The following is a 55,775-nucleotide window of genomic DNA, read 5'->3' as shown; positions in this document are numbered from 1 at the left end:
GGTGATCGGCACGTTCGACACCGGCGGCGTCAAGCACCGCCTGCAGCTCTCGGCCAACGTCCTCAAGCACAAGGAAGGCACGGTCAACACGGCCTGCAACTACTGCTACACCACCAACCTGTACGACCCGGTGGTGCCGGTCTTCCCGGCAGCGCCGACCTGGAAGGGTTACACCACCCAGAACGAGTACCGCTCGCTCGCGGTGGCCGACACCCTGGGTTTTGCCGACGACACCGTGCTGCTCACGGTGGGCGGCCGCCACCAGACGGTGGAGATGCCGCTGTCCGGTTACAGCGAAGCGCGCTTCTCGCCCATGGTGGCCGCCGTCGTGCGGCCCTGGGGCGAACAGGTCTCGCTGTTCGGCAACTACACCGAAGGGCTGGAGCCGGGTCAGGTCGTGGGCGTGGGTTATGCCAACGCCGGCGAGGCCCTGCCGCCCAAGCAGACCCAACAGGTCGAGTTCGGCACCAAGCTGCAAAGCGGCGCGCTGACGCACACCCTCAGCGCCTTCCAGATCCAGCGCCCGTCTTTCATCAGCAACAGCGCCAATCAGCTCGTCGACGACGGTGAGCAGCGCCTGCGCGGCGTGGAGTGGAGCCTGTATGGCCAGCTGACGAAAGACCTGTCGCTGCTGGGCGGGATCACCCACATCCGTTCCGAGCAGCGCAACACCGGCAAGGACACCTTCGGCACGCCCGAATGGCGTGTGCGCCTGGGGCTGGACTGGCAGACACCCGTGCAGGGCCTGAAGGTGGGCGGCCGCGTGATCCACACCGGCACGCAGTGGGCCGACTCGGGCAACAAGCTGCGCATGCCCTCGTGGAACCGGCTCGACCTGAACGCCAGCTACGCGACCCAGATCGGCGCCACGCCCGTGCGCTTCAACGCCAGCGTGGAAAACGTGGCCGACAAGAAGTACTGGATCGGCACCTTCGGCGACGGCTTCGTCATGGCCGGTGCACCGCGTACCTTCAAGCTGTCGGCCACGGTGTCGTTCTGATCGGCGGCGGTGCGGCCCCCGAGGCATCGGGCACGCGCATTGCGGGCCCATGGCTGGCTGCCCTTTGCGCGTTTCTGGCCGCGAAAGCCCCGTCAGGGCCCGCCCAGCGGCCGAGCCAGCCGCTCACGTTCAAGCCTCCTGGGTGATCACCACCTGCGGCTGCAGGCGCTGCGCGTCTTCGGCCTTGCTCAGGCCGGTGCCGGCGGTGAGCAGCGCGGCCGAGCCGGCGGCGATGCCCCAGGTGAAGGCTTCCTGCAGCGGCAGGCCGCGCTGCAGGCCCCAGACCAGGCCGCCGACGAAGCTGTCGCCCGCCCCCACAGCGCTGGCCACGGGAATGTCCAGCGCCGGCGTGCTCCACACACCTTCGCGCGTGGCCAGCACCGCGCCCAGATGGCCCAGCGTCAGCGCCACCACCTCGGCCCGGCCCTGGCGCACCAGGTCCTGCGCGGCGGCCTGCCACTGCGCGGCGTTGTCCAGCGGGCGGTCGACCAGCGCGCTCAGTTCACGCAGGTTGGGCTTGAACAGCCAGACACCTTCGGCCAGTGCGGCCGCCAGCGCCGGGCCCGAGGTGTCGAGCACGAAGCGGCCGCCGCGCTGGCGCGTCAGCGCCGCCAGCCGGGCGTAGAAATCGGTGGGCGCGCCGGGCGGCAGGCTGCCGCTGGCCACGAGGATGTCGGGGAAAGGCTGCAGCGCTTCCAGGTATTGCAGGCAGTGCTGCCATTCGGCCTCGCTCAGGTGCGGGCCCGGCATCACGAAGCGGAATTCGGCGCCCGTGCTGTGTTCGTGCACGGTGAAGCTCACGCGGGTCTCCTGCGCGATGGGCAGGAAGGCGGTGTCCAGGCCTTCGGCATCCATGCGGTGCCGGAGCCAGTCGCCCGATGGCCCGCCCGCCGGGCAGACCGAGAGGCAGTGGCCGCCCAACTGCGTGAGCACGCGCGCCACGTTGACACCGCCGCCACCCGCATCGTGCAGCGTGTCGCCGCAGCGCAGCTTGTGGGTGGGGACGACCTGGTCGGTTTCCGTGGCGAGATCCACCGACGGATTCATGGTCAGGCAGAGGACGGACAAGGGAAGGGCAATGGCGGTGCTCATGGCGGGATTGTCGGCCAACAGCGGGTCTGGCCCCCGGCCTGCGGCGCCCGTGGAACCGGCTTGGCCGGGTCGTTGGTGCGTGGCCTCTGGAAGCGCCTCCGCGGCGCAGGGGGTCACCGCATCAGGGCTTCGATCTCGTCGCCGTCCACCGGCACGTCGCGCGTGATGAGTTCGCAGCCGGTGGCGGTGACCACCGCGTCGTCCTCGATGCGGATGCCGATGTTCCAGAACGCCTCGGGCACATCGGGCGCAGCCTGCACGTAGAGGCCGGGCTCGATGGTGGTGACCATGCCCGGGCGCAGGATGCGGCTGGGCCGGTCCTTGATGGTTTCGCCGCTGAGCGGGTCCTGGCGCTCGCTGCCTTGGCCGAGTTCCGTCGGTTCCACGTAGCTGCCGCAGTCGTGCACGTCCAGCCCCAGCCAGTGGCCGGTGCGGTGCATGTAGAAGCGGAAGTAGGCGCGCTGCGCGATCACGTCCTCGGCACTGCCGAGCCGGCGGCGGTCGAGCAGGCCCAGGTCGAGCAGGCCCTGCGCCAGCACCTTGACGGTGGCCTCGTGCGGGTCGTTGAAGCGGTTGCCGGGTTTCGTGGCGGCCACGGCCGCCTCCTGGCTGGCCAGCACCAGGTCGTACAGCGCGCGCTGCGGGCCGGTGAAGCGGCCACCCGCCGGGAAGGTGCGGGTGATGTCGCTGGCGTAGCCGTCGAGTTCGCAGCCGGCGTCGATCAGCACCAGCTCGCCGTCGCGCACCGGGGCGGCGTCGGCACGGTAGTGCAGCACGCAGGCGTTGGCGCCGGCCGCGACGATGGAGCCGTAGGCCGGAAACTGCGAGCCGTGCTGGCGGAATTCGTGCAGCAGTTCGGCGTCGAGGTGGTACTCGCGCACGTCTTCACCGGCGCGGATCATGCGCGCGCTGCGCTGCATGGCGCGGATGTGGGCGCGGGCGCTGATCTGGGCGGCGCGTTTCATCACGCCGATTTCGTGCGCGTCCTTGACCAGGCGCATCTCGTCGAGCACGCCGCACAGGTCGCGCTGGTTTTCGGGGCACAGCGCACCGAAGCGCACGCGGGCCCGCACGCCCGAGAGCCAGCCGCCGACGCGGCTTTCCAGCCCGCTGTGGATGGCGAACGGGAACCACACGGTGCTGCGGTTTTCCAGCAGGCGCGGCATGCGCGCATCCAGTTCGTCGATGGCGAAGGCGGCGTCCACACCCAGCGCGTCGGGCGCGGCCTGCGGGCCGAGGCGGATGCCGTCCCAGATCTCGCGCGCCGGGTCCTTGGGCTGGCAGAACAGCGTGGTGTGGCCTTCGGCGGTGATCACCAGCCAGGCGTTGGGCTCGGTGAAGCCGGTGAGGTAGTAGAAGTAGCTGTCGAAGCGGAACGGAAAGTCGCTGTCGCGGTTGCGCGGGCGTTCCGGTGCGGTGGGCACGAGGGCGATGCCGCCGGGGCCCAACTGGGCGGCCACGCGGGCGCGGCGTTCGGCGTAGAGAGCGTGGGAGGTCTGGGCGTCCATGGAGGCATTGTGCGGCTTTTGCGCGGCTTGCGCAGTGCCCTGGCCTTGTGAGGCCACGGCGCCCGGTCAGCCGGCGTTCAGCGCTGCCAGCCGCTCGGGCGTGCCCACATCGGTCCAGTCGCCGGTGAAAAGCTCGGCGCTCACGCGGCCGGCGTCCATCGCGCGGCGCAGCAGCGGTGCCAGCGGCGCGGCAACACCTTCCGGGTTGCCGGGGGGGATGTCGCACCAGGGCGCTTCGAACAGCGCGCGCCGGTACAGGCCGATGGTGCTGTAGGTGTAGCGGGGGGCGGCGTCGGCGGCGTCTTTCGGCAGGTTCAGGGCCCGGCCGTCGGGTGCGAGGCCGAAGTCGCCCAGCGGGTTGTGCGCCGGGTTGGGCACCAGCCACAGGTGGGCCAGGGCGTCGCTGGCGGCGAAGCGGGCGAGGGCGTCGGCGCTGAACACGAAGTCGGGCGCGTACACGTCGCCGGCGAGCACCCAGAACATGGTGTCCAGCAGGGGCAGCGCGCGCGCGATGCCGCCGGCGGTTTCCAAGGCACGGCCGAAGTCGTCGCCCTCGTGCGAGAAGCGCAGCGAACCGCCAGGGTGCCCGGCCGGCCAGTCGGCGAAGTGCGTGGCGATCTGCGGGCCCAGCCAGGCGGTGTTGACCACCAGGTGCTGGAAGCCGCCGCGCCACAGCGCTTCCATGGGCCACTGCATCAGCGGTTGCCCGCGCACCGTCAGCAGGGGCTTGGGGGTGTGGTCGGTCAGCGGTCGCATGCGTTCGCCCCGGCCGGCAGCCAGCACGATGGCGGCGCCTGGCGGGGGGGCTGGGTGGGGCTCGGCGGGCAGCGAAACGCTCATGGCAGACGGGCCGGGTGGCCTGCGGTCAGGATGGGAAAGGGCGATTATTCAGCAGCGGGCGCGCGGCCCGGCGGCCGTGCCGACCGGGGTGTCGAAGCCCGCGCCGGTGGATGGCGGCGGGCGGGCCGATAAAATCGCGGGTTTGGCGCCATCGCCGGCCCGGCGGGTGCTTTCTTTTGTCCTCCCCTCCGCTGCCATGTCCGACGCCACCGTTTCCCCCACCACGGCCCCCGCCGTCACACCCCTGGTTCAAGCCAACGCCATCCGCGCGCTGGCCATGGACGCGGTGCAGGCCGCCAATTCCGGCCACCCCGGCGCGCCCATGGGCATGGCCGACATGGCCGTCGCGCTGTGGGGCCGCCACCTGCGCCACAACCCCACCAACCCGGCCTGGGCCAACCGCGACCGCTTCGTGCTGTCCAACGGCCACGGCTCCATGCTGATCTACGCGCTGCTGCACCTGACGGGCTACAAGCTGCCGATCGGCGAACTCAAGAACTTCCGCCAGCTTGGCAGCAAGACCGCGGGCCACCCCGAAGTCGGCCACACCCCCGGCGTCGAGACGACTACCGGCCCGCTGGGCCAGGGCATCACCAACGCGGTGGGCATGGCGCTGGCCGAGAAGCTGCTGGCGTCCGAGTTCAACCGCGAAGGCCATGCCATCGTCGACCACCACACCTATGTCTTCATGGGCGACGGCTGTCTGATGGAAGGCATCAGCCACGAGGCCGTGGCCCTGGCCGGGGCCTGGAAGCTCAACAAGCTGATCGCGCTGTACGACGACAACGGCATCTCCATCGACGGCCAGGTCGCGCCCTGGTTCATCGACGACACGCCCAAGCGCTTTGAAGCCTGCGGCTGGAACGTGATCCGTGCCGTCGACGGCCACGACGCCGACGCCGTGGACGCCGCCATCGCCGCCGCCAAGAACAGCGCCGACAAGCCCACGCTGATTTGCTGCAAGACCCACATCGGCCAGGGCAGCCCGAACCGCGCCAACACCGCCAAGGCCCACGGCGAGCCGCTGGGCGCCGAAGAAATCAAGCTCACCCGCGAAGCGCTGGGCTGGCACCACGCCCCGTTCGTGATCCCTAAGGACGTGTACGCCGCCTGGGACGCCAAGGACGCCGGCAAGGCTGCTGAAGCCGCGTGGAGCGCCCAGTTCGCCGCCTACAAGGCCGCCTTCCCCGAGCTGGCCAAGGAATTCACCCGCCGCATGAAGGGCGAGCTGCCCAAGTCGTTCAACCAGGTCGCCGTCAACGCCGCCGTCGAAGCCCACACCAAGGCCGAGACCGTGGCCAGCCGCAAGGCCAGCCAGATCGCGCTGGAGCACTTCACCGCAGCCCTGCCCGAACTGCTGGGCGGCTCGGCCGATCTGACCGGCTCCAACCTGACCAACACCAAGTCCACGCCCAACCTGCGCTTTGACCTGGCCGGCAATGTCGTGAAGAACGACGCTGGGGTGGGTGGCCGCCACATCAACTACGGCGTGCGCGAATTCGGCATGGCCGCGATCATGAACGGCGTCGCCCTGCACGGCGGTTTCATCCCCTACGGCGGCACCTTCCTGACCTTCAGCGACTACAGCCGCAACGCCATCCGCATGGCCGCGCTGATGAAGCAGCGCGTGATCCACGTGTTCACGCACGACTCCATCGGCCTGGGCGAAGACGGCCCCACGCACCAGTCGATCGAGCACGTGGCCAGCCTGCGCCTGATCCCGGGCCTGGACGTCTGGCGCCCGGCCGACACGGCCGAAACCGCCGTGGCCTGGGCCGTGGCCCTGCAGACCGCCAACCGCCCCAGCGCCCTGTGCCTGTCGCGCCAGAACCTGCCGTACGCGCCCAAGGCCGACCTGGCCGACATCAGCAAGGGCGCCTACGTGCTGTCCGAGCCGGCCGACGTCGGCCTGAAGAAGAAGGCCCAGGCGGTCATCATCGCCACCGGCTCCGAAGTGCAACTGGCCCTCAAGGCCCAGGAAGCCCTGGCCAAGGAACACAAGATCGCCGTGCGTGTGGTCTCGGTGCCCAGCACCAGCGTATTCGATCGCCAGAGCGCCGAGTACAAGGCTGCCGTGCTGCCCAAGGGTCTGCCGCGGGTCGCCGTCGAAATGGGTTCGACCGATGGCTGGTGGAAGTACGGTGTGTCGGCCGTGGTCGGCATCGACACCTACGGCGAATCGGCCCCCGCGCCGGTGCTGTTCAAGCATTTCGGCTTCACCCCCGAGAACGTGGCCGACACGGTGCGGACCGTGCTGGCGAAGTAATCAGGTTTCGGTTTTTTTCATCCATCCACAGGAGCAGAAGACATGGCTATCCAAGTCGGTATCAACGGATTCGGCCGTATCGGCCGCAACGTGCTGCGCAGCGCGATCCAGAACTTCCCGGACATTCAGATCGTTGCCATCAACGACCTGCTCGAGCCCGACTACCTGGCCTACATGCTGCAGTACGACAGCGTGCACGGCCGCTTCAAGGGCAGCGTCAGTGTGGAAGGCAACACCCTGGTGGTCAACGGCAAGAAGATCCGCCTGACCGCTGAGAAAGACCCGTCCGCCCTCAAGTGGAACGAAGTCGGCGCCGACGTGGTCATCGAATCCACCGGCATCTTCCTGGACAAGGCCGGTGGCGAAAAGCACCTGGCTGCGGGCGCCAAGAAAGTCATCTTCTCCGCCCCCTCCAAGGACGACACCCCGATGTTCGTCTTCGGCGTGAACGACAAGACCTACGCTGGCCAGACCATCATCTCCAACGCCTCCTGCACCACCAACTGCCTGGCCCCCGTGGCCAAGGTGCTGCACGACAAGTGGGGCATCAAGCGCGGCCTGATGACCACCGTGCACGCCGCCACCGCCACACAAAAGACCGTGGACGGCCCCAGCAACAAAGACTGGCGCGGTGGCCGCGGCATCCTGGAAAACATCATCCCGTCCTCCACCGGTGCCGCCAAGGCCGTGGGCGTGGTGATCCCCGAGCTGAACAAGAAGCTCACCGGCATGAGCTTCCGCGTGCCGACCTCCGACGTGTCGGTGGTCGACCTGACGGTGGAACTCAACAGCGAAGCCAGCTACGAAGAGATCAAGGCCGAGATGAAGGCGCAGAGCCAGGGCGCGCTCAAGGGCGTGCTGGGCTACACGGAAGACAAGGTGGTGGCCACCGACTTCCGCGGCGAGACCTGCACCAGCGTGTTCGACGCCGACGCCGGCATCGCGCTGGACAAGACCTTCGTGAAGGTCGTGAGCTGGTACGACAACGAATGGGGCTACTCCAACAAGTGCCTGGAGATGGTGCGGGTCGTCGCGAAGTAAGGCACACCCCCCTGCGCCGCTGACGCGGCTTCCCCCCTCTGTGGCGCGGCTGCGCCGCTTCGAGGGGGGACGGCACCTGTGGCCCGGCTAAGCCGGTTCCACGGTGCCTGCGGCGCTTGAAGGCATTTCGCGTCGACCATTTCCGGGCTGAGCGGCCCGCCGCAAACCCAGATGCTCCGGCGCGCTGTGTCCCCTGCGCCGGGCGTCGAGGGTCCGGCTTCGCCGGCCCCAGACGCCGTCCCCCCTCGAAGCGGCGCAGCCGCGCCACAGAGGGGGGAAGCCGCGTCAGCGGCGCAGGGGGGTGTTCCCCCTACTCACAGGATTGCAGCAGTTTGCCGGCCATCGCGGACCCCAGGGCGGCGATGGCCGCGCGCTGTTCGGCCGTGCTCTGGGGCAGTCGCAGCACGAACTGGGCGCTTTCGGGGCGTTCCTGCGCGACGCGGGCGGTGCGCACGCCCTTGCGCTGGACATCCGCCAGGCCTTGTTCGGCCGAGGCTTCGGCGCTGTAGGTGCCCAGTGCCAGCCCCGGCGCGAGGCCGGCGGTGGACACTTCGCGGAAGTCCACCTTGAGCTCGCGCAGCTCGGCCTTCTTGCGTTGCATCTGGTCGTCGTTGAGCCGGCCCATGTAGACGATCCAGCGACCGCCGGCGCGAACCTCGGCCAGATCCCAGGCGCCGGTGAGCGTGGCGTTGTGCTCCAGCGCTTCGCGCAGCGTGCCGGCTTGTTCGGGGGTGAACCCCTGGGCGCGCATGCACACCGTGGGCTCGGGCGGCAGCGCACCGGGGTCCGGCGATGCCATGGCGGCGTCGGTGGTGGCCGCCGTCGCCGGTGGGTTGGGCGGTGGACCATTGAGCAGCTCCACCGCTTCGGGCCGGACCTGCTGCTGCAGCCGCTCGGGCTCGCTCTGCACCACCGGCGCGAGCCCCAGGGGGCCGAGCCAGCCCTGGGTCCAGGCGAAATAGAGCGCATTGGCCAGCAGCAGCACGAGGGCGGTCATTCTCAGCATGGGCGCACACTCACTTCTGCGCTGGTGATGGCCCGCATGCCAGCGGCGGTCTGAATCAGCAGGGCGCCTTGCTCGTCCACGCCGCGGGCCGTGCCCTCGGTGCCGTCGGACAGGCGCACCGGCCGCCCGGCCAGCGCGTCGCGGCGGGCAAAGCCCGGTGCGAAGGCGCCGAACCCCTCTTCGGCGAAGCGCAGCACGTCGCGCACCAGGGCCGGGGCCACGCGCGCCAGGGCCTCGCCGGCGGTGACCCCCATCCAGACTTCGGCCAGACCGGCTGGCGGCATCGCGGCCGGGGCGCCGGGCGTGGCCGCGGCCATGGCCGACACCACCTGGGTGTCGGGGCGGGCCAGGTTGATGCCGGCCCCGATCACGACACCGCGTGGCATGCTGGCCCCGCCGCCATGGCCGAGGCTGGCGGTCTCGACCAGGATGCCGCCGAGCTTGCGGCCGTCGAGCCAGAGATCGTTGGGCCATTTCAGCCGCACATCGGTATGCAGGCTCTCGGCCAGGCTCACGCCCACGGCCAGTGACAGCCCCGACCATTCCCGGGGCGTCAGCGGCAGGGCCAGTGAAAAGGTCAGCGACTGGCCGGGCCGGCTGTGCCAGCTGCGGCCCACGCGACCGCGGCCGGCCGTCTGTGTTTCGGCCACCAGCAGCACCGGGTCGAGCGCACCCGCGCGGGCCCGGCGCATGAGTTCGGTGTTGGTGGAGTCGATGCTGGGCAGCACTTCCACCGTGAAGCCCGGAAGCAGGGGCGCGACGGCCTGCCATATCGCTTCGCTGTGGGCCAGCAGATCGGTGTTCATGCGCGGCGGGGAATGACGCAGGCGCGCGCGCCGGTCCGCGCGCCGGGGCCTGGATGCCCGCTTTCGCGGGCATGACGGGCATGGGGCTGTTGGCGACCCGTGCAGCGGTGGAGCGTAGGGGCCAACGGGCCAGCCGCCGGGCCGCCCCAAAGCAGGCCCAGCCCCCTCGGGGGGCAGCGACCCGCGCAGCGGTGGAGCGTGGGGGGCACCGGGCCAGCCGCCGGGCCGTCCCAAGGCAGGCCCAGCCCCCTCGGGGGGCAGCGACCCGCGCAGCGGTGGAGCGTGGGGGCCTTTTTCATCCCAGTTTGGTCGCCCGTCCGCCCCGCTTGGGGGCCAGCAGCGTGCCGCGGCACTGGGCGGCGCCGCACCAGCAGGGGTATTGCGCCTTGAGCTTGGGGGTGTAGGGCTCGTCGATCACCAGGCCGTAGTCGTAGAACAGCTCTTCGCCGGCGCGGATGTTGCGGCGCGCCCGGATGAACACCCGGCCGCCGTCCACTTCGGCTTCGCAGTTCGGGTCGCAGCTGTGGTTGATCCAGCGCGACGAGTTGCCACCGAACTTGGCATCGATGACGTGGTCTTCGTCGATGTGGAAATAGAAGGTGTGGTTTGGGTCGCTCGGGTCGTGCGGGTGGCGGCGCAAGGCCTCGGTCCAGGAAATGATCTCGCCCGTGTATTCGATCAGGGTCTCGCCCTCGGCCAGGTCGACCACGGCGTAGACCCCCTTGCCATGGACGCCCGAACGCCGGGTCTGGATGCGCCGGCTCGGTGGGGTGGCGGGCGCTGCGGGGCGTGTGGCGGGGCTCGAAGCGGGGCTTTTTTTCACAACCGGAAATTTTGGTAAGGTTGTTTGTGCAGGTGCGCGCGTGTGCGTGCGCCTGCCCACACGTGCGCGTGTACACGCGCGTGAACCTCAAATTGTAGAGACGAAACAGACGGTTCTATGAAAACCGAAGGCAGCAAGACTCTGGTGATCGCCGAGAAGCCCTCCGTGGCGCAGGACATCGTGCGTGCGCTCACGCCGGTGGCGGGCAAGTTCGACAAGCACGACGACCACTTCGAGAGCGACCAGTACGTGGTGACCTCGGCCGTGGGCCACCTGGTGGAGATCGCCGCGCCCGAGCAGTTCGACGTCAAGCGCGGCAAGTGGAGCTTTGCCCACCTGCCGGTGCTGCCGCCCTTCTTCGACCTCAAGCCCATCGACAAGACCAAGTCGCGCCTGAACGCGGTGGTCAAGCTGGCGCGGCGCAAGGACGTGGCCCGCCTCATCAACGCCTGTGACGCGGGGCGCGAGGGGGAGCTGATCTTCCGCCTGATCGAGCAGTACGCCGGCGGCGCCAAGGGCGGCCTGGGCAAGCCGGTGCAGCGGCTGTGGCTGCAGTCGATGACGCCACAGGCGATCCGCGAAGGCTTCGACAAGCTGCGCAGCGACGAGCAGATGCGCGGCCTGGCCGACGCGGCGCGCAGCCGCTCCGAGGCCGACTGGCTGGTGGGCATCAACGGCACGCGCGCCATGACGGCCTTCAACTCGCGCGACGGTGGTTTCTTCCTGACCACCGTGGGCCGGGTGCAGACGCCCACGCTGTCCATCGTGGTCGAGCGCGAAGAACAGATCCGCGCGCACAAGGCGCGCGACTACTGGGAGATCCACGCCAGTTTCCTGGCCGAGGCCGGCGAGTACCCGGGCAAGTGGTTCGACCCGGCGTTCAAGAAGCCCACCGGCGACGATGCTGACGCCGATCAGCGCGCCGACCGCCTGTGGGACCAGCGAGAGGCCCTGGCCATCGTCGAAGCCGTGCGCGGCAAGGCCGCCAGCGTCACCGAGGAGAGCAAGCCCACCACGCAGGCCTGCGGCCTGCTGTACGACCTGACCAGCCTGCAGCGTGAGGCCAACGGCCGTTTCGGCTTCTCCGCCAAGACCACGCTGCAACTGGCGCAGAGCCTGTACGAACGGCACAAGGCGCTGACCTACCCCCGGACCGACTCGCGCGCCCTGCCCGAGGACTACCTGGGCACGGTGAAGCAGACCTTCGAGATGCTGGCCGACAGCGGCATGAAGCACCTGGCGCCGCACGCGCTGACGGCGCTCAACGGCAACTACATCAAGCCGACCAAACGCATCTTCGACAACAGCAAGGTGTCGGACCACTTTGCCATCATCCCCACGCTGCAGGCACCCAGCGGCCTCTCGGAAGCCGAACAGAAGCTCTACGACCTGGTGGTGCGCCGCTTCATCGCGGTGTTTTTCCCCAGCGCCGAGTTCCTGGTGACCACGCGGATTTCCAAAGTCTTGAACCATCACTTCAAGACCGAAGGCAAGGTGCTGGTCAAGCCGGGCTGGATGGCGGTGTACGGCAAGGAAGCCGCGGAAGATGTCGAGGGTGCCAAGGACGGCGACAAGGGCCAGAACCTGGTGCCGGTGCGCGAGGGCGAGACGGTGCGCACCGAGTCCGTCGAGGCCAAGGGCCTGAAGACCCGCCCGCCCGCCCGCTATTCGGAAGCCACGCTGCTGGGTGCCATGGAAGGCGCGGGCAAGTTCGTCGAAGACGACGAACTGCGCGAAGCCATGCAGGAAAAAGGCCTGGGCACGCCAGCCACGCGCGCGGCCATCATCGAAGGCCTGCTGACCGAAAAATACATGCTGCGCGAAGGGCGCGAGCTGATTCCCACGGCCAAGGCCTTCCAGCTCATGACCCTGCTGCGCGGCCTGGAGGTCGAAGAGCTGTCCAAGCCCGAGCTGACCGGCGAGTGGGAATACAAGCTGGCGCAGATGGAGCAGGGCAAGCTCTCGCGCGAAGCCTTCATGACGCAGATCGCGGCCATGACAGAGCGCCTGGTCAAGAAGGCCAAGGAATACGACCGCGACACGGTGCCGGGCAACTACGCCACGCTGACCGCGCCCTGCCCCAACTGCGGCGGCATCGTCAAGGAGAACTACCGCCGCTACACCTGTACCGGCGCCGACGGCCACAGCGAGGGCTGCGGCTTTTCGTTCACCAAGTCGCCGGCCGGCCGCACGTTTGAAGTGGCCGAGGCCGAGGCGTTCGTGCGCGACAAGCACATCGGCCCGCTCGAAGGCTTCCGTTCCAAGGCCGGTTGGCCCTTCGTGGCCGAGATGACGCTCGCCTACAGCGACGAAGACAAGAACTGGAAGCTGGAATTCGACTTCGGCGACGACCGGAACGACGACGAAACCGGCGAGCTGGTGGACTTCGCCGGCCAGTCGGGCCTGGGGGCCTGCCCGGTCTGCGGCGCGCCGGTTTACGAGCATGGCGCCAACTACGTCTGCAGCAAGGCCGTGCCCACCGTTCAGCAAGCCACGCCGAGCTGCACCTTCAAGAGCGGCAAGGTCATCCTGCAGCAGCCGGTGAGCCCAGAGCAGATGGGCAAGTTGCTGGCCACCGGCAAGACCGACCTGCTCGACAAATTCGTGTCCATGCGCACGCGCCGCAGCTTCAAGGCCTTCCTGGCCTGGGACAAGGAAGCGGGCAAGGTCAATTTCGAGTTCGAGCCGCGCGAGAGCAAGTACCCGCCCCGCAAGACGGCCGGTGGCGCTGCGCGCCCGGCCGCCAAGGCCGCGCCGGCGAAGAAGGCGGTCGCCGCCAAGAAGGCCGCCGCACCGAAGGCACCCCGCAAGACCACCGCCGCCACCGGCAAGCGGCCCAGTGCCGCCCTGGCCGCCGTGATCGGCAGCGAACCCGTGTCGCGCCCCGAGGTGGTCAAGAAGCTGTGGGACTACATCAAGGCCCAGGGCCTGCAGGACGCGAAGGACAAGCGCAGGATCAACGCCGACGACAAGCTGCGTCCCGTGTTCGGCAAGGACCAGGTGACCATGTTCGAGATCGCCGGCCTGGTGGGCCAGCACCTGTCCGACTGATTTTCCTCACCGTTCACACTCATCCAGGAGACAACCACCATGAGCCTGAAGCTCTTCTTCGCCCCCGGGGCGTGTTCCTTCGTGCCCCACGCCATGCTCGAACTGGCGGGTGCCGAGTTCGAACCCACCATGGTCAAGCTGCACAAGGGTGAGCAGCGCAGTGCCGAATACCTGGCGCTGAACCCGCGCGGCCAGGTGCCGGTGCTGGTGGACGACGGCGAAGTGATCACCCAGATCGTGGCCATCCTGCTGCACCTGGACGCGAAGTTTCCGCAGGCGGGCATCCTGCCGGCTTCGGGCCTGGCGCGCACGCGCGCGCTGTCCACGCTGGCCTGGATGAACAACACCGTGCACCCGACCTTCACGCACGTGTTCATGCCGCAGAAGTTCACCGACGACGACGAGGCGCAGAAGGCCATTCGCGCCCACGCAGCGGCCACTTACCGTGGCCTGCTGGGTGAGATCGAGGCCCTGGCCGCCCAGGCCTCGCCCTGGATCACGGGCGACAAGCCGTCGGCGCTGGACGCCTATGTGCTGACCCTGCTGCGCTGGGGCGGCTACGCCGGCATCAACCCGGAAGACTTCCCGGCCAGCTGGGCGCTGGTCCAGCGCCTGGCCGCCTTGCCACCGGTGGCGCGCGCCATCGAGCGCGAGCGGCTGCAGCTGAACGTGTACAGCCAGTGAACACCCCCCTGCGCGCCTGACGGCGCTTCCCCCCTCTGTGGCGCGTCGCAGTGCGACGCTTCGAGGGGGGACGGCGTCTGGGGTCGGCGGAGCCGGACCCTCGACGCCCTGCGGCGGAGACACAGCACGCCGGAACGGCTATGGGTGAAAAAGGGATGCTTGGCCCCGGACATGGCCGGAGCGAAATGCCTTCCAGCCCCAAGGCGCCGTGGAACCGGCTTTGCCGGGCCACAGGTGCCGTCCCCCCTCGAAGCGGCGCAGCCGCGCCACAGAGGGGGGAAGCCGCCTCTGGCGGCGCAGGGGGGTGTTTTCAGAGATCTTCGTGGAAGCTGCTGGTGCCCTGTTTCCAGTAGGCGGAGATGCGGGTGTGGGTGCGGGGCACGGCGTGGTGGTTCAGCACGACCTCACGGGCGCGCGCCATCAGGTCGGCTTCGCCGGCACACCACACAAAACCTTCCCCTTCGGGTCGCTTCAGGTGGTGCAGGGCCCGGACAAAGGCTTCGGGGTCGCTCACCCATTGCACCTGCTGGCCGGGTTGCAGTGCCAGTGGTCGCTGGTCCTGTTCCGGGACCAGGATCAGGGCCTGCACCGGTGAGCCGGCGGGCAGCTCCTCCAGGCGGCGCGCGATGGCGGGCAGCGCGGTCGCGTCGCCGGCGAGCCAGTGCCAGTCCAGGTTGGTGGACACGATCTGGGAGCCGCGTGGGCCGGCAATGGTGGCCGCATCACCTTCGCGGGCCTGGCGGGCCCATTCGGCGGCCAGGCCACCGTCGTGCAACGCGAACTCCAGCGTCAGGCGGCCGTGCACGGGGTCGTGCCGGCGCGGCGTGTAGTCCCGGCGCTGTTCCTGGCCTTGGGCGTCGGTGAAGAAGAACTTGAGGTGGTCGTCGAACGACATCGACACCAGGCCCCCCAACGTGGAGCCGGTGAAGGTGATGGCGCGGAAACCGGGGCTGGGGGTGTCGATGCGTTCGATCCGCAGGTCCCGGCGCACGATGTCGTGGCGCACGCGCTGGACCGGAGAAGAGGGGGTAACAGGATGGGGATTCATGGCAATTGGTTGATAATGTCAATCAGATCATCGATCAAATAATTGATAAAGTCAACCACCATGAAACCTGCCCACGAAGAACCGGTGCTGGACGCCGTGCACGAGCTGATGCACCTGGCGCGTTCCCGCATGCGCCAGCTTATGGTCGGCGCGGGCCACACCCTGGGGCCGATGGAGGGGCGGGCGCTGGCGTTTTTTGTCCGGCAACCGGGCAGCACGCTCAGCGACCTGGTGGCGCACGCGGGACGGGACAAGGGGCAGCTCGCCCGGCTGGTGGGCAGCCTGCGCGATCTTGGGTTGCTGGAGAGCCGCCCGGACGAGGCGGACCGGCGGGTCTCCCGGCTGTACCCCACGGCTGCGGCGCTGGACATCCACCAGCGCGTCGGCGCAATCCGGCGTCAGGTGGCGCAGCAGGCGGTCGCGCCGCTGAGTGCCGCAGAGCGCGTGCAATTGGCCGATCTGCTGGAGCGGATGAACCGGCAGCTGCGGCCCTGACGGCGCCCGGCAGCGGGTTCACTCGCCGGCGGGCCGGCGCGGGACGAAACGGATCGACACCCGCAGGCCGCGGCGCGCCGCGTCGGGGTGCGCATCTTCCATGGCGATCACGGCGTTGTGCTGCTGGGCGATCTCGTGCACGATCGCCAGCCCGAGGCCGGAGCCGTCGACGTTGGTGCCCAGCGCGCGGTAGAAAGGCTGCAGCACGAAGGCACGTTCGTTTTCGGGAATGCCCGGGCCATCGTCCTCGACCTGGAGCACCTGCACGCCGCTGAAGCGGTCGAGCAGCACGCGCACCGTCACCACGCCACCGGCGCCGCTGTAGTGGATGGCGTTGTCGACCACGTTGCGCGTCATTTCCTGCAGCAGGGTCGGGTTGCCGTCGATCAGCGCGCTCTCGGGAATGGCGTCCGGCCCTTCGTAGCCCAGGTCGATACCGTGTTCCAGCGCGCGGGGCACCGAGTCCTGCACCACCTCTGTCACCAGCCGGGCCAGGTCGATGCGGGCCGAGGGCAGCGCGCGGCCCGTGGTTTCGGCGCGGGCCAGCGCCAGCAACTGGTTGACCGTGTGGGTGGCGCGGGTGCTGGAGCGGGCGATCTGCTGCAGGGAACCGCGGATCTCCTTCGGGTCGGTCTCGCGCTGCGCCAGCTCGGCCTGCATGCGCAGCCCAGCCAGCGGCGTCTTGAGCTGGTGGGCCGCGTCGGCCAGAAATCGCCGCTGGGTCGTCAGCGACGCCTTCAGCCGCGCCAGCAGGTCGTTGATGGACGAGACCAGCGGGGCCACTTCCTGCGGAATGAAGGCCTCTTCGATCGGGCTGAGGTCGTCGGGCTTGCGGGCACGGATCTTCTGTTCGAGATCGTTGAGCGGGCGGATGCCGCGCACCAGCGCCATCCACACCAGCAGCACCGCCAGCGGCAGGATGACGAACTGCGGCACCATCACGCCCTTGATGATTTCGGTGGCGAGCGTGGAGCGTTTGCCCTTGGTTTCGGCCACCTGCATCAGCACCAGCCGGCCGGGCTCGGTGCCCCGTGCGAGCCAGGCGTAGGCCACGCGCACATCGTCGCCGCGCACCACGTCGTCGCGCAGCATCACGCGTCCGGGCACGGGCGACTCGTTGTCCGCCGGCAGCGGAAAGTCGCCTTCACCGCTGATGACGTCGCCGCGCGGGTCGAGCACCTGGTAATAGACGATGTCGCTGTCGTCGGCGCGCAGCAGGTCGCGCGCCTGCGGCGTGAGGTCGAAGTGCACGCGCCCGCTTTTGACCACCACGAACTGGGTCAGGGCCTGCAGGTTGAATTCGAGGGCACGGTCAAACGGTTTGCTGGCAATGCCTTGCGCGACGAACCAGGTCAGCGCCAGCGACAGGGGCCACAGCAGCAGCAGAGGCGTGAGCATCCAGTCGAGGATCTCGCCGAAGAGGCTGCGCTGTTCGCGCTGGAATAGACCGAAAGACATCGGGCCGAGGCGCTCGCCCGATGCGCTGGAGGGCGGGGCGCTGCCTCCGCCCGGTTCAGCCGGGGATCTTTTCAAGGCAATAGCCGAGGCCGCGCACGGTGGCGATGCGGATCGGGCCTTTTTCGATCTTCTTGCGCAGGCGGTGGATGTAGACCTCGATGGCGTTGTTGCTCACCTCTTCGCCCCATTCGCACAGGCGTTCGACGAGCTGGTCCTTGCTGACGAGGCGGCCGGCGCGCTGCAGCAGCACTTCGAGCAGGCCGAGCTCGCGCGCCGAGAGTTCGACCATCTTGCCGTCGATGGTGGCCACCCGGCCGGCCTGGTCGTAGACCAGCGGGCCGTGCTTGATGGTGGAGCTGGCCCCGCCCATGCCGCGGCGCGTGAGGGCGCGCACGCGCGCTTCGAGTTCCTGCAGCGAAAACGGCTTGGCCATGTAGTCGTCGGCGCCCAGGTCCAGGCCCTTGACGCGCTCCTCGATGGCGTCGGCCGCCGTGAGGATGAGCACCGGCATGGTGGAGCCGCGCGAGCGCAGGCGCTTGAGCACCTCCAGACCGTGCAGGCGCGGCAGGCCCAGGTCGAGGATCAGCAGATCGAACTCGTTGTTGGTCATGAGGGCCGCATCGGCCTCGCTGCCACTGGCCACGTGATCGACGGCGGCACCGGCGGCGCGCAGACTGCGCAACAGCCCGTCCGCGAGCACCTGGTCGTCTTCGGCTATCAGGATGCGCATGCGCAGTCTCCTCCTTGCTGTGGCAATGGCTGGCCGCGCCGGTCCTGGCGGGCCGCGGGCGTGCCTGTGCAGCCATTTTAGGCGGCGCCCAGGGGGGCCGCAGCGGCGGACAAACCCGTGGGTGGCGGCAGGCTTTCTCAGTAAATCACTCGGATTTGGCTTGACCCTCTGACGGCTCGGGGATTACGATGCAGGCGTTTTAATAAAGAAACATTGTTTTGTATATAAAACAACCGGAGGTCAACATGGTTGCCGTCGTCACCGAGTCCCCTTCCTACCAACCCCCCGCCGGCATGGACCTGGCGCAGTGGATGCAAAGCCGCGTGGCCACACGGGCCACGCGCCGCTACGACTGGGAGGCGCTGAAATTCCAGGCCGACCTCGATCCCAAGTACCGGCGCGCCCAGATGCGCTACGTGGGCACCGGTGCCACCGGGGTGGCCAACGATGCCAACACGGTGCAGGCCGAGCATTTCACCTTCTCGACCATGATCCTGCCGGCCGGTGCCGAGGGGCCGCTGCACATCCACACCGATGTGGAAGAGGTCTTCTTCGTTCTGCGCGGCCGCGTGAAGCTGATCGCCGAACTGAACGGCGAAACCTGGGAGATGGAAGCGGGCGAACGCGACCTGATCTCCTGGCCGGTGGGCGTGTACCGGGGGGTGATCAACATCGGCGACGAAGAGGCGCTGATGTGTGTCATCGTGGGCAATCCCAAGCCGGTCACGCCGACCTACCCGCCTGACCATCCGCTGGCGAAGGTCAAGCGTTGAGCATTCCAATGCCGGTTTCACAGGACCTTCCGACATGAGCATCCAGGGTATCGACGAAATCACCTACGGCGCGCAGGATCTGGACACCTGCAGCCGCTTCTTTGCCGACTGGGGGCTGACCCTGGTGGACGAAGCGCCGCAGCGCCGGGTGTTTGAATGTCTCAACGGCTGCCGCGTGGTGGTGGCCCACAGCGACGCGGCCGACGTGCCGCCCGGCGTGGAGCCGGACCCGACACTGCGAGAGGTGGTCTGGTCGGTGGGCACGACCGCCGAGCTGGACGCCTTGCGCACCCGGCTGCAGGACCAGCCTGGTTATGTCGACGACGGCGAGCGCATCGGCTGCACCGACCCCAACGGCCTGGCCGTGCGCGTGCAGGTCACACGCAAGCGCCCGGTGGTGCTGACCTCGGCCGTGACCAACACCTGGAGCGAGCGGCGCCGCATCAACCAGCGCGCGCCGGCCTACGACCGGGCCACGCCGGTGGAAGTGGGCCACGTGGTCTTCTTCGTGACCGACCTGGCGGCCACCGCCGGCTTCTACGAAGAGCGCCTGGGCTTTGTGGTGTCCGACCGCTATCCCGGCCGCGGCGCTTTCATGCGCTGCGCGCCCGAAGGCGGCCACCACGACCTGTTCCTGCTGCAGCCGCCGGAACCGCGCAAGGGCCTGAACCACGTGGCCTTCACCGTGCGCGACCTGCACGAGGTCGTCGGCGGCGGGCTGCACATGTCGCGCCAGGGCTGGAAAACCGAACTCGGCCCGGGTCGCCACCCGATCTCGTCGGCCATGTTCTGGTACATCGAAAACCCGGCGGGCGCGCTGGTCGAGTACTACACCGACGAAGACGAGCTGACCGCCGAATGGGTGCCGCGCGAATTCACGCCCGGCCCCACCGTGTTCGCCGAATGGGCCATCAAGGGCGGTATCGACGGCCACACGCGCCGCCAGGTGAACGCCGAGGCGCCCAGTGGCCGCTTCATGACCGACAAGCCCAAGAGCTGATTCTTCCCGCCACCCGTTTCTGTTCCCCACGGAGAGACCCCATGCGCACCCCGGAGCTTTACAACGAAACGCACCAGACCCGCACCGCGCCGCCCACCTCCTACGAGAGTCTGCTGGGCGACTCGATCGAGCGCGCCTTCGCCCAGGGCATTCACGACCTGGCCGGCCTGGTGGCCTACCTGAACCAGGCCGGCCCCGCCGGTCCCAACGGCCAGCCCTGGACCGAAACCACCTACCAGCAGGAAATGGCCCGCCTGGGCGCCTGAGTCCGCCCGAACCCCACAGGAGTAAGCCGATGAACACCGCCGTCGTCAACGTCCAGCTCGATCCCGTCGATGCCGCCCTGGAGGTCGGGCTCAAAGACCTCTGGTACCCGGTCTGCCCGTCCAGCTTCGTGAAGGAAAGCCCGATCTCGCTGCGCCGCCTGGGCTACAAGATTGCGCTCTGGCGCGACCAGGCCGGCCAGGTCCACGCGCTGGAAGACCACTGCCCGCACCGGGGTGCCCCGCTGTCGCTGGGCGTGATCCTGGGCGACCGCATCGCCTGCCCGTACCACGGCGTCGAAGTGCGCCGCGACGGCACCGTGATGCGCGTGCCGGGCAGCCCGGGCTGCAAGCTCGAAGGTTCGCGCCCGACGCGCAGCTTCCACACGGCCGAGTCCAACGGCGCGATCTTTCTCTACAACGCCAGCAACCCGGCGCTGGACGAAGCGCCGCCGCTGCGCCTGCCCGAGCAACTGACCTCGCCCGAGTGGAGTTCGTTCCTGTGCTACACCGAGTGGGCCGGCGACTACCGCTACGTGATCGACAACGTCATGGACCCGATGCACGGCGCCTACCTGCACAAGCAGTCGCACACCATGAGCGAAGGCGACATGACGGCCGACTTCCAGATCCGCGACCTGCCCGAAGGCTTCATCTTCGAGAAGAAGGGCCAGCGCGATGTGAACTTCGACTGGACCGAGTGGATGGACACCGGCATCCACGTCATGCGGCTGGAAATTCCGTATCCGAAGACCGGCGGCCCTGGCGGCAACTTCACCATCATCGGCAGCTACACGCCCATCACCAACCGCGCGGCCGGCGTCTTCCACTGGCGCTGCCGCAAGGTGGACGGCTGGCAGCGCGACACCTGGCGCTTCCTCTACAAGAACCGCCTGGAAGAGCGCCACTGGAACGTGCTCGAACAGGACCGCCTGGCCGTGGAGAATATGGAGCCCGACGCCAACAAGCGCGAGCACCTGTACCAGCACGACATGGGCATCGTCCGGCTGCGCCGCCATCTGCGCAACCTGGCCACCAAGCAGCTGGACAAACAGGGTTGATCCTCACCTTTCAACGATTCCCTGATTCCTCCGATGAGCACCGCCACCACCTTGCAAGCCTGGGTCCACACACTGCGGCACGAAGCCGACGACATCATCAGCGTCGAGCTGCGACCGGTGGGGGGCGGCAGCTTCCCGGCTTTCGAGGCGGGGTCGCACATCGACCTGCACCTGCCCAACGGCCTGATCCGCAGCTACTCGCTGTTCAACGACAGCGGTGAAACCCACCGCTATGTGGTCGGCGTGCTCAAGGACAAGGCCAGCCGCGGCGGTTCGCGCTGCGTGCACGAGCAGTTGCGCGTGGGCATGCGCCTGACGATCAGCGCGCCGCGCAACAACTTTCCGCTGCATGAAGATGCGAGCCATTCGGTGCTCGTGGCCGGCGGCATCGGCATCACGCCCGTGCTGTGCATGGGCAAGCGCCTGAAGACCCTGGGCCGCAGCTTTGAATTCCTGTACTGCGCGCGCTCGCGGGCCAGCGCGGCCTTCGTGGCCGAGGTCGAGGCCCTGGGCGTGCCGGTGACCTGGCACTTCGACGACGAGCAGGGCGGCCCGCCCGACCTCCAGGCCCTGCTGGGCCGCCGCGCGCCCGCGGCCACCGAGCACTACTACGCCTGCGGCCCCACGGTCATGCTCGACAATTTCGAGAAGACCGCCGCCCGGCTGGGCCACACCCAGGCCCACATCGAGCGTTTCGCCGCCGTTGAGGTGGCCGCGTCGGCCGACGCGCGCCAGAGTTTCACGGTGGAACTGCGTCGCAGCGGCCAGACCTTCGAGGTCACGCCCGACAAGACCCTGCACCAGTGCCTGATCGAGCTCAAGGCCGACGTGCCCTTCAGCTGCGAAGAAGGCATCTGCGGTTCCTGCGAGACGCGCGTGCTCGAAGGCGTGCCCGATCACCGCGACTCCGTGCTCACGGCCGCCGAACAGGCGCGCAACGAGGTGATGATGGTCTGCGTTTCGGGCTGCAAGAGCAGCCGGCTGGTGCTCGACGTCTGAGACCCGGCGCGGTGTCCACATCCCGAAGGCATGCCCACCGGCATGCCTTTTTTTTGGGGCGCCGGCGGGGCGTCCGTTCACGCCAGCGGCACGTGCCAGGCGTCGTAGCCGTAGACCCAGTCGGCGTTGCCCTGGGTCTTCATCCACTGGTTGCCGCGCGAGCCGATCTGGATCTGCGCGGTGCGTTCCTTGCGCGCGTTTTCATAGGTCTGCAGCGCCCGCTCGGCCTCGGCGCGGGAGCCGGCGCCCGCGAGGGCCCGGCCCAGCACCACCGCGTCTTCGATGGCCATGCCCGCGCCCTGTGCCATGAAGGGCAGCATGGGGTGGCACGCGTCACCCAGCAGCGTCACAGTGCCCACCGACCAGCGCGGCAGCGGCTCGCGCTCGTACAGCGCGCTCTTGAGCGTGCTGTCGCAGGCGTCGAGCAGCGCGCGGGCGTCGGGGTGGAAGTCTTGGTAGAAGCTGCGCAGCTCGTTCACGTCGCCCTCGCTGGTCCACGACTCCTCGGTCCAGCTCTCCTGCCCGGTGGTGGCGAAGATGAAGGTTTCCCGGCCCTGGTTGAGCGGGAAGGTGACGATCTGGCTCTGCGGGTTGGGCCCCCACCACTTGGTGAAGGCCTCGATCTCGGGCACGTGCTGGACGCGCTCGGTCGGCACCACCGACCGGAACGAGACCACGCCAGTGAAGCGCGGGGACTCTTCGCCGAACAGGGCGGTGCGCACGCGCGAGTGGATGCCGTCGGCACCGATCACCACGTCGAAGCTGGGGCTGGTGCCATCCGCCAGCTGCAGGTGCACACCCTGGGCGTCCTGGGTCAGCGCCCGGATGCGCTGACCGAAGCGGATGTGTTCGATGGGGAACCGTTCGGCCAGCGCCTCGATGATGTCGGCGCGGTGGATGGTGACCTGTGGCGCGCCGTACCGGGCTTCGGCCACGTTGCTCATGCCCAGGCGCGACGTCTCCTGGCCGGTGTTCCAGTCGCGGCTGATGCGGAAGGTGGGCTGGGCACCGCGTTCGCGGATGGCGGCGCCGGCCCCCAGGCCGTCGATGGCGCGAACCACGTTGGGCGTGAGGTTGATGTCGGCCCCCACGCGCGAGAAGCCCTGGGCCTGCTCGAAGACGGTGACGTGGTGCCCCTGCTGCCGCAGCGCGATGGCCGCTGCGAGGCCGCCCACACCGCCGCCGGCGATGCCAATATTCAGTGTGCTCATGGGATGTTTCCGCAACAATGAGAAGGAAGCTGCATTGTTGGTGCGCGACGCCCTGGCCTCAACCGCTCTGACGCCCGAATGGGGCACACATCGTCCAGACTTCAACCGCCTTTGACCCCCGATATGGATGTCCTCAGCGAAGTGTTGTCCATCTGCCGCGCCGAACGCGCGGTGACGGCGCGTTTTCAGCTCTCCGCTCCCTGGGGCCTGCGCTCCGAGGGCGTGGCCGGCAGCGCCGTGATCCGCATGGCGCGCGGTGCGCCCTGGTGGGTGGCGGTGGCCGGCCAGGCGCCGCAGCGGGTCGCGCCGGGCGATCTGGTGATGCTGCCGCTGGGGGCGCCGCATGTCATGGGTTCGGGCCCGGACGTGCCGGCCCTGCCGTTTGCCGCGCTGCTGGAGCGGCGCACGCCCGGTGCCCGCGACGAGGCGCCGCTGCAACTGCAGCACGGCGGCGGGGGCGAAAGCAGCGACATGTTCAGCGCGCTGCTGTGGTTTTCGGCCTACTGCCGCCACTCGGTGCTGCGCATCCTGCCGCCGCTGCTGCACGTGCCGGCCGATGCCCTGTCGGCGGGCATGGGGCTGGCCGACACCATGCAGGCGCTGGTGACGGAGACGCTGGACCAGCGGCCCGGCTGGCGCGTGTCGGCCAGCCGCATGGGCGAGCTGCTGCTGATCAACCTGCTGCGCGCTTTCCTGACCGCGCAGCGTGCGCCGACTGGGGCCGGCTGGTGGCGTGGCCTGGCCGACCCGGCGCTGGCACGGGCCATCGCGGCCATGCACCGCGAACCGGCGCGCGCCTGGACGGTGGCCGCCCTGGCCGCTGAGGCGGCGATGTCCCGCTCGCGCTTCAGCGACCGCTTTCGCGGGCTGGTGGGCACGACGCCGATGGCCTACCTGGCGGCGCACCGCATGGCGCTGGCGGCCGAACAGCTGGAGGCCGGGCTGCTGCCGCTGGCCAAGGTGGCGCAGGATGCCGGCTACGAATCCGACAAGGTGTTCGCGCGCGCCTTCCGGCGCTGGGCGGGTGTGTCACCGACCCTTTACGCGCGGCGCGAGGGCGCGCGGCGCACGGCCATGGGGCGTGTCGATGCGGCCGCGCCGGCGCCTCAGAACACGCCCGGGAACGATCCGCCGTCGAGCAGCAGGTTCTGACCGTTGATGTAGCCCGCGTGCGCGCTGCACAGGTAGGCGCAGGTGTGGCCCAGTTCGCCGGGGGCGCCGAAACGGTGGGCCGGGTGTTTGGCCAGGCGCGCGGCCTTGACCTCGTTCACGCTGCGGCCTTCGCGCTGTGCCTGCGCCGCGAAGTTGCCGGCCAGGCGCGCGGTGTCGAAGGTGCCGGGCAGCAGGTTGTTGATGGTCACGCCGCGGCCGACGGTGCTGCGCGCCAGGCCGGCGACGAAGCCGGTCAGGCCGCTGCGTGCGCCGATGGACAGGCCCAGGCCGTCCACGGGCGACTTCACCGCGCTGGAGGTGATGTTGACGATGCGGCCCCAGCCGCGCGCCATCATGCCGTCCACCGTGGCCTTGATGAGCTCGATCGGCGCGAGCATGTTGGCGTCGATGGCCTGGTGCCAGGTGGCCTGGTCCCAGCGCCGGAAATCGCCCGGCGGTGGCCCGCCCGCGTTGGTGACCACGATGTCGAAGTCGGGGTGCGCGGCAAAGATGCGTGCGCGGCCTTCGGGGGTCGTCACGTCGGCGGCCACGGTGTCGACCAGGCCGCTGCCGGCGATGCCCCGCAGCCGGTCAGCGGCCTGGAGCAGCGGACCTTCGGTGCGCGCCACGATGACGAGGTGCACGCCTTCGGCTGCCAGCGCCTCGGCGCAGGCGTAGCCCAGTCCGGCGCTCGCGCCGCAGACCAGCGCCTTTTTGCCTTTGATGCCCAGATCCATCTTGGTTTTCCTTGTTACCGCCGCACGAGCCGCTGCGCGCGGGTCATGCCATGCGCAGGTCCACGTCCAGCCGGGCCCAGGCGTCGATCTCGACCCGGAGTTCGGGGAACACGAGGGCGCTCACCGACACCAGCGTCGAGCAGGGGTAGTGGCCCTCGAAGAAGTCCTTGCGGGCGCGGCCGACCTCGTCCTTGTCGGCGATGTCGGTCACGTAGACCACGGTCTTGACGATGTTGTGCTTGTGGCCGCCGGCGGCCTGCACCAGCGCTTCGAGCTTTTTCAGCACCATCAGCGTCTGTTCGTAGGCACCCAGCGGCTGGCCCTGTTCGGCGGCCTGCCGGGTGACCGGGTGGCCGGTCATGCCCGACATCACCACCTCGTGGCCGATGCGCCAGCCGTTGGTCCAGCTCGCGTGCGGCAGATCGGGCACCTGCGGGCTCTCGATCTTCTCGGCCCGGGTGCTCATCACTGGCCTCCGGCGCGCACGCGCTCGATGATGCGTTCGCGCACCGGCACGAAGTCGTAGGTCGGGTAGACCTCGGTGCTGAACACGCCCCAGGCCGAACGCTCCAGCTCCAGGTTGACCCGGCCCAGCAGGTGGGGCGGGACTTCCAGCGTCACGATCTGGCCCAGGCCCATGGCCACCGTCCACGAGACCACGCGCGTGCCCTCGACCGGAAAGCGGTCCCACCATTCGCTGGCCTTGAGTTTGGACTGCACGTCGTCGAGCGTCAGGCCCGGGTGGTGCTTGAGCACGATGGTCAGCAGCACATGGGGGTTGGGCGCATCGCTCATGCCGCTCATTCCATCTTGATGCCGCGCGCGGCGATGACCTTGGCCCAGCGGGCGGTTTCGTCCTGGATGTGGCGCGTGAAGGCGGTGGTGCGCAGGTCCCAGCGCACCAGGCCCTGGGTCTTCAGGCGCTCGGCCACGTCTGGCTGCGCCAGGATGTCCTGCGCATCGCGGGCGAGCTGTTCGGCCAGTTCGGCGGGCATGCCCGCCGGCGCCAGCAGGCTGTACCAGGACGGGATCTCGACGCCGGGCACGCCCTGCTCGGTGAAGGTGGGAATGTCGGGCACCGAGGGCGAGCGCTTGGCATCGGTGACGCCCAGGGCCACCAGCTTGCCGCTTTGCAGGTGCGGCAGCACGGCGGGCAGGTTGCTGAACATCAGCGGAATGGTGCCGCCCAGCACGTCGTTGAGCGCGGGCGCGGTGCCCTTGTAGGCGACGTGCAGGATGTCCACGTTGGCCTGCGACTTGAACAGCTCGCCGGCCAGATGCAGGCCGCTGCCGATGCCGGGCGAGCCGTAGCTCAGGCTGTCGGGCTTGGCCTTGGCGGTCTTGATCAGGTCAGGCAGGGTCTTGAGCCCGGTGGCCGGGTTGGCGACCAGCACGTTGGGCGTGGTGGCCAGCATGGTGACGGCGGTGAAGTCCTTCTCGATGCTGAAGGGGAACTTGGGCATCAGCGTCGGGTTGATGGTCAGGTTGCCCGCGGGGATGACCAGCATGGTGTGGCCGTCGGGCTTGGCGCGGCGGACCTTGTCCATGCCGATGTTGCCGGCGGCACCCGGCGCGTTGTCGACCACGCCCACCTGGCCGTACTTCTTGGCCAGGCCCTCGGCCAGCACACGCGCCAGCGTGTCGATCGGGCCACCGGGCGGGAACGGGGCAACCAGGGTGAACTTCTCGGACGACAAGGCCTTGTCGATCGCGGTCTGGGCGTGCAGCGGGGTGGTGGCGGCGAGCAGAGCGGCACAGGCCAGGGCGGAACGGGTCAGTTGACGGCGGGAAAGCATGGTGGTGATGTCCTCAGGAGAAGGCCCAGGGGTTGGGCTGTTCGTTCAGGCCGAAATAGAAACTTTTCTGGCTGGTGTATTCCAGGATGCCGAGACGGCCTTTTTCCTGGCCATAGCCGCTCATCTTCACGCCGCTGAACGGCGTGCTGATGGAGAAAACCTTGTAGGTGTTGACCCAGACGGTGCCGGTCTGCAGGGCCTTGCCGATGCGCCACGCGTTCTTGAAGTCGCGCGTCCAGATGCCCGAGGCCAGGCCGAACATATTGTTGTTGCACTGGGCGATCAGGTCGGCCTCGTTCTTCCAGGGCAGCAGGGCCAGCACCGGGCCGAAGATTTCTTCCTGGCACATGCGTGCGCTGTTGGGCAGGCCCTCGAAGATGGTGGGCAGGTAGTAGCTGCCGCCGTCGTAGTAGCCGCCGGTGGGGCGCTCGCCGCCACACAGCACGGTGCCGCCTTCGTCGCGGCCCATCTGCACGTATTTCTCGACGCTGGCGCGGTGGCCCAGGTTGACCAGCGGGCCCATCTGCGTGTCCTCGCGCGAGGGGTCGCCCACGCGCAGTTGGCGGGCGCCTTCGATCAGGCGGGCCTTGAACGCGTTGTAGACGCTCTCGTGCACGAAGGCGCGCGAGCCGGCGATGCACGATTCGCCCGACGAACTGAAGATGCCGTAGAGCACGCCGGCCACGGCGTGGTCGAGGTCGGCGTCGGGCATCACGATGGTGGGCGACTTGCCGCCCAGCTCCAGCGAGGTCGGCATCAGTTTCTCGGCCGCCAGGCGCTGGATGCCCATGCCCACGGTGGTGCCGCCGGTGAAGGCGATGCGCTTGATCAGCGGGTGCTTGACCAGCGCGTCACCGACGATGGAGCCCTTGCCGGGCAGCACGCTCACGATGCCGTCGGGCACGCCGGCCTGCTGGCAAATCTTGGCCAGTTCCAGCGCCATGCGCGGCGTGATCTCGGCCGGCTTGAACACCATGGCGCAGCCGGCGGCCAGGGCCGGTGCGAGCTTCTGCGCCTCGCTGGCGATGGGGCTGTTCCATGGCGTGATGGCGCCCACGACGCCCAGCGGCTCGTTGACGCTCATGCTCACGTAGTCGCCGCGCGAGGGCGTGATGGTGTCTTCCCAGGTTTCGGCGGCGGCGCCGAAGAACTGGAAGGTGCCGGCGGCGCTGGCCACCAGGGCGCGGCATTCCTTGATGGGTTTGCCGTTGTCCAGGCGCTGCAGCTGGGCCAGCTCTTCCGCGCGCTCGCGGATGCCGGTGGCGATGCGGTAGAGCATGCCGGCGCGCTCGTGGTGCTTCAGCTGGGCCCAGGCGGGTTGCTGGCGGGCTTTTTCGGCCGCTTGCACCGCCTCGTCGACGTCGGCCGCGTTGGCTGCGTTCAGGCGCGCCACGGTGCTGCCGTCGTGCGGGTATTCGGTGGTGTATTCGGGGCCGGAAGCGTCGCGCCACTGGCCGGCGATGAAGCTGTGCAGTTTTTCGGTCATGGCCGGGGTCTCAGATGGTGACGGTGGCGGTGCGGTTGTGCAGGAAGCGCAGCGCCGACAACACGGTCAGGGCCGAGGTCTTCGGGTTGTCGGGCAGGGGCTTGCCGCGCATGGTGATGCGCATCTCGCCGAAGGCGCCCCGCACCTCGATCTCGTGGATGTTTTCGCTCACGGTCGGGTCGGCGATCAGGCGCACGCGCGTGGCGTCCAGTCCCAGGCCGGCCAGCGAGATGGTGGCCGCCACGTTGGCGTTTTTCGGGTACAGGCGGGCCGCTTCGCGGGCGGTGTCTTCCAGGATCACGGTCGGCTCGGTGAGTGAGCCCAGGTCGGCCAGCGCTTCGGCGGGCGTGCCGCGCCAGCCGCTGGGGGGCTTGCGGCCGGTGTAGGTCACGGCGTCCAGGCCCGCGATGCGGGCGGCGGCGATCGCGTCCACGCCGCCGATGGCGCCCGAAAGCAGGTGCACCTGCGTGCCGCCCTGGGCGGCGGCATCGGCCAACTGCTCAGGCAGGCCGGGTTCGGACAGCGCACCGATGGAGAGCACGGCGCACTCGGTGCCGCGCAGCAGCGCCGGCACCACGTGTTCGGTCAGGGCTTCGTGGCCCGCGCACTCGACCACCAGATCGGTGTCGTGCGGCACGGCCGAAACGATGGCGATATCGGCTTGCAGCGCTGCGGCGTTCGCCTGCGCAGCGGCCGCGTGGGCCTCGGGCACCACCACATGGGTGATGCGCAGGCCGGGCTGGCCGGCCGAGCGCTGCAGCAGCGTGCGGCCGATGGCGCCGAAGCCGATCAGGGTGACGTTCTGGGTCATGGGCGGTCTCCTGCCGGGAAGCCGGGGCGGGCGCGCTCGGCGGGCCGCCGGAACGCAGCGTGAGGGGCGGGGGGGCGCATCGGGTCAGTCCTTCTTCTTCGGCGGGCCGGCGAACTTGGCCGCGAACGGTCCCCAGGCGGCCATGTCCACCTCGACCACGACCGGGCCGCTGGCGGCCAGCGCTTCGGTCAGCACGGCCTTGCTGTGGGCCGGATCGGCCAGTGCCAGGTGCTTGACCTTCAGGCTCGCGCACAGTTGCGCGAAGTCGGGCGTGTGCAGTTCCACATAGGCGTGGCGGCTGCCGTAGATGTCGTCCTGGATGTTCTTGATGACGCCATAACGCTGGTCGTTCATCACGATGAAGACCACGTCGGCCTGCTCCTGCGCGGCGCAGGCGAGTTCACCCACGTTGAGCATGAAGCCACCGTCGCCGCAGAGCGAAAGCGTCTTGCGGCCCAGGCCGTGTTCGGTGTTGGCGATGGCTGCGCCCACGCCCATGGCCAGGCCCTGGCCGATGCCGCCGCCCAGGGCGTGCACGCCGGCGCGCGGGTGGTCCAGCACCGGGGCACGGTTGCCCCACATGCTGTTGGACAGCGTGATGTCGCGCACCCACCAGATGTGCTTGCCGGCGACTTCGGCCAGCGTGTTTTTGAGCTTGACGTAGGGGCCCAGCGTGCCGTCCACCAGCGTGGCCGATTCGGCGCGGGCGCTTTGCACGTCGCGCGTGAGCTGCGGGTCGATCTTCATGCGGCCTTCCAGGCGGTCGGCCAGCGCGTCCAGCGTGAGTTGGGCGTCACCGCTGAGGAAGAATTCGTTCGTGTAGCCGCGGCCGTCGGCCAGGGCGTTGGCGTCGATGCGGTAGCGCGTCGCGGGCAGCTTGAGGCGGTAGTTCAGCGTTTCGTTGCTGCGCAGGCGCGTGCCCACGGCCAGCATGGCGTCGACGGTTTCGTAGAACTGTTCGCTGGGCTTCTGCAGGTTGTACGAGCCCAGGGTCTGCGGGTGGTCTTCGGCCACGATGCCACGGCCCTGCACCGAGGTGACGATGGCAAAGCCCATCTTCACGAAGCGGTCCACGGCGGCCACCGCGCCGCGTGCGCCGCCGCCCAGCCACAGCAGGGGACGCTGGGCTTTCAGCAGGCGTTCGGCCAGCACGTCGACGGCGGCCAGGTCGGGCTGCACAGGCGGCACCGCCAGCGGCGCCAGGTCGGCCGGCAGGTCCATCTCCATCTTCTGCACGTCGATCGGGATCTCGATCGACACCGGGCCGCAGGGCGGTGTGAAGGCCAAGCGCACGGCCTCGCGCAGCGTGGCCAGGGCGGTCTCGGGGTTGCGGATGCGGAAGGCGTCCTTGCCGACCGACTTGAGCATGGCCAACTGGGCCGGGTGCTCGTGGATGTAGCCCAGGTCGCGGTCGAGGAAGGGCGACTCGATCTGGCCCGTCAGGTGCAGCAGCGGCGTGCCGGCCGTGATGGCTTCGACCATGGCGCCGGCGGCATTGCCGCAACCCGTGCCGGTGCTGGTCACGCACACGCCCAGCGTGCCGCTGACGCGGGCGTAGGCATCGGCCATGTTGCAGGCACCGGCCTCGCCGCGGGCGGAGACGAAACGCAGTTGCTGGCGCCGGTGGAAGGCGTCCAGGATCGGCATGTTGTGGATCGAGATCACCCCGAAGGCGGCTTGGACGCCGCAGGCTTCCAGGAAGCGGGCGACCAGTTCGCCGACAGTGATGCGGATGGGGGTTGGGCTCATGGTGTGGTGATGAATGAAAGGCGTGCCGCTGACCCGGGGGTCAGGCCGCTTTGCGGGCCGGCGGATTGGGTTGCCAGGCACCGCGGTTGGGCAGGTGGCTGATGCGGTCGGTCAGTTGCGCGGCGGCGCCTTTGACCTGCTCGATGAGCTGCGGCAGCTCGGTTTCGTTCACGTGCTGGGCGGGCACGGCGATGCTCACGGCCGCCGCCACTTCGCCGCGGTCGTTGAAGACCGGTGCGCCGATGGTGGAGATGCCGGTTTCGAAGCCGCCCTGGCTCACACCGTAGCCGTCCAGGCGGTGCAGGTCGATCAGGATCTTGAGCTGTTCCAGCGTGGTGGGTGTGCGCGGGGTGTAGGCCGGCAGCGGGCTTTCGGGGTAGAGGTGGCGCAGCGCGGCCAGGTCCAGATTGCCCAGCAGCAGGCGGCCGAGCACGGTGGCGTGGGCCGGCAGGCGCGCACCGACCTGGATGGAATGGAACATGGCGTTGTGGCCGGCGGCCTTGGCGATGAACACCACGTCGCGGCCGTCGCGCACCACCAGGTGGGCCGAATAGCCGCAGCGGTCGCGCAGCTCTTCGATCACGGGGCGCCCGTGTTCGGTCAGCTCCATCGAGGCCAGGTATTCGAAGCCCAGGCGCAGCACCGCCAGCCCGAGCTTGTAGCTGTTGCCGTCGCCCACCCGTTCGACAAAACCGCCCTGTTCCAGCGTGAACAGCATGCGGAACACCGACGCGCGCGGCAGGTCGAGCCGGCGCGAGAGTTCGGCGCCGGTCAGTTCGCGGTCTTCGCGGTTGAACTGCATCAGCAGTTGCAGGCCACGCTGCAGCGCGGGCACGGTGTAGCGGTCGTCGGCGGAGGCGGTGTTCTTGTCGTTCATGGGGTTCCCTTGACTGGTGTTGGGCGGCGGGGCCGTCTCATCGCAAGCCGATGAGGGCGTTGACCTGCGCGGCCGCTTCCAGCGGACAGGCATGGCCGACGGGCCCCAGATCCTGCCAATCTTGCCCGACGCTGCGGGCCACCGCCTGGCACGCCGCCGGCGGCGTGATCGTGTCGGCATGGCCGCTGGCCACCCGCACCGGGCCGGGCAGTTGCACCAGGTCGGCCCCCAGGTCGGCCTGGTCGAGCAAGCGCGTGGCCTGGGTGTAGCCGCCCACGTGCACACGCGCCATGGTGTCGCGCACGGCTTCCACCAGTTCGGGGGCGGCGCTGGCCGACAGCATGGCCGCACCGCGCTCGCGGGCCATGCCGGCCGGGCCCAGGCGGGCCAGCATCGCGAGCCGGTTTTGCAGCTTCTGCTGGCGCTCGGCCTGCGGCGCCTGGCCGTAGCCGCGCGCCGGCGAGAGCAACACCAGGCGCTGCACGCGCGCAGCATGCTGCACCGCGGCGCGCGCGGCCATGATGCAACCCAGCGAATGCCCGACCAGCGTCACCGGGCCCTGCACGCCCAGGCTGTCCAGCCACTGCCACAGCCGGGCCGCGTACGCACCGGCATCGGGCGCCTCGCCCTCCAGCGGCGTGCTCTCGCCATAACCGGGCGCGTCCCAGGCCAGCGCCCGCAGACCGGTGGCCTGCGCCGCAGCCTGCAACTGGAACGCCCAGCTGCCGGCGCCCGAACCGATCCCGTGCAGCAGCACGTGGGTCACCGCACCGGCCGGGCCGGATTCGCGGTAACCCACGCGCACCCCGCCGCCCAGGTCGGCCAGGCGGGGCGGGTGCTGTAGCAAGAGAGCGGAAGGGTTCATGAAGCAATTGATCCGGAGAGAAGGGGCTTGGGTCCAGCAGGCGCCGCGGAACCGGCTCAGCCGGGCCGCTGGCGCCGTCCCCCCTCGAAGCGCCGAAGGCGCGCCACGGAGGGGGGAAGCCGCGTCAGCGGCGCAGGGGGGAGTTCACCGCTTGATCTTGGCCAGCGGCGAATCGGGCGGGTAGGTCGGGGTGATGGGCTTGGGCGAACCCAGCATCACGCACATCAGCGCGTCTTCGTCGCCGATGTTGTGCTCTTCGCGGTACACGCCCGGCGGCACCGAAATCAGGTCGCGCTCGCCGATCACGGCTTCCCATTTCTGCCCGTCCTTCTCGCAGACGACCTTCATCTGGCCGCGCATGACGAAGAAGATTTCTTCCACGTCGTAGTGGATGTGCGAGGGGCCGATGTTGCCGGCCGGGATCACCATGGTCGAGAAGGTGAAGTGCGCCGAGGGCACGGTGTTCATGTCCTTGGCCACGCCGGTGCCACCGGTGCCCACGTAGCGCATCTGCGCGCGGCGGTACTTGGGGTCGTAGTCGGCCTGGAACTTCAGCGCGTCCCAGTCGTAGCGGCGGGTGGACTTGCGCGCCACGCGCGATTCCATCCACTCGGCAAAGCTCTGGCCGGGCTGCTGCATCATGCCGGCCTGGATCTCGGCCTCGGGCGGGATGCGGGCGTCCATCAGGCCGCGCTCGTTGAACTGCGGCTCGTTGGCCGCAAGGGTCTGGCTGGGGATCGGAGCGTTCATGGGGCTTCCTTTCAGTTCATGACAAAACCGCCGTTGACCGGCAAAAGCTGACCGGTGACGAAACCGGCGCCGCGCGTGAGCAGGAACAGCGCGGCGGTATTCACGTCATCGGGCACCTGGGCGCGCGTGATCGCACGGCCCTGCATGTAGTAGTCGTGCCGGGCCTGGGGCACGTATTCGGTGGCTTCCACCAGGGTCAGGCCCGGGGCGATGGCGTTGACGGTGGTGCCGTCGGCGCCCATCTCGCGCGCCAGCGACCGGGTCATCGCGATCACCGCGCCCTTGCTCGCGGCATAGGCCAGCAGGCGGGGCGCGCCCCACAGCGCGGTGTCGGAGGCGATGTTGACCACGCGACCGCTGCCGCTGGCCGCCAGGTGCGGGCGCGCCGCGGCGGTGACCAGCCAGGTGCCGCGCACGTTCACGTCCATCACCCGGTCCCAGGTGTCCACGGACAGCTCGTCCATGGTCTTGCCGCCGGAGTTGGTGATGGCGGCGTTGTTGATCAGGCCATCCAGCCCGCCCAGCGCCTGCGCGGCCGCGTCCACACCCGCGCGGATGCTGTCGCCGTCGAGCAGGTCCAGCGGCACATAGTGAGCGGCTTCACCCAGCTCGGCCGCGAGGGCCTGGCCGCGTTCGTGCAGCACGTCGCTGATGACCACGCGGGCGCCGGCGGCCACCAGGGCGCGCGCGAAGCTTTCGCCCAGGCCGCGGGCCGCGCCAGTGACCAGCACGCGCCGGTCGTCGAGTCGGATCTCGGGGGTCATGCTCATCAGTTCCGTTGCGCGCTGGGCAGGTAATGCAGCACGCGCTTTTCGGCCAGCACCACGGCGTAGTAGGCGACGATGCCGATCACGGTGAGCGCACCGATGATCACGAACACGGCGGCCGTGTTGCCCTGGCCTTCGAAGAAGGTCAGCAGGTAGCCCAGGCCCATGTTGCCGCCCACCAGTTCGCCCACCACGACCCCGATCACCGCCAGCGTGCTGGCAATGCGCAGGCCCGAAAACAGGGGCGGCAGCGTGGTCGGAAACTCGACCATGCGGAACACCTGAAAGCGCGTGGCCGAAAACGAGCGGGCCAGGTTGATCAGGTCGCCGTCCATGGCGCGCATGGCCGACAGCACGTTGATGAGCACCGGGAAGAACACGATCAGGATGGCCACCAGGATCTTGGGGTAGACCGTGTAGCCCAGCCACATCACGAACAGCGGCGCGAACGCCACCTTGGGCGCGATCTGCAGCGCCAGCAGATAGGGCGAGAGCACCGCCTCCACCCGGGGCGAGACGCCCAGCGCGTAGCCGATCATGGCGCCGAGCCAGGAGCCGAGCACGAAGCCCACCACCACTTCCAGGCTGGTGATGCCGGCGTGCCAGAGCAGGCGTTCGCCGTGCCAGATGCGCACCGCTTCTTCGCACACCCGCGAGAAGGGCGGCAGCACGAACTCGGGCATGCCCACCAGGCCCGGGCCGTATTCCCAGGCCAGCAGGAACACCACGAGCACGCCCAGGCTCCAGGCGGCGGTGATCAGTTTTTCATTTCGCACGTCAGACTCCGTCTCGGCTCTCGGGGCGTTCGCTCACTTGCCCACGAACTGGTTGGTGTAGAGCTCCTTCAGCGCGGTTTCCTTGGGCACCACGCCGTTGCTCACGTAGAACTTCTGCAGGTCACCCAGGCGGGCCTCGTCCATCGCGCCGGGCACTTTCTGGCTGGCGTACACGTACTTGTTGTAGAGCTCGAAGGCCTTCTGGATGCTGGCTTCCTTGCCCTTGTGCACGGTCACATGCTGGGTGTAGACCTGCGCGGCGGCCTTCGGGTCGGCCATGATGTCCTTCATGCCCTTGAGCGTGGCGCGCACCAGCTTCTGGATCAGTTCCGGGTCCTTCTGGATCACTTCGTCAGACGCCAGGATGGCCTGGGCCATGCTCTTGAAATAGATGTCGGCCGGCAGGATGTCGACCTGCGCACCGGTGTCCATCACGTTCACCGTCCAGTCGGGTGTGCCGGCCATGGCGGAGGCCTTCTTGGCGGCAAACTGCTGCCACACCCCGGCCGGGCCGGCAGCCTGGATGTTCACGTCGTTCTTGGTCAGGCCGACTTTGCTGAGCATGCCCAGCAGCGCGTAGTAGGTGGTGTCGGTGTAGGCCAGCACGGTGACCGTCTTGCCCTTGAGTTCGCGCGGGCTTTCGATGCGTTCGTCCTTGTGGCTGACCAGTTGCATCAGCGAGCCGGCGCCCAGCACCGCCACGGCCTTGACCGGGATGCCCTGGGCGCGCGCGATGATGGGCGTGTCGCCGATGGCACCACCGATCACGGCGTTGCCGGCGCCAACCTGCTTGGCCACGTCCACGCCGCCCCGGGCGGTGACGAAACTGACCTTCAGGCCTTCCTTCTCGTAATAGCCCTTGGCTTGCGCCAGCATCCACGGACCGAAGGCCGGCAGCGTGCCGGGGGCGGGCAGCAGGTAGGTCACTTCGCGCAGCTGGGCCTGGGCGGCCAGCGGCGAAGCCAGGGCGGCGGCGGCCAGCAGGGTCAGGCAGGTGCGGCGGGTGCCGTGGAAGGCGCGCGGGAACTTCATGGTCGGACTCCGGGAAAGGTGGGGTGGGAACGGAGAGGGGAGGGAGGGGGATTCAGTGCACGTCGGCGTTGGCGTCGAGCTTGAGCAGGTCCATCAGGCGCGCCACGTAGTCGCCCACGTCGGCGTGCTTGCGGCGCTGCATGGGGTTGTCGCGGTCCGGGATGTCGACCACGATCTCCTCGACGATGGTGCCGGGGCGCTCGCTCATCACCAGGATGCGGTCCGACAGGGCCACGCCCTCGGCCAGATCGTGGGTGATGAACAGCACGGTCTTGCCGTTTTCCTTGACGGTGCGGGCCAGGTCCTGCTGCAGGATCATCTTGGTCTGGGCGTCCAGAGCGGAGAAGGGTTCGTCCATCAGCAGCACCAGCGGGTCGACCGCCAGCGTGCGGGCCATGGCGGCGCGCTGGCGCATGCCGCCCGAGAGCTGGTTGGGGTAATGGCCCTCGAAGCCTTTGAGGTGGCACTGGGCCAGCAGACGGGTCGAGATGGCGCGCCGCTCGGCAGCCTTCACACCGCGCAGCTCCAGGCCGAATTCCACGTTCTGCGCGATGGTGCGCCAGGGCATCAGCAGGTCCTTCTGCAGCATGAAGGCCACGTGCATGTTCGGCCCGGCCACCACCTCGCCACCCACCTTCACCGTGCCCGCCGACGGTCTGGACAGGCCGGCGCCCATGTTCAGCAGCGTGCTCTTGCCACAGCCGGAAGGCCCGATGATGGAGACCACCTCGCCCTGTGCGATCGACAGGTTGACGTCGCGGGCGGCGAGCACGTCGGGCGCGCCGTTGCGGCCAGGGAAACGCTTGTCCACGCCGATGAACTCGATCGCGGGCACATGGGAAGCGGAGGCGGTGGAGGAAGCGTTCATGGCGGTGCGATTGGTTTACTAATGAAACGTTGATTCATTACGGAATCAATCGTAGCCCTGCCCTGTGACGCTGTGGGCAAATGCCGATCAAAAAACTGGGGTATTGGCGGACCGATCAGGTCCGGTAGGCCTCCAGACCGAGGGTCACGACCGTGGCCACCTCGGGGCCGACGAGGGCGCGGAATTCGGCTTCCGCCTGGGCCACCGCCTGTCGGAAGGCCGCCAGCCACAGCAGGCCCGTGGCGGTGAAGACGATGCGGCGGGCGCGGGCGTCCAGCGGGTCGGGCTCGCGCCGCACCAGGTCCCAGGCTTCGCACTGGTCCACCAGGGTGCCCATGGCCTGTTTGCTCATGCCGGCACTGGCCGCAAGTTCGGTCAGGCGCGAGCCCTGCAAGGCCAGGTGGCGGGTGATGTGGATGTGCGCGGCACCCACCTGCTGCCGCGCCGCCAGGTTCGACAGTGCCAGCGGCACATGCGGGTTGTGCGCCATCAGGTGCAGCACGCGTTCGTCGAAGCGCCGCAACGCTTCGCCCAGCAGCCGGCCCAGGTGGCTGGCGCGCCAGCGGTCGTCGAGTTCGGTCGGGCTGGGCTGCTCAATGCTCACGGTTCAAATAGTAAGGCAAACTGACCAAAAATCCTGAAATTAAACAGGTATTCCTCGATAAACTCCTGTTCAAGCATCCAGCCTGTATGAAAAAACAAGCCACGGTGCCTCCCCATTTCAATCCCCGCACAGGAGCATTTCCATGGACGCCGCCGTGAAGAACAACGCCCTCAACAGCGAAAAGGCCAAGGCCTTGCAGGCCGCGCTGGCCCAGATCGAAAAGCAGTTCGGCAAGGGCACGATCATGAAGCTCGGCGAAGGCGAGCAGATCGAGGACATCCAGGTCGTCTCCACCGGCTCGCTGGGCCTGGACATCGCGCTCGGCGTTGGCGGTCTGCCGCGTGGCCGCGTGATCGAGATCTACGGCCCGGAATCGTCGGGCAAGACCACGCTGACGCTGCAGGTCATCGCCGAAATGCAGAAGCTCGGTGGCACCTGCGCCTTCGTCGACGCGGAACACGCGCTGGACGTGCAGTACGCCCAGAAGCTGGGGGTCGAGCTGCCGGAGCTGCTCATCAGCCAGCCCGACACCGGCGAGCAGGCGCTGGAAATCGTCGATTCGCTGGTGCGCTCCGGCGCGGTCGATCTGGTTGTCGTCGACTCGGTGGCCGCGCTCACGCCCAAGGCGGAAATCGAAGGCGAAATGGGCGATCAACTGCCCGGCCTGCAGGCGCGCCTGATGAGCCAGGCGCTGCGCAAGCTCACCGCTACCATCAAGAAGACCAACTGCACGGTGATCTTCATCAACCAGATCCGCATGAAGATCGGCGTGATGTTCGGCAGCCCCGAAACCACCACCGGGGGCAACGCGCTCAAGTTCTACGCCTCGGTGCGCCTGGACATCCGCCGCACCGGCACGATCAAGAAGGGCGAAGAGGCCATCGGTAACGAAACCAAGGTCAAGGTGGTCAAGAACAAGGTCGCGCCCCCGTTCAAGACGGCCGAATTCGACATCCTGTTCGGGGAAGGCATCAGCCGCGAGGGCGAGATCCTGGACCTCGGGGTGGTGCACAAGGCGATCGAAAAATCCGGCGCCTGGTACGCCTACGGTGGCGAGAAGATCGGCCAGGGCCGCGACAACGCGCGCGAGTTCCTCAAAGAGAACCCGGACCTGCGCGTGGAAATCGAGAACAAGGTGCGCGAAGCGCTGGGTGTGCCGCTGCTGCCGGTTGATGGGGCGCCCGAAGAGGCGGCGCCGGCCAAGGGCCGCAAGGGCAAGGCGGCTGCCGACACCGAGGCGGCCGAATAAGGCGGCCTCCCGTGGGTTTCGAGACGCTTTCGCTCAAGGGCCGCGCACTGCGGCTGCTGGCCGGCCGCGAACATTCGCGCGCCGAGCTGGAGAAAAAGCTGGCGGCCCACGAAGTCGAGGAAGGCGAACTGCAGCGGGCGCTGGACGAGCTGGAGGCCAAAGGCTTCATCAACGAGCAGCGCGTGGTCGACTCGGTGCTGCACCGCCGTGCTGCGCGTCTGGGGGCTGGCCGTGTCAAGCAGGAACTGCAGGCCAAAGGCATCGGTGCCGCAGCGGTGGCCGAGGCGGTGGAGGCACTGCGCGGCACCGAGGTGGCGCGTGCCCGCGAAGTCTGGCGCAAAAAGTTCGGCGAAGCGGCGGCCGACGCCGCGGGGCGTGCTAGGCAGATGCGCTTCCTGGCCTCGCGCGGTTTTGGCACCGAAGCGATCCGCCGCGTCGTGACGGGCGGCGACGAGGAGGACTGATCGGCAGGCGGGCCAGGCGGTGAGTCCGATCCGAGGCTGGCCCCGCCGGCACTGGCCGGCAAGGCTGTGCTTTCTGAAGGCGAGCGGCGACTGGTGCCGGGTTACAGCCCGAGCATGAGCTGCAGGTTCTGCACCGCCGCACCGCTGGCGCCCTTGCCCAGGTTGTCCAGGCGGGCGATCAGCACCGCGTGGCGGTGGATTTCGTTGGCGAAGACGCGCAGCTCCAGCTGGTTGGTGTCGTTGAGCGCCGTGGCGTCCAGCTTGCCGCTGTCGGTGGCGGGTTCCACGCTCACCCAACCGCCTTCGGCGCGGCTGGGGGCGTAATGCGCCACCAGGGCATCGTGCAGGTCGCTCGCTTTGGGGCGACCGGGCAGCTCGTCCAGATGCAGGGGCAATTGCACCAGCATGCCCTGGCGGAAGTTGCCAACGGCCGGCGTGAACAGCGGGCGGCGTTGTATGCCGGTGTAGCGCATGATCTCCGGCAGATGTTTGTGGGTCAGGCCGAGCGCATAGGCTTCGTGCAGCGGGGCCTCGCCTTTTTCATAGGCTTCGATCATGCTGCGGCCGCCGCCCGAATAACCGCTGACCGAAGGCAGCGCCACGGGAAAGTCCGGGGGCAGCAGACCGGCGTCGACCAAGGGGCGCAACAGGGCAATGGCACCGGTGGCGTAACACCCCGGATTGGCAACGCGCTCGGCGGCCTGCACGGCGGCCTTCTGGCCGGCATGCAGTTCGGGGAACCCGTAGGTCCAGCCGTCGGCGCAGCGGTGGGCGGTGGACGCATCGATGATGCGTGGCCGCCGGCCATCGAGGCTGTCGATCATGGCCACCGATTCGATGGCGGCGTCGTCATGCAGGCACAGCACGACCAGATCCGCCTGTGCCATGAGTTCGCGCTTGGCTTCAGGGTTCTTGCGACGGGCGGGATCGATGCTCAGCAGCTGGACGGTGGGCATCTGCTGCAACCGTTCGCGGATCTGCAGGCCGGTGGTGCCGGCTTCGCCGTCGATGAATACCTGGGCCATGGGGAAACAACCTTGTCAGTTGGGGTTCAGGGAGGCTTTTATAATTATGTATTACGCACGAAGGCGCGCGTGTGCAAGGTCACGCTCACCGGATTGGTGCGTCGCACCATGATACATTCACCGGTTGCTGTGTCCAGAGCCTGCGCACCGGCCTCGTCCCCTTCGGGCCGGCAATAAAAACCCCTTCAGTCTGAGAGAGACCTCATGAAGATTCACGAATACCAAGGCAAGGAAATCTTGCGTCAGTTCGGTGTGCCGGTGCCGCGCGGCATTCCCGCGTTCACGGTGCAAGAAGCCGTGGAAGCCGCCCAGAAGCTGGGTGGTCCGGTCTGGGTGGTGAAGGCCCAGATCCATGCCGGTGGCCGCGGCAAGGGCGGTGGCGTGAAAGTGGCGAAGACGATCGATGACGTCAAGGCGCGCGCCAGCGACATCCTGGGCATGCAACTGGTCACGCACCAGACCGGCCCCGAAGGCCAGAAGGTCCGCCGCCTCTACATTGAAGATGGCGCCGACATCAAGAACGAGCTGTATGTGTCGCTGGTCACCGACCGCGCCACGCAGAAGGTGGCCCTGATCGCTTCCAGCGAAGGCGGCATGGACATCGAGGAAGTGGCCCATTCCACGCCCGAAAAGATCGTCACCGAGATGATCGATCCGCTGACTGGCATCACCGAAGCGCAGTCGCGCAAGGTCGCTGCGGCCATCGGTCTGACCGGCGCTTCCGTGGACCAGGCGGTGGACATCTTCGCCAAGATCTACAAGTGCTACATGGACACCGACGCGTCGCTGGTCGAGATCAACCCCCTGAATTGCGATTCCAAGGGCAACCTGATGGCTCTGGACGCGAAGTTCAACTTCGACGCCAACGCGCTGTTCCGCCATCCCGAAATCGTGGCCTTCCGCGATCTGGACGAAGAAGACCCGGCTGAAATCGAGGCCTCCAAGTTCGACCTGGCCTACATCAGCCTGGACGGCAACATCGGCTGCCTGGTCAACGGCGCTGGCCTGGCCATGGCCACCATGGACACGATCAAGCTGTTCGGCGGCGAGCCGGCCAACTTCCTCGACGTGGGCGGCGGCGCCACCCCCGAGAAGGTCACCGAAGCCTTCAAGATCATGCTGAAGAACCCCAAGGTCGAAGGCATCCTGGTGAACATCTTCGGCGGCATCATGAAGTGCGACACCATCGCCACCGGCGTGATCACCGCCTGCAAGGCCGTGAACCTGAACGTGCCGCTGGTCGTGCGCATGAAGGGCACGAACGAAGAGCTGGGCAAGAAGATGCTGGCCGAATCCGGCCTGCCCATCATCGCTGCCGACACCATGGCCGAAGCCGCGACGAAGATCGTCGCCGCCGTCAAGTAAGCCCGGAGAACACTCATGTCGATCTACATCAACAAAGACACCAAGGTCATCACCCAAGGCATCACGGGCAAGACCGGCCAGTTCCACACCGAAAAGTGCCAGGAATACGCGAACGGCAAGAACTGCTTCGTGGCAGGCGTGAACCCCAAGAAGGCGGGCGAGTCGATCTTCAATATCCCGATCTACGCCTCCGTCAAGGAAGCCGCCCAACAGACTGGCGCCACCGTGTCGGTGATCTACGTGCCGCCCGCAGGCGCCGCTGACGCGATCTGGGAAGCTGTCGAAGCCGACCTCGACATGGCGATCTGTATCACCGAAGGCATTCCGGTCAAGGACATGCTGATGGTGCGCAACAAGATGAAGGCCAAGGAAGCTGCCGGCGGCAAGAAGACCTTGCTGCTGGGCCCCAACTGCCCCGGCCTGATCACGCCTGACGAGATCAAGATCGGCATCATGCCCGGTCACATCCACCGCAAGGGCCGCATCGGCGTGGTCTCGCGCTCCGGCACGCTGACCTATGAAGCCGTGGCCATGCTGACCGAAGTCGGCCTGGGCCAGTCGAGCGCTGTGGGCATTGGTGGCGACCCCATCAACGGCCTCAAGCACATCGACGTGATGAAGGCCTTCAACGACGATCCAGACACCGACGCCGTCATCATGATCGGTGAGATCGGTGGTCCGGACGAAGCCGACGCTGCCCAATGGTGCAAGGCCAACATGAAGAAGCCGATCGTCGGCTTCATCGCTGGCGTCACCGCCCCTCCCGGCAAGCGCATGGGCCACGCCGGCGCGCTGATCTCCGGGGGTGCGGACACCGCCGATGCCAAGCTCGCCATCATGGAAGAGTGTGGCTTCGTCGTGACGCGCAACCCTTCCGAGCTGGGCAAGCTGCTCAAGGCCCAGCTGTAAGCAGCTACACCACGGGTACCCGTCTCGAAGGGGCAGCGCGCGAGCGCTGCCCCTTTTTCCTTTGACACCAGGCTTCGGACCGTCTGGCGGTTTGCCGGTATGGCCGGCGGTGCGGGAGACGCGGTGTCGCCCACAATGCCTGCCCGCCTGGGCTGAATTTTTGGGGCAGGCGGCCGATGAGACTTGTTGTGACTGTTTTTAACCAATCTGCGCGCCGGTAGATGCTGCCTTGAGCCCTCGTCCCCTGCCACGATCCCGCAAGATGGCCCGATCGACCTACTGGCGATCGGGCTCTTTTGTCGCGCTCGTGATCGTGGTGGTGGTGACGCTGCTGCATGTGAGTACCGACCTGATCGACGGTCTGGAACGCCGGCTCTACGACCTGGGCAGCACCCACACGGGACGCACGCCGAGCGACCGCATTGCCGTCATCGCGATCGACAACCGCAGCATCGAGAACGTGGGGCGCTGGCCTTGGCCGCGTGATCTGCACGCGCAGATGATCGACCTGCTGGTGGGGGGGGGCGCCAAAACGATTGCCCACACCGCCTTCTTTTTCGACCCGCAGATCGCCGAGGGGTTGCCGTCGCTGCGGGGTTTGCGGGAAATGATCCAGGGCAATGCGCCGGCCGATCTCGGGCCGGTGGCCAAGGAATGGCTGACCCGCTACATCAATGAACGCGAGACGGCACTCGACCGGGATGAGCGGCTGGCGGCCAGCATCCGGTCGGCGGGCAATGTGGTGCTGCCTGCGTTTTTCCTGCTGGGAGAGCCCGAAGGGCCGCCGGATGCTCCGCTGGCCGCCTATGGCCAGCGTCATGCGCTCAGCGACACCCAGGGCTGGGGCCTGCCCGCAATCGCGGCCCAAATGCCTTTGGGGGCCTTCGGCGAGCCGGCGACTGGCATCGGGCATCTGAACCAGTGGCTGGATTCCGATGGCGTGCTGCGGCAGGAACCTTTGCTGATCCATTTCGACGGCTACGCCATGCCTTCCATGGCGCTGGTGACCGCGGCCCGGAGCCTGAATCTTGGCACCGCCGACCTGGGGTTCGAGCCGGGGGTCGGGGTGCGCCTGGGCCGGCGGCTGATTCCGACGGACGATCGGGCCATGGTGCTGCCCCAGTTCTATCCGGATCGGAACGGGCACCCAGCATTCAGCGAGGACTCGTTTTTCGACGTGCTGAGCGGGCAGATTCCGGCCAGCAAGTACGCCGGCAAGATTGTCATCATCGGCGCGACGGCTGCTGGCGTGGGGACGGTGTTCAGCTCCCCCATCTCACCCGCCATGGCTCCGGCCAGCATCCTGGCACACGTCACGTCCAGCATTCTGCAGAACCATTTCATCGCGGTGCCTGCCTGGGCGGGTGGTATGGAGGGCGGTGTCTTTTTGCTGATCGCTGTCTATCTGGTGGCGGTGCTTCCCCGCTGGGGCGCTGCACGCGGGGCCTGGGTGTCCGGGGGGCTCTTTGTGGGGCTGCTTGGTCTGGAATATGGCCTGCTGGCCTGGCAGGCGGTCTGGCTCCAGATGGTGCTGCCGGCCCTGTTGCTGCTGTTCGGCTACCTGGCGTTGACCACGCGCCGGTATCTGGTCACCGAAACCCGCACCCGCCGTGCCGACGCCGAGTCGGCCGAAACCAACCGGCAGATGGGGCTGGCGCTGCTGGGGCAGGGGCAGCCTGATCAGGCCTTCGACCGCTTCCGACGCGTGCCGCACAGCGACGCGCTGATGGCCAACCTGTCCCAATTGGCCCTCGACTTCGAGCGCCGCCGCCAGTTCGGCAAGGCGCAGTCGGTGTACGAGCACATGCTCGGGCTGGAGCCCGGGGGTTCGGCGACCCAGGAGCGGCTGGAGCGGGTGCGCCGGCTGGACGACAGCCTGATGCTGGGCACGCAGGTGGCTCACCCCGGAGGCAATCTGGTGCTGGATACCGCAGGCCTGGAAAAGCCGATGCTGGGCCGATACCGCATCGAAAAAGCGCTGGGCAAAGGGGCGATGGGCGTGGTCTATCAGGGGCAGGACCCCACGATTGGCCGGGTCGTCGCGATCAAGACCCTGGCGTTGTCTGCCGAGTTTGAAGGCCCGGAACTGCAGGCGGTGCGGGAGCGATTCTTCCGCGAAGCGGAAACAGCAGGCCGGTTGCAGCACCCGCACATCGTGACGATTTTCGACGCTGGCGAGGAGCACGACCTGGCTTACATCGCCATGGAATTCCTGCGTGGTCACGATCTCTCGGCGCATACCCGCCCCGGGCGGCTGTTGCCCGCTGCCGAAGTGTTGCGCATCGGGCAGGTCGTGGCGCAGGCGCTGGACCATGCGCACGAGCAGCAGGTGGTGCACCGCGACGTCAAGCCAGGCAATGTCATGTACGACCCGGCGAGCGGCGGGGTCAAAGTCACCGATTTCGGCATCGCGCGCGTCACCGGCTCCAGCCGGACCAAAACGGGCGTGGTGCTGGGCACGCCCAGCTTCATGTCGCCCGAGCAGCTCGCGGGGCGCCGGATCGATGGCCGGTCCGATCTCTATTCGCTGGGCGTGATGCTGTTCCAGATGCTGACGGGGTCTTTGCCATTCCAGGCCGATTCGATGGCTGCGCTGATGTACCAGATTGCCAACCAGCCCGCGCCGGACCTGTCGAGCCTGCGCCCCGACCTGCCGCCCGGGTTGGGCCAACTGCTGGCTGCGGTGCTGGCCAAGGACCCGGCGTTGCGCCCTCAGCGGGGGCGCGACCTGGCGGAAGCACTGGCCCGCTGGGCGGCTTCCGTGGCACCAGAGGCGCCCGCTGCAGCAGAGCAGCCTGGCAATGCCCTGGCAACGGAAGCCTTGCCGGGAGCAGCGTCACCGACACAAACCGCAGTACAAACACAGGTCTGGGTACGGACCGAATCCGATATCCGGCTATAAAGCCGTCATCATGAACTTTGCCTATTACAGCCAGACCGATCCGGGTCTTGTCCGGGAGAACAACGAAGATTGTGTGTCTACCGATGCAGACAATCACGTGGTGGTGCTGGCCGATGGCATGGGGGGCTACAACGCGGGTGAAGTGGCCAGCGCTATGGCCACTTCGTTCATTCGTACCGAACTGGGCCGCTGGATTGCCGAAGGCGGGCATGAGGCCACCGCCCGCGAACTGCGCCGGGCCATGGAAATCTGTACCGACAATGCCAACCGGTCCATCTTCAATGCCGCCAACTCGGAGGCGCAGTACGCCGGCATGGGGACCACGCTGGTGATGGGTGTGTTCCAGCCCACCCGGGCCATGATCGGCCATGTGGGCGATTCGCGCTGCTACCGCTTGCGCGGGGAGACGCTGCAGCAACTGACGCGCGACCATTCGCTGTTGCAGGAGCAGATTGACGCCGGCCTGATTTCGCCCGAACTGGCGCAATTCGCCACCCACAAGAACCTCGTGACCCGGGCCTTGGGGGTCGAAGACACAGTGTTGCTGGAAGTCAACGAATTCCGGCTGGAAGTGGACGACGTCTACCTGTTTTGCTCGGATGGTCTCACCGACATGGTGCCGGATGACGCCATCGCAGCGATACTTTTGGAAACAGGCTCGCTCGAAGAGCGCGGCCGGGCCCTGGTCGAGGCGGCCAACGAAGCGGGGGGGCGTGACAACATTTCGGTCATACTGGTGCATTCGACGGCCAGGATGGTCCGACGTGGCCTGCTTTCGCGTATGCTGGGAAATGGCTAGGTCTTTAGAATTAACTGAATGGGTCACAGGAGTCGGCCATGCCGAAAATGATCGTTTCTATCGATGGTGTCGTCATCAAGGAAGTGCAACTCACCAAGGACCGCACGACTCTGGGCCGCCGTCCCTACAACGACATCGTCATTGACAACCTCGCGGTCAGCGGTGAACACGCTGTGCTGCAGATGTCGGGCGCCGACGTGTTTCTGGAAGACCTCAACAGCACCAACGGGACCTACGTCAACGGCAAAGCCATCAAGAAGCAGCAACTGCAAAATGGCGATACCGTCGAAATTGGCAAGTACAAGATCAAGTTCGTGCACGACGGCGCATCGGACAACTACGAAAAGACCATGGTCATCCAGGGTGGGGCCGTGGTTGGCGGCGCGGAGTCTCCCGCACCCGTGGGCAATGCCGCGATCAAGGTCATGTCCGGTGCGGCAGCCGGGCGTGAAGTGCCGCTGGTCAAGGTGGTGACCACCATCGGCAAACCGGGCGTGGCGGTGGCTGCCATCACCCGGCGCCCTCAGGGCTACGTGGTGGCCTTGGTCGAAGGGGCGACCAAGCCCACGGTCAACGGCAACCCGATCGGGACCGATGCCATCCAGCTGCGCCATGGCGACCTGATCGAGCTGGCTGGTACGCAGATGCAGTTCATCCAGTCCTGACCCCATTGCCGGGTGCACGCCGCCCGGTGGCGGTTTCCCCGCCAACCATGCAACTGCTACGCCGGCACGGCGCCCGCATCGGCGTCACGTTCATACCCTTGCTGCTGGCGGTGCTGCACGTGGTCGGGGTGTTGCCCATGCCGGTACTGCAGCGGCTGGATGAAATTTTCTATGACACCCGGCTGCGGCTGACCATGCCGCAAACGCTCGACGAGCGCATCGTCATTGTCGACATCGACGAAAAAAGCCTGGCCGATGAAGGCCGCTGGCCTTGGCCGCGCGACCGCGTCGCACGGCTGGTGGATGTGCTCTTCGAGCAGCAAGGCATTGCCCTGCTGGGGTTCGACACGGTTTTTGCGGAGCCCGACGAGAGCTCCGGCTTGCAGCAGTTGCAACGTCTGGCGGAGGGGCCGCTGGCGCAGCAACCCGGCTTCGCCCAGCAGGTGGAAGCACTGCGCAGCCAACTGGATCGCGATGCCCGTCTGGCAGCGGCCCTGCGCGACCGGCCCGCCGTGCTGGGCTACTACTTCACCAGCGATCGTGGTGGGCGCACCAGCGGTGTCCTGCCGGCGCCGGTGATGGATGCTGCGGCGTTGCAGGGGCGCAGGGCCCTGTTCACCCAGTGGGATGGTTACGGCGCCAACATCGCGCCGCTGACGGCCGCGGCAGGGAGCGCGGGGTTTTTCAACGCGATCACCGATGCCGATGGGGTGGTGCGCTCCATGCCTTTGCTGGCCGACTACCAGGGGCGCTACTACGAGTCGCTGGCGCTGGCCATGTTCCGGCAGTTGCTTCAGTGGCCAGCGGTGATGCCGGGCTTCCCGCCCGAGCGCTTTCTTTCGTCCGACTACCTGGCGCTCAAGAGCGTGCGCCTGGTCAAGAACGGTCGGCATCTGGACATCCCGGTCGACCAGCGGGTGGCGGCCTTGGTGCCTTTTCGAGGGAGCGGAGGCCCCGAAGGGGGCTCGTACCGCTATGTGTCGGCCACGGACCTGCTCAATGGGCGCCTGGCCCCAGGCGAGTTGCGCGGGCGCATCGTGTTGCTGGGGACCACCGCCCCCGGTCTCATGGACTTGCGCGTGACGCCCGTGGGCGAGGCCTACCCCGGCGTCGAAACGCATGCCAACCTGCTCAGCGCGCTGCTGGACGGAGAGCTCAAGGTCCGGCCCGACTACGCCACCGGCTTCGAGTTGGTGCAACTGCTGCTGGTGGGCGTGCTGCTGGCGGTGGTGTTGCCCCTGCTGTCGGCCGCGAGGGCGGCGTGGCTCAGTGTCGCGGTGCTGCTGGTGCTGGTCGCGCTGAATACGCTGTTCTACACCGCCAACGGACTGGTGCTGCCCCTGGCGACCACCCTGGTGATGGCCGCCTTCGCCGTGGCGCTGAACATGAGCTACGGCTACCTCATCGAAACCCGCGCCAAGCGGGAACTGGCCCAACTGTTCGGTACCTACGTGCCCCCCGAACTGGTCGACGAGATGGTCAAGGACCCTGACAGCTACAGCATGGCTGCCAGCACGCGCGAAATGACGGTCATGTTCTGCGACATGCGGGGCTTTACCCAGATTGCCGAAGGCATGGACCCGCTGCGCCTGCAGGCGCTGCTCAATGGGGTCTTCAGCCGCCTGTCGCAGGTCATCCGGGCCCACCAGGGCACGATCGACAAATACATGGGCGACTGCGTCATGGCCTTCTGGGGCGCGCCGGTCGACATGCCCGACCATGCGCAGCGCGCGACCGAAGCCGCGCTGGACATGCTGCGCGCCATTGACGACATCAATGCCCGGCATGCCCAGGCTGGTCTGCCCCTGATCGGCGTGGGGGTGGGGCTGAACACGGGTGCCATGTGTGTGGGCGACATGGGCTCGGACCTGCGCCGCAGCTACACCGTGATCGGCGATGCGGTCAACTTGGCCGCGCGGCTCGAAAGCCTGTCGCGCGAGTACGGGGTTGCCATCGTGGCCAGCGAAGCGACGCAGGCGCAGGTACAGGACCTGTGCTGGCAACCCATCGACTTCGTCCGTGTCAAAGGCAAGGCCCTCGCGGTGAACATCTGGACCCCACTGTGCGTGGCCGACGCCGTCACCCCCGCGCTGCGGGAAGAACTTCGACTCTGGTCAGACTTTCAGCAGGCGTGGCGTGCGCGCGACTGGATCGCCTGTGAAACAGTTCTGGAACGCCTGCAGCGCATGAACGAGAAAAAAGTCCTTTACCGGGTCTGGGCCGACCGGGTAGCCTCTGCACGGATCAGCCCTCCCGACACCGGTTGGGACGGCATCACCACGTTCGCCACCAAGTAGGCGACAAACACACCGGAACGCCCGGCCATGTGGCCCGGGTGTGTGGGGGAATACACAGGTCGATTGATGAGGGTCAAAGTTCTTGGATGCTCGGGCGCCATTGCACAAGGCTGCCGCACCACGTCGTTTCTGCTCGACGACGACGTGCTCGTTGACGCCGGCACGGGCGTGGGGGATCTGGCCCTGGACGACATGCTGCGCATCCGCCATGTGCTGCTCACGCACTCGCATCTGGACCATGTGGCCAGCCTGCCGTTGATGCTCGACGCTGTGGCTTCGCGCCGCCTGGCCGCTGGACTGGGGCCGCTGCAGGTGCACGCCCTGCCCGCAACGATTGCGGCCCTGGAGGCGCACGTCTTCAACAACGTCATCTGGCCCAACTTCGCGGTCATTCCCAATGCACAGGCGCCGCTCATGCGCTTCGTGCCCATTCAGGTCGGGCAAATCTTCACCGTGGCCGGCAAAACCGTGGAGGCGCTGCCGGCCGTGCACACCGTACCCGCTGTCGGCTACGCGGTGGCGGCGCCGCAAGGGCACTGGGTGTTCAGTGGCGATACCGAACGCAACCCCGCTTTCTGGGCACGGGTGAACGACCTGCCGGTGGCCATGCTCGTGATCGAAACCGCTTTCAGCGACCGCGAGCGCGACCTGGCGCGACGCAGCCTGCACCTGGCCCCCAGCACGCTGGCCGCCGAACTCGACCAGATCGCCCGCCGCAACGCCTACCCCATCTACATCACCCACACCAAGCCGGCCGAAACCGGGCTGATCATGGAAGAAATTGCCCGCTTCGACGCCATGCCTGATGGTGACAGCGAAGCTCGGCACGACATCCGCTGGCTGGCGGCCGGCATGAGCTTTGAGCTTTGAGCTTTGAGCTTTGAGCTTTGAGCTTTGAGCTTTGAGCTTTGAGCTTTGAGCTTTGGGTCGCGCTCAGAAGTGGGCCTGTGTGCTCCCGAGCCTCCCGCTACTGGCGCCTGATTGCCCACCGCATCCCGCAGCACCCGCCCGGGCCGTCGTTCCCGCGCAGGCGGGAACCCAGGGGCGAGGTTCTATGCCCTTGGGCACGTATACCTAACCCGAGCGAGCTGGGAGTGACAAAACCGGTCGCCGCAAAGCGGGCTGACAAAAAATGTCACCCTGCTTGAGCCTGCTGAGCGTCACAAAGTGTCACCCTGGCGCGCGAAGCGTGAAAAAGACCGCAAAAACAGGCGCAGTTTGGGCTGGCACGGCATCTGCATCAATCTCAACGTCTAGTTTTCAACCCTCTCCAAGGAGTTTTCCATGAAGCGTTCCCTGCAAAAGGGCTTCACCCTGATCGAACTGATGATCGTGGTGGCCATCATCGGTATTCTGGCTGCCGTGGCCCTGCCGGCCTATCAGGACTACACCGTCCGCTCGCGTGTCTCCGAACTCGCCATCATGGGGTCTGGCGCCAAGGCCACGGTCAGCGAAAACCTGGCCAACAATCCCGCAGATGATCCGTGTGCCGGTGTCAATACGTTTAGTACTGCCACCAAGAATACGGCGTCCTTGGCGTGTACTGCTAACACCGGTCTCATCACGGTCACGGGTACGGCTGCAGCTAAAGGTGTTGTGCTGACGTTCTCCCCGACCACCACCGCAGGCACCATCAACTGGGTGTGCCGGACGCCTACGGCTGCCAATTACAAGTACGCACCTGCCGAGTGCCGTCAGTAATCTTCATCTGAACGGTTTGAAAACGCCCTGCATCGCAGGGCGTTTTTATTTGAAGAACTTATCTTTATGACCTGAAAGAATGATAAGTTCCGGATCTTTGATCAGATTTTCTGCGTGATAAGGTACGGACTTGTGTTGAAATGAAGAAAAGTATCCACCCAGCCCTGTTCCTGGTATTCTTGGTTTTGGCCGGTATTGGTGCATATTTTTCAGGCCTCGGCGGTGGGTTTCTGTTCGATGATTTTCCGAACCTGAAAGCCCTTGGAGACCAAGGAGGTGTCAAGGATTGGAATTCTTTCAAATCTTATGCGCTGAATGGCTTTTCCGGGCCAACGGGGCGGCCATTGTCATTGCTCAGCTTTCTGATCAATGACAACGCATGGCCGAGCGTGGCCTGGTCATTCAAATACACCAATCTGTGCCTGCACCTGATTTGCGGTTTGCTGCTGGCATGGGCAGCATATTTGATGCTGCTTGTCTTGGATTTTCGGGAGCAGCGTGCGGCATGGGTTGCTTTGCTGGCAGCCGGTCTATGGATGCTACACCCCTATTGGGTATCGACCACGCTGTATGTTGTGCAGCGGATGGCAATATTGAGTTGCCTGTTCATGCTTGCCGGAATGGTTGGCTATTTGAAAGGCCGGATGTGGCTTGCACAGCCTGACAGGCACCATCCATGGGCTGCTTACGCCATGATGTCTGTCAGTGCGGGGGCGGGAACCCTGCTGGCATTGCTGTCCAAAGAAAATGGCGCGCTTTTGCCACTGCTTCTGTTGGTTGTTGAGGTGTTTATTCGGCGAATGAATGTCGGGGCGCCGATCAATAAAGTCTGGCTGGCTATTTTATTGGGTTTGCCATCCTTGGTTGTTTTGTTATTCTTGGCAAGGCACGTGGATTTTAGGCCCGATATATGGCCGAATCGTCCTTTCAATCAGTTAGAGAGGCTGCTTTCGGAGACTCGCATCATGTGGACCTACCTGGGGCAACTCTGGATGCCCAGGATAGAAGGGGGCGGTCTCTATCACGACGGCTTTGAGGTTTCCCGCAATTTCATGACGCCAGTGTCCACAATGTGGGCGTCGCTTGCTTGGATGGGGGTCGTTCTGGCTTTGCCATGGTTGTATCGCCGACTTCCTTTCGTATGGCTGGCTTTGGTGTTCTTTTTGTGTGGGCACTTGATTGAGTCCACGGTGATAGGGTTGGAGTTATATTTCGAGCATCGGAATTATGCTCCAGCTCTTTTCATGTTCCTGCCATTGGCTATTGGGGTGGACTGGCTGGGTCGAAACTATACGCGCTGGTTGGCTGTCATGGTTTCATTGTTGTTGTTGACCATGTTGGCTGGTATGACTTGGCAGCGCAGTAAACTCTGGGGCGATGCCGATCAATTGCAGGTTTACTGGGCCATGAAAAATCCGAATTCGGCAAGGGCACGTACCTATTTGATCGGCCGTTTTGTTGCCGAGGGGAAATATGCTGAAGCATTTTCCATGGCCGATGCTTCGGTCAAAGAGCTGAATGACAGCTCTTTGATGACGATGAGCTGGTTACAGCTTCGCGTCAATTTCGAGCAGGCCACGGATGAGGACTTCGAGCGAGCAATAGGGCTGCTTATACAGCAGACCTTTGATGCTCAGGCGGTGGCGGGTTTGAGGACAATGGTGGATTCTGTTGTTGCAGAGCCCAGGCTGGTGAAATATAGAGTGCCGATGTTGAATATGATGTCCGCGCTGAGTGATCGTGGGGAATACAGGAAATCCCCGCTTTTCTTGCGTGTGACAGCCTATAACAGGGCTCGCCTGTATCTGGCCATGGGCGAGGTGCAAGAAGCGAAGCGGTATTATCTGGAAGCAATGAATCGCTATGGGTTGGCTAGCTCGGCCATGCAGATGTTTGCTGAAATGGCGGGCGCGGGCCATTATGAAGCCGCTCAAGAACTGTTGCATGCCATTCGACAGGGCACCGAGGGCGGGCGACTGGATGTCGGGCCACTCGGAAGGCAATATTATTTGATGGAAGTCGATCGCATGCAAAGCCTCTTGTCAAAAGACATGGGCGATAAGTGATGGCCTGCAAGATGTGTGGCATGATCCGTTCGATTTGATTTTGAGCCATATCGCTTCCGATCCCATGCCTTTGTCCGTCGTTCTTCCGGCCAAGAGTGAGTCTGCAGCCATTGGTCATACCGTTACTGCGATCCTCCGGTTCTATCCGCAGGCCGAAGTCATCGTCGTCAACGACGGCTCCACCGACGATACGGTGCAGGTGGCCACGCAGGCCGGTGCCACGGTCATCAGCCATCCTTACAGCAAAGGCAATGGCGCGGCCATCAAGACGGGCGCCAGGGCTGCCTCCGGCGATGTGATCGTGTTCATGGATGCCGACGGCCAGCATGACCCCGCCGACATTCCCCGTTTGCTGGCCAGGCTGGACCAGGGTTACGACATGGTGGTGGGCGCGCGCCAGAAAGGCTCGCAGGCCAGCGTGGGGCGTGGGGTGGCGAACGGCTTCTACAACCGGCTGGCCAGTTACATGACCGGCCACAAGGTGGAAGACCTGACCTCGGGCTTTAGGGTGGTGCGGGCCGACAAATTCCGCGAGTTCCTGTATCTGCTGCCCAACGGATTCTCATACCCGACCACCAGCACCATGGCGTTTTTCCGGGCGGGGTATTCCGTGGCCTACGAACCCATTCATGCGGCCAAGCGCATTGGCAAGAGCCACATCCGTCTGCTGCGTGACGGTGCGCGGTTCCTGCTCATCATCTTCAAGATTGGGTCGTTGTATTCGCCGCTCAAACTGTTCGGACCCGTGGCGGTCATGTTGGTCATGCTCGGCCTCGGTTGGTATGGCTATACCTACACGGTGATGAATCGCTTCACCAACATGAGTGCCCTGTTGCTGACGGGTGGGGTGATGGTGTTCCTCATGGGCTTGATTTCGGAGCAGATCACCGCGCTGATGTACCAGGACAAGCGATGAGCGGCGCTCCGGCGCAGCGCCCTGTGCTGCTCGTTCTCGCTTCCACCTATCCCCGCTGGTCGGGCGACCCGGAACCCGGCTTCGTCCATGAACTGTCCAAACGCCTCGCGAGCCGTTTCAGGGTGATCGTTCTTGGTCCTCATGCGCCGGGCGCGAAGACCAGCGAGGTGCTGGATGGCGTGGAGGTGGTGCGCTACCGCTATGCGCCCGAACGGTGGGAAACGCTGGTCAACGATGGCGGGATCGTCACCAACCTGAAGCTGCACCGCTGGAAGCTGCTGCTGGTGCCCGGGTTCGTGCTGGTGCAGGCGTGGCGGGCCTGGCGGCTGTGCCGGTACGAGAAAGTGGATGTGATCCATGCCCATTGGCTGATCCCGCAGGGCCTGATCGCCGCATGCCTGCAATCCTTGCCCGGGCGCAAGGTGCCTTTCGTGGTGACTTCGCATGGCGCGGACCTGTTCGCGCTCAAAGGCAAGGTGCTGGAGGGGCTCAAGCGCTTCGTCGTCCGCCGTGCCGCGGCGGCGACGGTGGTCAGCAGCGTCATGCGCGACAGGCTGCACATGGCTGGCGGCGATACCGGCAAGGTCACGGTGCTGCCCATGGGCGTGGATCTGGCCGGCCGTTTTCATCCGGACACTTCTGTGGTGCGGTCGAAAAGCGAGATCCTGTTCGTGGGGCGGCTGGTGGAAAAAAAGGGTGTCCGCTATTTGCTGGATGCGCTGCCCGCCGTGCGGCGGAACTTTCCGGACGCGCACCTGACCATTGCAGGTTTTGGCCCGGAGGAACCGGCACTCCGGGGGCAGGTGGTGCAATCGGCGCTGGATGGCCAGGTGCGCTTTCTTGGTGCTGTGCCGCAGGCCGAGTTGCCGGTGCTGTATCGGCGCGCAGCCTTGTTTGTCGCGCCATTTGTTCAGGCGGATTCGGGTGACCAGGAGGGGCTGCCGGTGGCGCTCATGGAGGCGGTGGCCTGTGGCTGCCCGGTTGTCGCGGGCGATGTGGCCGGGATCGAGGATCTGCTGGGCGACCTGAAACCGGAAATCTGCGTCGATGCGCGCGACACGGCCCTACTGGCCGACAAAATCTGCGGCGAACTGGTGCGCCCCGGGGCCGCGCAGGCTCGCACGCAACGTGTGTTCGCCACGGCCGCCCGGCATGTGGACTGGAACCGTATCGCGGAAGACTATGCGCGCTTGATCGTGATGGCCGGCGGCATGAAGCAAGGATGAAGGCGAATGGCCAAACAACCCAAACTTGTGCTGCGTGAAAGCTGTGCGGGGGACATGAGCTGCGGCTGGCAGGCTGGTACCTTTGTCGAAATGGGCGCGGGCACTGGCGGCATGACACGCCTGTTCCTTGACCGTGGGTTCCATGGCGCGTGCCATGACCTGGGTTCGGACAGCCGCGCGATGATGCGCACGAACCTGGCCGCATACGGAGAGGCCATCCAGGTGGTCGAGCAGATCGAAGAACTGCCTGGAGAGGCGTTTGACTACCTGCTTGCTTTCGAGGTGCTGGAGCACATCGAGAACGATGCAGAAGTGCTGAGCACCTGGAGTCGATATCTCAAGCCGGGAGGCCGGTTGCTGGTGTCGGTGCCGGCACATCAGCGCAAGTATGGAAAATCCGATGAGCTGGTCGGGCACGTCAGGCGCTATGAAAAGGCGCAACTGCTGAAGCTGATCGAGTCGGCTGGTTTTACCGATGTGCGTATCGTCAACTATGGTTTTCCGATCACGGAGCTTACTCGGCGCTTTTCCAATTACCTGGTGCGAAATGAGCGAGGCTATGAAGGCATGGATGCCGAGCAGCGCAGCATACGCAGCGCGCAGGCCAAGCCGAAGACCATCGCCCGCTGGCTGAAGGTGTTCAGCGGTCGCTTGGTGGCACCGTTCTGCATCGTGCAGCGGTGGTTCTACGGCGCTGATCTTGGCGATGGCTATGTGGCAACCGCGGTGAAGCGGTCGCAGCACGGTCAAGCCAGCCGGGCCAGCG

53 protein-coding genes (3 of these 53 running past the window's edge) are annotated in these 55,775 nt (G+C 66.9%); 26 read left to right on the top strand and 27 right to left on the bottom strand.

Annotation, left to right across the window (positions count from 1 at the left end):
• Window positions 1–1,000, top strand: the 3' portion of a protein-coding gene (locus L0977_RS07675; protein ID WP_234264268.1) for a TonB-dependent receptor. Its footprint begins 1,127 nt before the window's first position; 1,000 of the gene's 2,127 nt are visible here — the last part of the coding sequence; the start codon falls outside the window, past its left edge; it ends in the stop codon at window positions 998–1,000.
• A gap of 129 nt (window positions 1,001–1,129) precedes the next feature.
• Here the strand turns inward: L0977_RS07675 and L0977_RS07670 are convergent, their stop codons facing one another.
• From L0977_RS07670 to L0977_RS07660, 3 genes are all read right to left on the bottom strand, one after another.
• Window positions 1,130–2,092 (bottom strand): 1-phosphofructokinase family hexose kinase, encoded by a 963-nt coding sequence (locus L0977_RS07670; protein ID WP_234264267.1) that lies wholly within the window; start codon window positions 2,090–2,092, stop codon window positions 1,130–1,132.
• 113 nt (window positions 2,093–2,205) lie between these two features.
• Entirely contained in the window at window positions 2,206–3,600 is a 1,395-nt protein-coding gene (locus L0977_RS07665; protein ID WP_234264266.1) for an aminopeptidase P N-terminal domain-containing protein, read from the bottom strand.
• Window positions 3,601–3,666: 66 nt separating this feature from the next.
• Window positions 3,667–4,440 (bottom strand): nucleotidyltransferase family protein, encoded by a 774-nt coding sequence (locus tag L0977_RS07660; RefSeq protein ID WP_234264265.1) that lies wholly within the window; start codon window positions 4,438–4,440, stop codon window positions 3,667–3,669.
• Window positions 4,441–4,636: 196 nt separating this feature from the next.
• On the opposite strand from L0977_RS07660, the gene tkt reads away from it, so the two are divergent.
• Together tkt and gap are read left to right on the top strand one after the other, a co-directional pair.
• Window positions 4,637–6,706 (top strand): transketolase, encoded by a 2,070-nt coding sequence (tkt, locus tag L0977_RS07655; protein ID WP_234264264.1) that lies wholly within the window; start codon window positions 4,637–4,639, stop codon window positions 6,704–6,706.
• A 42-nt stretch (window positions 6,707–6,748) separates the two neighbouring features.
• Entirely contained in the window at window positions 6,749–7,747 is a 999-nt protein-coding gene (gene gap / locus L0977_RS07650; protein WP_234264263.1) for a type I glyceraldehyde-3-phosphate dehydrogenase, read from the top strand.
• 310 nt (window positions 7,748–8,057) lie between these two features.
• Here the strand turns inward: gap and L0977_RS07645 are convergent, their stop codons facing one another.
• From L0977_RS07645 to L0977_RS07635, 3 genes are all read right to left on the bottom strand, one after another.
• The gene (locus L0977_RS07645; RefSeq protein ID WP_234264262.1) at window positions 8,058–8,753 is read right to left on the bottom strand and encodes an SPOR domain-containing protein; all 696 of its coding nucleotides are present in this window, start codon (window positions 8,751–8,753) and stop codon (window positions 8,058–8,060) included.
• A complete protein-coding gene (locus tag L0977_RS07640; RefSeq protein WP_234264261.1) occupies window positions 8,747–9,559 on the bottom strand; it encodes a biotin--[acetyl-CoA-carboxylase] ligase in 813 nt (270 codons plus the stop codon). Before L0977_RS07640 ends, L0977_RS07645 begins: the two co-directional genes overlap by 7 nt.
• Before the next feature lie 295 nt (window positions 9,560–9,854).
• Entirely contained in the window at window positions 9,855–10,382 is a 528-nt protein-coding gene (locus L0977_RS07635; protein WP_234264260.1) for an SET domain-containing protein, read from the bottom strand.
• Between the two features lie 117 nt (window positions 10,383–10,499).
• On the opposite strand from L0977_RS07635, the gene L0977_RS07630 reads away from it, so the two are divergent.
• Together L0977_RS07630 and L0977_RS07625 are read left to right on the top strand one after the other, a co-directional pair.
• Window positions 10,500–13,433 (top strand): DNA topoisomerase III, encoded by a 2,934-nt coding sequence (locus L0977_RS07630; RefSeq protein WP_234264259.1) that lies wholly within the window; start codon window positions 10,500–10,502, stop codon window positions 13,431–13,433.
• A gap of 39 nt (window positions 13,434–13,472) precedes the next feature.
• Window positions 13,473–14,117, top strand: a complete 645-nt coding sequence (locus tag L0977_RS07625) for a glutathione S-transferase family protein (RefSeq protein WP_234264258.1) — start codon at window positions 13,473–13,475, stop codon at window positions 14,115–14,117.
• Between the two features lie 310 nt (window positions 14,118–14,427).
• Here the strand turns inward: L0977_RS07625 and L0977_RS07620 are convergent, their stop codons facing one another.
• On the bottom strand, window positions 14,428–15,165 hold the full coding sequence (locus L0977_RS07620; protein WP_234264257.1) for a siderophore-interacting protein: 738 nt from the start codon (window positions 15,163–15,165) through the stop codon (window positions 14,428–14,430).
• A gap of 60 nt (window positions 15,166–15,225) precedes the next feature.
• Here L0977_RS07620 and L0977_RS07615 point away from each other — a divergent pair, with 60 nt between their 5' ends.
• On the top strand, window positions 15,226–15,660 hold the full coding sequence (locus L0977_RS07615) for a MarR family winged helix-turn-helix transcriptional regulator (RefSeq protein WP_234264256.1): 435 nt from the start codon (window positions 15,226–15,228) through the stop codon (window positions 15,658–15,660).
• A gap of 18 nt (window positions 15,661–15,678) precedes the next feature.
• Here L0977_RS07615 and L0977_RS07610 read toward each other — a convergent pair whose 3' ends face one another.
• Together L0977_RS07610 and L0977_RS07605 are read right to left on the bottom strand one after the other, a co-directional pair.
• Window positions 15,679–17,118, bottom strand: coding sequence for a sensor histidine kinase (locus L0977_RS07610; RefSeq protein ID WP_234264255.1), 1,440 nt, complete (start codon window positions 17,116–17,118; stop codon window positions 15,679–15,681).
• Window positions 17,119–17,173: 55 nt separating this feature from the next.
• Window positions 17,174–17,848, bottom strand: a complete 675-nt coding sequence (locus tag L0977_RS07605; protein WP_234264254.1) for a response regulator — start codon at window positions 17,846–17,848, stop codon at window positions 17,174–17,176.
• Window positions 17,849–18,141: 293 nt separating this feature from the next.
• Here L0977_RS07605 and L0977_RS07600 point away from each other — a divergent pair, with 293 nt between their 5' ends.
• From L0977_RS07600 to L0977_RS07580, 5 genes are read left to right on the top strand one after another with little or no spacing between them, the layout of a single operon-like run.
• On the top strand, window positions 18,142–18,621 hold the full coding sequence (locus L0977_RS07600; RefSeq protein ID WP_234264321.1) for a cupin domain-containing protein: 480 nt from the start codon (window positions 18,142–18,144) through the stop codon (window positions 18,619–18,621).
• Between the two features lie 34 nt (window positions 18,622–18,655).
• The gene (locus tag L0977_RS07595) at window positions 18,656–19,621 is read left to right on the top strand and encodes a VOC family protein (RefSeq protein ID WP_234264253.1); all 966 of its coding nucleotides are present in this window, start codon (window positions 18,656–18,658) and stop codon (window positions 19,619–19,621) included.
• A 41-nt stretch (window positions 19,622–19,662) separates the two neighbouring features.
• Window positions 19,663–19,887: a recombinase-like helix-turn-helix domain-containing protein gene (locus tag L0977_RS07590; RefSeq protein WP_234264252.1), complete on the top strand. Its 225-nt coding sequence runs from the start codon at window positions 19,663–19,665 to the stop codon at window positions 19,885–19,887.
• A gap of 29 nt (window positions 19,888–19,916) precedes the next feature.
• Window positions 19,917–20,945, top strand: coding sequence for an aromatic ring-hydroxylating oxygenase subunit alpha (locus L0977_RS07585; protein WP_234264251.1), 1,029 nt, complete (start codon window positions 19,917–19,919; stop codon window positions 20,943–20,945).
• 33 nt (window positions 20,946–20,978) lie between these two features.
• Window positions 20,979–21,944: a PDR/VanB family oxidoreductase gene (locus L0977_RS07580; protein ID WP_234264250.1), complete on the top strand. Its 966-nt coding sequence runs from the start codon at window positions 20,979–20,981 to the stop codon at window positions 21,942–21,944.
• Window positions 21,945–22,021: 77 nt separating this feature from the next.
• On the opposite strand, the gene L0977_RS07575 is transcribed toward L0977_RS07580, so the two are convergent.
• Window positions 22,022–23,155 (bottom strand): FAD-dependent monooxygenase, encoded by a 1,134-nt coding sequence (locus L0977_RS07575; RefSeq protein WP_234264249.1) that lies wholly within the window; start codon window positions 23,153–23,155, stop codon window positions 22,022–22,024.
• Between the two features lie 123 nt (window positions 23,156–23,278).
• Here L0977_RS07575 and L0977_RS07570 point away from each other — a divergent pair, with 123 nt between their 5' ends.
• Window positions 23,279–24,307: an AraC family transcriptional regulator gene (locus tag L0977_RS07570; RefSeq protein ID WP_234264248.1), complete on the top strand. Its 1,029-nt coding sequence runs from the start codon at window positions 23,279–23,281 to the stop codon at window positions 24,305–24,307.
• Here the strand turns inward: L0977_RS07570 and L0977_RS07565 are convergent.
• The 15 genes from L0977_RS07565 to L0977_RS07495 all read right to left on the bottom strand — a co-directional run bounded on the left by L0977_RS07565 (window position 24,262) and on the right by L0977_RS07495 (window position 37,425).
• The gene (locus tag L0977_RS07565; RefSeq protein WP_234264247.1) at window positions 24,262–25,044 is read right to left on the bottom strand and encodes an SDR family oxidoreductase; all 783 of its coding nucleotides are present in this window, start codon (window positions 25,042–25,044) and stop codon (window positions 24,262–24,264) included. The two genes, L0977_RS07570 and L0977_RS07565, sit on opposite strands and share 46 nt — an antisense overlap.
• Window positions 25,045–25,087: 43 nt before the next feature.
• Complete coding sequence (locus L0977_RS07560; protein ID WP_234264246.1) at window positions 25,088–25,510, bottom strand: RidA family protein; 423 nt, start codon at window positions 25,508–25,510, stop codon at window positions 25,088–25,090.
• Entirely contained in the window at window positions 25,510–25,839 is a 330-nt protein-coding gene (locus L0977_RS07555) for a hypothetical protein (RefSeq protein ID WP_234264245.1), read from the bottom strand. The genes L0977_RS07560 and L0977_RS07555 overlap by 1 nt, the downstream gene beginning before the upstream one ends.
• Before the next feature lie 5 nt (window positions 25,840–25,844).
• Window positions 25,845–26,840 carry a Bug family tripartite tricarboxylate transporter substrate binding protein gene (locus L0977_RS07550; RefSeq protein WP_234264244.1) on the bottom strand — a complete coding sequence of 332 codons (996 nt, stop codon included), beginning with the start codon at window positions 26,838–26,840 and terminating at the stop codon, window positions 25,845–25,847.
• Between the two features lie 13 nt (window positions 26,841–26,853).
• On the bottom strand, window positions 26,854–28,326 hold the full coding sequence (locus L0977_RS07545) for an aldehyde dehydrogenase (RefSeq protein WP_234264243.1): 1,473 nt from the start codon (window positions 28,324–28,326) through the stop codon (window positions 26,854–26,856).
• Between the two features lie 10 nt (window positions 28,327–28,336).
• Complete coding sequence (locus L0977_RS07540) at window positions 28,337–29,137, bottom strand: aspartate dehydrogenase (RefSeq protein ID WP_234264242.1); 801 nt, start codon at window positions 29,135–29,137, stop codon at window positions 28,337–28,339.
• Window positions 29,138–29,221: 84 nt separating this feature from the next.
• Complete coding sequence (locus L0977_RS07535; protein ID WP_234264241.1) at window positions 29,222–30,886, bottom strand: thiamine pyrophosphate-binding protein; 1,665 nt, start codon at window positions 30,884–30,886, stop codon at window positions 29,222–29,224.
• A gap of 40 nt (window positions 30,887–30,926) precedes the next feature.
• The gene (locus tag L0977_RS07530) at window positions 30,927–31,763 is read right to left on the bottom strand and encodes an IclR family transcriptional regulator (protein WP_234264240.1); all 837 of its coding nucleotides are present in this window, start codon (window positions 31,761–31,763) and stop codon (window positions 30,927–30,929) included.
• Window positions 31,764–31,800: 37 nt separating this feature from the next.
• Window positions 31,801–32,628 (bottom strand): alpha/beta fold hydrolase, encoded by an 828-nt coding sequence (locus L0977_RS07525; RefSeq protein WP_234264239.1) that lies wholly within the window; start codon window positions 32,626–32,628, stop codon window positions 31,801–31,803.
• Between the two features lie 144 nt (window positions 32,629–32,772).
• On the bottom strand, window positions 32,773–33,270 hold the full coding sequence (locus tag L0977_RS07520; RefSeq protein ID WP_234264320.1) for a cupin domain-containing protein: 498 nt from the start codon (window positions 33,268–33,270) through the stop codon (window positions 32,773–32,775).
• 119 nt (window positions 33,271–33,389) lie between these two features.
• Entirely contained in the window at window positions 33,390–34,151 is a 762-nt protein-coding gene (locus L0977_RS07515) for an SDR family oxidoreductase (protein ID WP_370465285.1), read from the bottom strand.
• Window positions 34,148–34,921 (bottom strand): ABC transporter permease, encoded by a 774-nt coding sequence (locus L0977_RS07510; protein WP_234264237.1) that lies wholly within the window; start codon window positions 34,919–34,921, stop codon window positions 34,148–34,150. The genes L0977_RS07515 and L0977_RS07510 overlap by 4 nt, the downstream gene beginning before the upstream one ends.
• Window positions 34,922–34,954: 33 nt before the next feature.
• Window positions 34,955–35,953 carry an ABC transporter substrate-binding protein gene (locus tag L0977_RS07505; protein ID WP_234264236.1) on the bottom strand — a complete coding sequence of 333 codons (999 nt, stop codon included), beginning with the start codon at window positions 35,951–35,953 and terminating at the stop codon, window positions 34,955–34,957.
• Between the two features lie 52 nt (window positions 35,954–36,005).
• Complete coding sequence (locus L0977_RS07500; protein WP_234264235.1) at window positions 36,006–36,821, bottom strand: ABC transporter ATP-binding protein; 816 nt, start codon at window positions 36,819–36,821, stop codon at window positions 36,006–36,008.
• Window positions 36,822–36,936: 115 nt separating this feature from the next.
• On the bottom strand, window positions 36,937–37,425 hold the full coding sequence (locus L0977_RS07495) for a MarR family winged helix-turn-helix transcriptional regulator (protein ID WP_234264234.1): 489 nt from the start codon (window positions 37,423–37,425) through the stop codon (window positions 36,937–36,939).
• Between the two features lie 142 nt (window positions 37,426–37,567).
• On the opposite strand from L0977_RS07495, the gene recA reads away from it, so the two are divergent.
• On the top strand, window positions 37,568–38,674 hold the full coding sequence (gene recA / locus L0977_RS07490) for a recombinase RecA (RefSeq protein ID WP_234264233.1): 1,107 nt from the start codon (window positions 37,568–37,570) through the stop codon (window positions 38,672–38,674).
• 11 nt (window positions 38,675–38,685) lie between these two features.
• On the top strand, window positions 38,686–39,138 hold the full coding sequence (recX, locus tag L0977_RS07485; protein ID WP_234264232.1) for a recombination regulator RecX: 453 nt from the start codon (window positions 38,686–38,688) through the stop codon (window positions 39,136–39,138).
• A 101-nt stretch (window positions 39,139–39,239) separates the two neighbouring features.
• Here the strand turns inward: recX and argC are convergent, their stop codons facing one another.
• Window positions 39,240–40,163: an N-acetyl-gamma-glutamyl-phosphate reductase gene (gene argC, locus L0977_RS07480; RefSeq protein WP_234264231.1), complete on the bottom strand. Its 924-nt coding sequence runs from the start codon at window positions 40,161–40,163 to the stop codon at window positions 39,240–39,242.
• Window positions 40,164–40,367: 204 nt separating this feature from the next.
• On the opposite strand from argC, the gene sucC reads away from it, so the two are divergent.
• The 12 genes from sucC to L0977_RS07415 all read left to right on the top strand — a co-directional run.
• Window positions 40,368–41,528, top strand: a complete 1,161-nt coding sequence (gene sucC / locus L0977_RS07475; RefSeq protein WP_234264230.1) for an ADP-forming succinate--CoA ligase subunit beta — start codon at window positions 40,368–40,370, stop codon at window positions 41,526–41,528.
• Window positions 41,529–41,543: 15 nt separating this feature from the next.
• The gene (sucD, locus tag L0977_RS07470; protein WP_234264229.1) at window positions 41,544–42,437 is read left to right on the top strand and encodes a succinate--CoA ligase subunit alpha; all 894 of its coding nucleotides are present in this window, start codon (window positions 41,544–41,546) and stop codon (window positions 42,435–42,437) included.
• 262 nt (window positions 42,438–42,699) lie between these two features.
• Complete coding sequence (locus L0977_RS07465; protein ID WP_234264228.1) at window positions 42,700–45,339, top strand: CHASE2 domain-containing serine/threonine-protein kinase; 2,640 nt, start codon at window positions 42,700–42,702, stop codon at window positions 45,337–45,339.
• 10 nt (window positions 45,340–45,349) lie between these two features.
• Window positions 45,350–46,138: a Stp1/IreP family PP2C-type Ser/Thr phosphatase gene (locus L0977_RS07460; RefSeq protein WP_234264227.1), complete on the top strand. Its 789-nt coding sequence runs from the start codon at window positions 45,350–45,352 to the stop codon at window positions 46,136–46,138.
• Window positions 46,139–46,176: 38 nt separating this feature from the next.
• The gene (locus tag L0977_RS07455; protein WP_234264226.1) at window positions 46,177–46,803 is read left to right on the top strand and encodes an FHA domain-containing protein; all 627 of its coding nucleotides are present in this window, start codon (window positions 46,177–46,179) and stop codon (window positions 46,801–46,803) included.
• Between the two features lie 47 nt (window positions 46,804–46,850).
• Window positions 46,851–49,100, top strand: coding sequence for a CHASE2 domain-containing protein (locus tag L0977_RS07450; RefSeq protein ID WP_234264225.1), 2,250 nt, complete (start codon window positions 46,851–46,853; stop codon window positions 49,098–49,100).
• 66 nt (window positions 49,101–49,166) lie between these two features.
• Complete coding sequence (locus L0977_RS07445; protein WP_234264224.1) at window positions 49,167–49,970, top strand: 3',5'-cyclic-nucleotide phosphodiesterase; 804 nt, start codon at window positions 49,167–49,169, stop codon at window positions 49,968–49,970.
• A 414-nt stretch (window positions 49,971–50,384) separates the two neighbouring features.
• Window positions 50,385–50,801 carry a pilin gene (locus L0977_RS07435; RefSeq protein ID WP_326491057.1) on the top strand — a complete coding sequence of 139 codons (417 nt, stop codon included), beginning with the start codon at window positions 50,385–50,387 and terminating at the stop codon, window positions 50,799–50,801.
• Between the two features lie 140 nt (window positions 50,802–50,941).
• The gene (locus tag L0977_RS07430; protein ID WP_234264223.1) at window positions 50,942–52,867 is read left to right on the top strand and encodes a tetratricopeptide repeat protein; all 1,926 of its coding nucleotides are present in this window, start codon (window positions 50,942–50,944) and stop codon (window positions 52,865–52,867) included.
• Between the two features lie 13 nt (window positions 52,868–52,880).
• Window positions 52,881–53,783, top strand: coding sequence for a glycosyltransferase family 2 protein (locus L0977_RS07425; RefSeq protein ID WP_234264222.1), 903 nt, complete (start codon window positions 52,881–52,883; stop codon window positions 53,781–53,783).
• Window positions 53,780–55,009 (top strand): glycosyltransferase, encoded by a 1,230-nt coding sequence (locus tag L0977_RS07420; RefSeq protein ID WP_234264221.1) that lies wholly within the window; start codon window positions 53,780–53,782, stop codon window positions 55,007–55,009. The genes L0977_RS07425 and L0977_RS07420 overlap by 4 nt, the downstream gene beginning before the upstream one ends.
• Window positions 55,010–55,015: 6 nt before the next feature.
• Window positions 55,016–55,775: the 5' portion of a class I SAM-dependent methyltransferase gene (locus L0977_RS07415; protein WP_234264220.1), read on the top strand. It continues 38 nt past the right edge of the window; only the first 760 of its 798 coding nucleotides appear in the window; its start codon is at window positions 55,016–55,018; its stop codon lies beyond the right edge, outside the window.
• Window positions 55,756–55,775, bottom strand: partial view of a glycosyltransferase family 4 protein gene (locus L0977_RS07410; RefSeq protein WP_234264219.1) — the 3' portion only. The gene runs 1,090 nt beyond the window's last position; the window shows 20 of its 1,110 coding nt (coding positions 1,091–1,110); its start codon lies off the right edge, out of view — the gene reads right to left on this strand; it ends in the stop codon at window positions 55,756–55,758. The two genes, L0977_RS07415 and L0977_RS07410, sit on opposite strands and share 58 nt — an antisense overlap.

This window comes from Hydrogenophaga sp. NFH-34 (assembly GCF_021401345.1).
GTDB lineage: Bacteria > Pseudomonadota > Gammaproteobacteria > Burkholderiales > Burkholderiaceae_C > Hydrogenophaga > Hydrogenophaga electricum.
Note: the sequence above shows the minus strand (reverse complement) of the source record. Positions and strands in the feature narration are given on the sequence as shown.

What these genes read in the sequence shown, in the direction of transcription:
- L0977_RS07670 (WP_234264267.1), bottom strand. Translation starts at nt 2,092, where the DNA reads ATGAGCACCGCCATTGCCCTTCCCTTGTCCGTCCTCTGCCTGACCATG.
- L0977_RS07665 (WP_234264266.1), bottom strand. Translation starts at nt 3,600, where the DNA reads ATGGACGCCCAGACCTCCCACGCTCTCTACGCCGAACGCCGCGCCCGC.
- L0977_RS07660 (WP_234264265.1), bottom strand. Translation starts at nt 4,440, where the DNA reads ATGAGCGTTTCGCTGCCCGCCGAGCCCCACCCAGCCCCCCCGCCAGGC.
- tkt (WP_234264264.1), top strand. Translation starts at nt 4,637, where the DNA reads ATGTCCGACGCCACCGTTTCCCCCACCACGGCCCCCGCCGTCACACCC.
- gap (WP_234264263.1), top strand. Translation starts at nt 6,749, where the DNA reads ATGGCTATCCAAGTCGGTATCAACGGATTCGGCCGTATCGGCCGCAAC.
- L0977_RS07645 (WP_234264262.1), bottom strand. Translation starts at nt 8,753, where the DNA reads ATGCTGAGAATGACCGCCCTCGTGCTGCTGCTGGCCAATGCGCTCTAT.
- L0977_RS07640 (WP_234264261.1), bottom strand. Translation starts at nt 9,559, where the DNA reads ATGAACACCGATCTGCTGGCCCACAGCGAAGCGATATGGCAGGCCGTC.
- L0977_RS07630 (WP_234264259.1), top strand. Translation starts at nt 10,500, where the DNA reads ATGAAAACCGAAGGCAGCAAGACTCTGGTGATCGCCGAGAAGCCCTCC.
- L0977_RS07625 (WP_234264258.1), top strand. Translation starts at nt 13,473, where the DNA reads ATGAGCCTGAAGCTCTTCTTCGCCCCCGGGGCGTGTTCCTTCGTGCCC.
- L0977_RS07620 (WP_234264257.1), bottom strand. Translation starts at nt 15,165, where the DNA reads ATGAATCCCCATCCTGTTACCCCCTCTTCTCCGGTCCAGCGCGTGCGC.
- L0977_RS07615 (WP_234264256.1), top strand. Translation starts at nt 15,226, where the DNA reads ATGAAACCTGCCCACGAAGAACCGGTGCTGGACGCCGTGCACGAGCTG.
- L0977_RS07610 (WP_234264255.1), bottom strand. Translation starts at nt 17,118, where the DNA reads ATGTCTTTCGGTCTATTCCAGCGCGAACAGCGCAGCCTCTTCGGCGAG.
- L0977_RS07605 (WP_234264254.1), bottom strand. Translation starts at nt 17,848, where the DNA reads ATGCGCATCCTGATAGCCGAAGACGACCAGGTGCTCGCGGACGGGCTG.
- L0977_RS07600 (WP_234264321.1), top strand. Translation starts at nt 18,142, where the DNA reads ATGGACCTGGCGCAGTGGATGCAAAGCCGCGTGGCCACACGGGCCACG.
- L0977_RS07595 (WP_234264253.1), top strand. Translation starts at nt 18,656, where the DNA reads ATGAGCATCCAGGGTATCGACGAAATCACCTACGGCGCGCAGGATCTG.
- L0977_RS07590 (WP_234264252.1), top strand. Translation starts at nt 19,663, where the DNA reads ATGCGCACCCCGGAGCTTTACAACGAAACGCACCAGACCCGCACCGCG.
- L0977_RS07585 (WP_234264251.1), top strand. Translation starts at nt 19,917, where the DNA reads ATGAACACCGCCGTCGTCAACGTCCAGCTCGATCCCGTCGATGCCGCC.
- L0977_RS07580 (WP_234264250.1), top strand. Translation starts at nt 20,979, where the DNA reads ATGAGCACCGCCACCACCTTGCAAGCCTGGGTCCACACACTGCGGCAC.
- L0977_RS07575 (WP_234264249.1), bottom strand. Translation starts at nt 23,155, where the DNA reads ATGAGCACACTGAATATTGGCATCGCCGGCGGCGGTGTGGGCGGCCTC.
- L0977_RS07570 (WP_234264248.1), top strand. Translation starts at nt 23,279, where the DNA reads ATGGATGTCCTCAGCGAAGTGTTGTCCATCTGCCGCGCCGAACGCGCG.
- L0977_RS07565 (WP_234264247.1), bottom strand. Translation starts at nt 25,044, where the DNA reads ATGGATCTGGGCATCAAAGGCAAAAAGGCGCTGGTCTGCGGCGCGAGC.
- L0977_RS07560 (WP_234264246.1), bottom strand. Translation starts at nt 25,510, where the DNA reads ATGAGCACCCGGGCCGAGAAGATCGAGAGCCCGCAGGTGCCCGATCTG.
- L0977_RS07555 (WP_234264245.1), bottom strand. Translation starts at nt 25,839, where the DNA reads ATGAGCGATGCGCCCAACCCCCATGTGCTGCTGACCATCGTGCTCAAG.
- L0977_RS07550 (WP_234264244.1), bottom strand. Translation starts at nt 26,840, where the DNA reads ATGCTTTCCCGCCGTCAACTGACCCGTTCCGCCCTGGCCTGTGCCGCT.
- L0977_RS07545 (WP_234264243.1), bottom strand. Translation starts at nt 28,326, where the DNA reads ATGACCGAAAAACTGCACAGCTTCATCGCCGGCCAGTGGCGCGACGCT.
- L0977_RS07540 (WP_234264242.1), bottom strand. Translation starts at nt 29,137, where the DNA reads ATGACCCAGAACGTCACCCTGATCGGCTTCGGCGCCATCGGCCGCACG.
- L0977_RS07535 (WP_234264241.1), bottom strand. Translation starts at nt 30,886, where the DNA reads ATGAGCCCAACCCCCATCCGCATCACTGTCGGCGAACTGGTCGCCCGC.
- L0977_RS07530 (WP_234264240.1), bottom strand. Translation starts at nt 31,763, where the DNA reads ATGAACGACAAGAACACCGCCTCCGCCGACGACCGCTACACCGTGCCC.
- L0977_RS07525 (WP_234264239.1), bottom strand. Translation starts at nt 32,628, where the DNA reads ATGAACCCTTCCGCTCTCTTGCTACAGCACCCGCCCCGCCTGGCCGAC.
- L0977_RS07520 (WP_234264320.1), bottom strand. Translation starts at nt 33,270, where the DNA reads ATGATGCAGCAGCCCGGCCAGAGCTTTGCCGAGTGGATGGAATCGCGC.
- L0977_RS07505 (WP_234264236.1), bottom strand. Translation starts at nt 35,953, where the DNA reads ATGAAGTTCCCGCGCGCCTTCCACGGCACCCGCCGCACCTGCCTGACC.
- L0977_RS07500 (WP_234264235.1), bottom strand. Translation starts at nt 36,821, where the DNA reads ATGAACGCTTCCTCCACCGCCTCCGCTTCCCATGTGCCCGCGATCGAG.
- recA (WP_234264233.1), top strand. Translation starts at nt 37,568, where the DNA reads ATGGACGCCGCCGTGAAGAACAACGCCCTCAACAGCGAAAAGGCCAAG.
- argC (WP_234264231.1), bottom strand. Translation starts at nt 40,163, where the DNA reads ATGGCCCAGGTATTCATCGACGGCGAAGCCGGCACCACCGGCCTGCAG.
- sucC (WP_234264230.1), top strand. Translation starts at nt 40,368, where the DNA reads ATGAAGATTCACGAATACCAAGGCAAGGAAATCTTGCGTCAGTTCGGT.
- sucD (WP_234264229.1), top strand. Translation starts at nt 41,544, where the DNA reads ATGTCGATCTACATCAACAAAGACACCAAGGTCATCACCCAAGGCATC.
- L0977_RS07465 (WP_234264228.1), top strand. Translation starts at nt 42,700, where the DNA reads ATGGCCCGATCGACCTACTGGCGATCGGGCTCTTTTGTCGCGCTCGTG.
- L0977_RS07460 (WP_234264227.1), top strand. Translation starts at nt 45,350, where the DNA reads ATGAACTTTGCCTATTACAGCCAGACCGATCCGGGTCTTGTCCGGGAG.
- L0977_RS07455 (WP_234264226.1), top strand. Translation starts at nt 46,177, where the DNA reads ATGCCGAAAATGATCGTTTCTATCGATGGTGTCGTCATCAAGGAAGTG.
- L0977_RS07450 (WP_234264225.1), top strand. Translation starts at nt 46,851, where the DNA reads ATGCAACTGCTACGCCGGCACGGCGCCCGCATCGGCGTCACGTTCATA.
- L0977_RS07445 (WP_234264224.1), top strand. Translation starts at nt 49,167, where the DNA reads ATGAGGGTCAAAGTTCTTGGATGCTCGGGCGCCATTGCACAAGGCTGC.
- L0977_RS07435 (WP_326491057.1), top strand. Translation starts at nt 50,385, where the DNA reads ATGAAGCGTTCCCTGCAAAAGGGCTTCACCCTGATCGAACTGATGATC.
- L0977_RS07430 (WP_234264223.1), top strand. Translation starts at nt 50,942, where the DNA reads ATGAAGAAAAGTATCCACCCAGCCCTGTTCCTGGTATTCTTGGTTTTG.
- L0977_RS07420 (WP_234264221.1), top strand. Translation starts at nt 53,780, where the DNA reads ATGAGCGGCGCTCCGGCGCAGCGCCCTGTGCTGCTCGTTCTCGCTTCC.